Source organism: Pseudomonas sp. NPDC089569, from assembly GCF_050280625.1.
In the GTDB taxonomy this organism is placed as follows: Bacteria; Pseudomonadota; Gammaproteobacteria; order Pseudomonadales; family Pseudomonadaceae; genus Aquipseudomonas.
This window is the reverse complement of record NZ_JBNNVQ010000021.1, coordinates 1-57,671: the sequence shown is the minus strand read 5'-3', so window position 1 is coordinate 57,671 and position 57,671 is coordinate 1. Positions and strand designations below refer to the sequence as shown.

The window sequence follows — 57,671 nt, the reverse complement described above, 5'->3', positions numbered from 1 at the left end:
CGTGGTCAGGCCTTTGAGCAATGCGGTGCCGTAGAGCAAATTGTTGTCCGAACCCAGTCCTTCCTTGGCCACTCTGGTTTCAAATTGCAGGCGATAGCCGTTGTGCGGGTCGATGCGGTTGTCGCTTTTGAGGTACGAGTAGCTCACGCCTGGCATCAACAGGGTACTGAGTCCGGCGTCGTCGCCGAGCTGATATTCCTCGCGCTGCCACTTGAGCGAGACCACGCGTTGCCAGCCGCTGGGCAACTTGCTGTGCCATTCCGGCCCAAGGGTCAGCAATTTGCTGCGGGTGTCGGTGCCGGCGATATCCTCGTTCTGATACCCCCCGGCAAAACGCAGTTTGTCGGTCAGCGGCGGGTCCAGGGGAATGTCGTAGAACAAGCCGACGTTTTGCCGTGGTGCCGAGATTTCGGTCTCCCAACCGTAACTGTGCCCCTGCGGGTTGACCCAGTGCCGGGTCCAGTTGGCCTTTACCCGTGGACCGACGTCGGTGGAGAAACCAAGGCCCAGCCCCATGGTCCGTGGCTTGCGGGTCTCGAGTTTGACGTCCACGGGAATCACATCGTCCTTGGAGGCAGTGGGCGCGGCGTCCACCCGTACACCCTCGAAATACCCGCTCGATTGCAGCGACTGATTGAGTTCGGCGATCAGTTCGGAGTCGTAGGGTGTGCCTGCCTTGAACGGCACCATGCGTTGCAGCAGCTCTTCATCGAATGGCGTATCGCCTTCGAAACTGACTTTGCCCAGGGCGTAACGTGGGCCGCTGTCATAAATCAGCTCGATATCGGCCACACCGGCGCGTGGATCGACCGACAGTTTCGAACTTGTAAAACGACCATTGAAGAAACCGTACCGCGACGCCTGATTCTGGATCAGCCGCTTGGCATCTTCGTATTGGCCATGATTGAGCACTGCGCCGGTTTGCAGCGCATGGCCCTTGGGCACACGAAACGCCTTGAGGGAGGCCGCCGGACCATCGATGCGGATGGTGACGTTGCGCAGATGCACAGGTTCCCCGGGGTCGACATTGAGTATCAGGCGCGGCGTCTTGCCGCCCTTCACGTTGCTGTCGATCTGCGGCTGGTAGTAACCCAGGGCCTGGGCCGCCTTGCGCGCCTGCTCCTCGGCGCCACGACTGAAGCGCAACAAGGCCGCTTCGTCACGATCGCCAAGGCTGCCGATATAGCCTTCTATATTGGCCTTGAGTTCATCGTTGGACGGCTTGATCCGAACATCCAATTCACTTTGCGCCAGCGCCGCGCAGCTGGTTATCAGCATGAGCACGCCACTGGTAATTCTTCCTGGAAACTTCATAGGCGCGGATGCTATCACGAGCATGGTTCATGAAGAGGGTTCATGAACACGGAAGCGTGATAGAGCCTGGCACGCCCCGAAAGTTCGACATTCAGGCCATGGCGCTCTGCACCACCTGCGGGTTGGGGTGGAAAAACACGTGCTCGCGTATCGGTCCTACGGCCACCTCACCGATTTCTTCATAACCTTGACGCTTGTAGAACTCCAGATAGCGCGTATCACCGGTGTCCAGGATCACGCCCTGAGAGCCTTCGTCCACCGCGCACCAATTGTGCACCGCTTGCAGCAACTGCTCGCCGAAGTGCTTGCCCTGAAATTGCGGATGAATCCCCAGCAGGGGCAGGACATGCACGGCGTCCGACGGCGCACATCCCGCCACCGCCTCGTGATACTCCAGATAGCGGCGGGTACAGCGAAAACCGGTGCTGAGCACCATGCGCAAACGCCATGCCCAGCTTTCGGTGATGCCGAGCCTGCGTTGCGGCGGTGCAATCAGGGCAATGCCGATCAACCGGTCGTTGACCAGCAGACCGATGGCCGGCAAGTCCTGCAGAAAGTGTTGATTGACCAGTTCACGCACCGTCGCGCGTACTCTCTGCTCATAACCGGGGCGCTCCGACTCGAACAGGTAAGCGAACGTCGGCTCGTGCCGGTAAGCCTGAAACAACAGTGAGCGGGCTTCGCGGGAATAACCGCTGTCCAGCCTATGAATGTCGGCAATGGCGGTGGTGTTTTCAGGCATGGCAGTCGATCTCCCCGGCACAGCTGCGGGGCTGCGCGCTTATCGGTTCCCCCAAAGGTATAGACCAGACTCCGTTACTGTGGAAACACGTTCGTTTCCTCATGATCGTGCAGCCTGCTCCCTGTAGGAGCGAGTTCACTCGCGATGGACGTCAACGATAACGTCGGCACCCTGACACCCCGCGGTGTCTGGTCGTCCATCGCGAGCCTGCTCGCTCCTACAGGGAACAGGCGCACACTATCAACACTGGCCCCATGGCGACATGTCAGCTAGCATCGCCCTTTTGCCAGGACTGCCGACCATGAAGATTGTCTCCTTCAACATCAACGGACTGCGGGCACGTCCCCATCAGTTGGCGGCGCTGATCGAAAAACATCAGCCCGACGTGATCGGGCTGCAGGAAACCAAGGTTCACGACGACCAGTTTCCACTCGATGAGATCAAGGCGCTGGGTTACCACGTCTACTTTCACGGGCAAAAAAGCCATTACGGCGTCGCCCTGCTCTCGCGCCAGGAGCCGATCGAGCTGCACAAAGGCTTCACCACCGATGAAGAAGACGCGCAGCGACGCTTCATCTGGGGCACTTTCGCCGACGCCAACGGCACGCCGGTGACCATCATGAACGGCTACTTCCCACAAGGTGAAAGCCGCGACCACCCCACCAAGTTCCCGGCCAAGGAACGTTTCTACAGCGACCTGCAGCAACTGCTGGAAAGCCAATTCAAGAACGACCAGCCACTGGTGGTCATGGGCGATGTGAACATTTCCCCCGAGGACTGCGACATCGGCATCGGCCCGGACAACATGAAGCGCTGGCTCAAGACCGGCAAATGCAGCTTCCTGCCGGAGGAACGCGAATGGATGGCCCGCCTGAAAAACTGGGGCCTGGTGGACAGCTTCCGTCACCTCAACCCCGACGTGGCCGATCGCTTCAGCTGGTTCGACTATCGCAGCCACGGCTTTGAGGACGAGCCCAAGCGCGGCTTGCGCATCGACCTGATCCTGGCGTCACAGGGCTTGTTGCCGCGGGTCAAGGATGCGGGCGTGGACTACGAATTGCGCGGCATGGAAAAGCCGTCGGACCATGCACCGATCTGGCTTGAATTGAGCTGAATCAATTTCCCCGTGGGAGCGAGCCTGCTAGCGATTCCGTGAGCCAGGCAACATAGCCGTCGACTGACACTACGCCTTCGCGAGCAGGCTCGCTCCCACAATTGTCATTTTTCAGTCATCTTGCTGACTTAATCTCCCGGCACCTCTTTCAGCTCCTTAAGGTGCCGGCATGACGCTGCGCGTGTTGTTCCTGTTGATGGTGTGCAACTGGTTGCCGCTTGCGGCCTCGGCCGGCGGATTGCCGACGCCCGAAAAGGGCCCGGTGCTGCGCATCCAGGGGTCCAACACCATCGGCGCGGCGCTGGGCCCGGCGCTCGTCGAAGGGTTGCTGCGCCAACAGGGCCTGCTCAAGGTGCATCGAGAAGTGCCGGACGCGGCCAATGAACTGCGGATTGTCGGTGAATCCGCTCAGGGACGAAGGGTCGAGGTGGCACTGTCGGCCCACGGTTCCAGCACGGGTTTCAGCGCGCTGCAATCAGGCAACGCCGATCTCGCCGCGTCTTCCCGTGCGATCAAGGACCGCGAACTCTCCGACCTTCAATTCCTGGGCGATCTTAAAAGTGCCGATGCCGAGCAGGTCATTGCCATCGACGGCCTGGCGATCATCCTTCACCCGCAAAACCCGCTGAATCAACTCGACACCCTGCAACTGGCGCGCATTTTCAGCGGCGAAGTCAAAACCTGGGAAGAACTGGGCGGCAGCGGCGGGACGATTCATCTGTATGCACGCGATGATCAGTCCGGCACGTACGACACGTTCAAGGATCTGGTCCTCAACGGACACGGGAAAACCCTCGGCAGTAGCGCGAAGCGCTTCGAGTCCAGCGAACAGCTGTCCGATGCCGTCAGCCTCGACCCACAAGGCATCGGCTTCATCGGCCTGCCCTACGTACGTTCGGCCAAGGCCGTGGCGATCGCCGACGGTCAATCCCAGGCGATGCTCCCGCTCAACAACCTGATCGCCACCGAAGACTATCCGCTGTCCCGGCGGCTGTTTTTCTACCTGCCGCCCAACGGGAAGAATCCCTGGGCCAAGGCGCTGGTGGCGTTTGCTCAAAGCAGCCAGGGTCAAGCCATCGTTGCCGCCAACGGTTTCATTGCACAGACCGTGCAGGCGATGACCGTGACGCCACATGTATTGATGCCCGAGGGCTACCAGGGACTGAGCCGTCACGCCCAGCGATTGACGGTGAACTTCCGCTTCGAAGAAGGCAGCGCCAGCCTCGACAACAAGGCCCGGCAAGACCTGTCGCGGGTGCTCGACTATATAAAGCAGCACGACAAAACCGACCGGCAAGTGACACTGGTGGGATTTGGCGATGCCAAGAGCGACCCGGCGCGCGCCGATCTGTTGTCGAAGCTGCGGGCCATGGCCGTACGGCGTGAACTGGTGAAAAACGGTGTGGTACTTCGTGAAGTTCGCGGGTTTGGCGCTGAAATGCCGGTGGCTGCCAATAGCGCGGATGAGGGGCGGATCAAGAATAGGCGGGTTGAGGTTTGGGTGTATTGAATCTCTTGGTGATACGCCGAATTGACTGACGCCTTCGCGGGCAAGCCTCGCTCCTACAGGATCGTGGCTGCCCGCAAAAAACGATGCCGCGGTCTTAGTGCCCGCTGCGCATCAACTCCTTGGGCACATACTTGCCGATCTCGAACTTGCCGATTGCCGCGCGGTGCACTTCGTCCGGGCCGTCGGCCAGACGCAGGGTTCGCTGCATTGCATACATGTAGGCCAACGGGAAATCATTGGAGACCCCTGCCCCGCCATGGATCTGGATGGCACGGTCGATCACCCGCAGGGCCACATTCGGCGCCACCACCTTGATCTGCGCGATTTCGCTTTTTGCCACTTTGTTACCGACGGTGTCCATCATGTACGCCGCTTTCAGCGTCAGCAGGCGGGCCATGTCGATTTCCATGCGTGAGTCGGCGATCTTGTCGACGTTGCCACCCAGGCGCGCCAGCGGCTTGCCGAATGCGGTGCGGCTCACTGAACGCTTGCACATCAGCTCCAGCGCACGTTCCGCCATGCCGATCGAACGCATGCAATGGTGAATCCGGCCCGGGCCGAGGCGACCTTGAGCGATTTCGAAGCCGCGTCCTTCACCCAGCAGAACGTTTTCGTACGGCACCCGCACGTTTTCGAACAGGACTTCGGCATGACCGTGAGGGGCATCGTCATAACCGAACACCGGCAGCGGACGCACGATTTTCACGCCGGGGGTGTCGACCGGGACCAGAATCATCGAGTGCTGGGCATGGCGCGGCGCGTCGGGATTGCTCAGTCCCATGAAAATCAAGATCTTGCAACGCGGGTCACAGGCGCCTGACGTCCACCACTTCTTGCCGTTGATCACCCACTCGTCGCCATCGCGCACCGCGCGGGCGGCCATGTTGGTGGCATCGGACGACGCCACGTCCGGTTCGGTCATCGCGAAGGCCGAGCGGATCTCGCCGCGCAGCAGCGGTTCGAGCCAACGTTGTTTCTGTTCTTCATTGGCGTAGCGCACCAGCACTTCCATGTTGCCGGTGTCCGGCGCCGAGCAGTTGAACGGCTCCGGTCCCAGCAGCGAACGGCCCATGATTTCCGCCAGCGGCGCGTATTCGAGGTTGGTCAGGCCGGCGCCGTATTCGGACTCAGGCAGAAACAAATTCCACAGGCCTTCGGCCTTGGCCTTGAGTTTGAGTTCTTCCATGATCGCCGTCGGCTGCCAGCGATCGCCCTCGGCAACCTGACGCTCGAACACGGCTTCAGCGGGATAAACGTAGGTGTCCATGAACGCAGTCACGCGCTCACGAAGTTCCTGAACCTTGGGCGAATAAGCGAAATCCATGAGCAAGATACCTTCTTGGGAGAGGTTGTTTAGATCATGCATTCGATGCTAGAACAGCTACGAAAATTTACCTAGCCTATTCTCGGCGTGTATTAACATTCATCACCGATATATGATCGGCTGATTGCCAAGGCCCCCCGGGCCTGATCAAGACGCCCCTTAAAACAAGAGTGCAGCGCATGAATCTGAGCAAGGTCGACCTCAACCTTTTCATCGTCTTCGACGCGATCTACACCGAAGCCAACCTGACCCGTGCCGGGCAGATCGTCGGCATTACCCAGCCGGCGGTGTCCAACGCCCTGGCCCGCCTGCGCGAGACCTTCAACGACCCGTTGTTCGTGCGTACTGCCCAGGGCATGGTGCCCACGCCCATGGCGCAGAACATCATTGGCCCGGTGCGCAATGCGCTGTCGTTGCTGCGCATATCGGTGCAGGAAAGCCGCATTTTCAACCCGCTGCAGGCAGTCAAGACCTATCGCATCAGCATGACCGACCTCACCGAAGCGGTGATTCTGCCGCCGCTGTTCCAGCGCCTGCGGCGCCTGGCGCCGACGGTGATCATCGAGAGCTTCCTGTCCAAGCGCCGCGAAACCACCAAGGAACTGGCGGCCGGTCGCCTGGATTTTGCGGTGGACGCCCCCCTCAACACTGACCCGCAGGTGCGCCATGTCAAGTTGATGGAAGACCGTTACGTCTGCGCCATGCGCAAGGGCCACCCACTGGCGGGCAAGGAAAAATTCACCCTCGACGATTACCTGGGCCTGACCCACATCCATATTTCCAGCCGTCGCAGCGGCCTGGGTTATGTCGATCTGTCCCTGGGCAAGATGGGCATCCAGCGCAAGATCGCCCTGCGCTCCCAGCATTATCTGATGGCCTCCCAGGTGTTGCAGCAGACCGACATGGTCATGACCGTGCCGGAGCGCTTCGCTCGCCGTAACGACTTGCATGCCTTCAGTCTGCCGGTCAATGAAGTGCCGCCGGTGGAAACCCACCTCTACTGGCACGAAAGCACCGACCAGGACCCGGCCAACCGCTGGATGCGCGAGCAGATGATCGAGCTGTGCCAGCAGGTGACGGCGCATGAGAAGAAGTTCGAGAAGGTGTAGGTCATTGCACCTTGTTATCGTTCTTCGCGGGCAAGCCTCGCTCCTACGGTATCGATGTTCATCCGTAGGAGCGAGGCTTGCCCGCGAAGAGGCCTGCATCGACACCGAATAACCCGCCCCTTGACGTATACGTCAACCTGCCATTAGCTTAGCGCATGACCTTTTGCGAGCGCTTCCATGAGCAGCCAGACCTACAGTATTTCCGACCTCGCCCGTGAACTCGACATCACCACGCGGGCCATTCGCTTCTATGAAGAGCAAGGCCTGCTCAGCCCCGAGCGACGCGGCCAGGAACGCATCTATTCACCCCGTGACAAAGTCAGCCTGAAGCTGATCCTGCGCGGCAAGCGCATTGGCTTTTCGCTGGCCGAATGCCGCGAGCTGATCGAGCTTTACGATCCCTCCAGCGGCAACACCAAGCAACTGCACAGCATGCTGGCGAAAATCAGCGAACGCCGCGAACAGCTCGAACAGCAGCTGCTGGATATCGAACAGATGAAACTGGAGCTCGATACAGCTGAAGAACGCTGCGTGCAGGCGCTGGAGAAAACCCTCAAAAATCAGCAAGCGGTCCAATAACCCACATACCCTCCCCTGTAGGAGCGAGCAGGCTCCGGGCGGCGTTCCGACGATTGGCGTCAACGATAACGCTGGCAGCCTGACACCCCGCATCGCGAGCATGCTCGCTCCTACAGGTCTTCAACCAGCACAGGTGCAATCCCATGTCTCTTCCAACCCGCGTACGCCTGGTCGAAGTCGGTCCTCGCGATGGTCTGCAAAACGAAGCTCAACCCATCAGTGTCGCCGACAAGGTTCAATTGGTTGACGCTCTGACGGCCGCGGGCCTGGGCTATATAGAGGTCGGCAGTTTCGTTTCGCCCAAATGGGTGCCGCAAATGGCGGGCTCGGCCGATGTCTTCGCACAAATCCAGCGCAAGCCGGGCGTGACCTATGGCGCCCTGGCCCCCAACCTGCGTGGTTTTGAAGACGCCCTGGCCAGCGGCGTCAAGGAAGTCGCAGTCTTTGCGGCCGCGTCCGAAGCCTTCTCCCAGCGCAATATCAATTGCTCGATCAGCGAGAGCCTGGAACGCTTCGTACCGATCATGGACGCGGCCAGGCAAAACGGCGTAACCGTGCGCGGGTATGTGTCCTGTGTGCTGGGCTGCCCTTATGAAGGTCACGTCGCCCCCGAACAAGTCGCCCTGGTCGCGCGCGAACTCTATGCCATGGGCTGCTATGAGGTTTCCCTGGGCGACACCATCGGCACCGGTACCGCCGGTGCAACCCGCAGGATGTTCGACGTGGTTTCAGCCGATGTACCGCGAGAAAAACTGGCCGGACATTTTCACGACACCTATGGTCAGGCCATGGCCAACATCTACGCCAGCCTGCTGGAAGGCATATCGGTGTTCGACAGTTCCATCGCCGGGCTTGGCGGCTGCCCTTACGCCAAGGGCGCCAGCGGCAACGTAGCCACCGAAGATGTGGTTTACCTGCTCAATGGCCTGGGGATTGAAACCGGAATCGATCTGGATGCCCTGATCCAGGCCGGCCAGCAAATTTGCTCCGTGCTGGGGCGCCCGACCGGTTCGCGCGTGGCCAAGGCTCGTTGCGCACAGTGAGTGTGCAGGTGTTTCCGGGTGTTACCGCGACATCCGGATCCCGAGGTTCTGACGGGTAACACGGAAACAAATTGTCAGGTTTTTCCTGAGAGCAAAATCCTACAAAATTCTAAGTTGTTGATTTTAAAGGATTTTAAAAAGTTGGCATGGCTTCTGCTATCTCTATGGCATAACAAGAATAAAAAGCGACAAACCAATAAAAATAAGACGAAACGACTCTGACATAACAAGAACAACACGGCAGAGACGCAGCTAACTGATTTTTTTGGAGAAGATGTGCTTTTCAGGGTGCTTTCCGAAGTTACCCGCAACCGGGCAGAGAACAATAAAATTACCTCAAGGTAGCTCCCGAACTGGTTGGATCGCTTAGCGAAAAAGCAGATCAGCGCTCAAAAAAATACGTTTGCTCTTGATCCCGGATGGGGATCGCCAAAAACAGCGGTACAGGGCAACGGTTGCCAAAAACAAAAACAGACCGACCCTCAATAATAAAAAAGAGCACGCGCGACGAAAATTAAAGGGGAGCTTCGGCTCCCCTTTGTGCTGTCTGCATGATCGTTCCCACGCTCCGCGTGGGAATGCAGCCCGGGACGCTCCGCGGCCCAAAATCCAAGGCCGAACGCAGAGCGTCCGTTGAGGCATTCCCACGCAGAGCGTGGGAACGATCAAAATCAGGTCAGCCCTGCTTACTGCGCAAATCCTCGATGCTGATTTCGCGCATGCGGAATTTCTGGATTTTACCCGTCACGGTCATCGGGAACTCCTCGACGAACTTGAAGTAACGCGGCGTCTTGAAGTGCGCGATGCGCTCCTTGCACCAGGCTTGCAGCTCTTGCTCGGTCGCACTGTGGCCAGGGTGGAACTTGATCCAGGCAACGATCTCTTCGCCGTAGCGCGAGCATGGAACGCCAATTACTTGCACATCGGCCACGGCCGGGTGGGTGAAGAAGAATTCTTCCAGCTCTCGCGGGTAAATATTCTCGCCGCCACGGATGATCATGTCCTTGTTACGCCCGGCAATGCACACGTAACCCTCGTCGTTCATGCTGGCCAGGTCACCGGTGTGCATCCAGCCTGCCTGGTCGATCGCTTCGGCGGTGCCTTGCGGGTTGTTCCAGTAGCCGAGCATCACGCTATAACCACGCGTGCAGAGTTCACCGATGGTGCCGCGCGGCACCAGGTTGCCCGCCTCGTCGATGATCTTGCTTTCGAGCTGCGGCTGGGTGCGGCCGACGGTGGTAACACGCAACTCCAGGTCGTCCGACGGACCGGTCTGCAATGACACCGGACTGGTTTCCGTCATGCCGTAGGCAATCTGCACTTCGCTCATGTGCATCTCGTTGATGACCCGACGCATCACCTCGATCGGGCAGGTCGCCCCTGCCATGATTCCGGTGCGCAGGCTCGACAAGTCGAAGCCGGTGCGCTGGGGCTGATCGAGCATGGCGATGAACATGGTCGGAACGCCGTAGAGCGCAGTGGCTTTTTCTTCGGCGACGGTGTTCAGGGTCAGCAGCGGATCGAAGGCATCGTTGGGGTAGATCATGGTGCTGCCGTGGGTGATGCAGCCCAGGTTGCCCATGACCATGCCAAAGCAGTGATACAACGGCACCGGGATCACCAGGCGATCGGCGGCACTCAGACCCAGGCTTTCACCGACCATGTAGCCGTTGTTGAGAATGTTGTAGTGACTGAGGGTCGCCCCCTTGGGAAAACCGGTCGTGCCGGAGGTGTATTGAATGTTCACCGCCTGGTCGAAATGCAGGCTGTCCTGACGCTCGCGCAATTGCCCGGCCGACACACTGCCGGCCAGATCGGTCAGTTGCGACCACGGCAGGAAACCGCCGGGTGGCTGCGCATCCAGGCTGATGACACCCCGCAACTCAGGCAGGCGCTCGCTTTGCAACTGGCCGATAGCGTGATCCGCCAGCTCAGGCACAAGGCCCTGAATCATCGCGTGATAGTTGGATGTCTTGAACGCCCCGGCGCAAACCAGCCACTGGCAACCGGATTGCTTGAGCACGTATTCGAGTTCGGAACTGCGGTAGGCCGGGTTGATGTTGACCAGAATCACACCGATCTTCGCGCTGGCGATCTGACTGATGCACCACTGGGCACAGTTCGGCGCCCAAATGCCCAGACGGTCGCCCGCCTGCAGGCCCAGCGCCAGCAGCGCCCTGGCATGCACGTCCACCGTTTGCGCCAGTTGCTGCCAGGTGTAACGCAACTGCTGATGGCGCACCACCAGCGCCTCGCCATTCGGGAATTGCGCTACCGTGTTATCGAACGCCTGACCAATGGTCATCGCCAGCAAGGCTTTGTCCTGGGAACCACGGGTGTAACTGCGTTGCGGGCTTGCAGTGGGTTGATCCATAACGACCCCTATTGTCTTTATTAACGGGTTGCCGAAGGCTATTGCTCTCTGTAGGAGCGAGCATGCTCGCGAAGAACGTCAAGGCACCGCGCTTAACCAGACAACACGCGTTATCGTTGACGCCCTTCGCGAGCAAGCTCAGCTCCTACAGAATCACCTAAGTTGACGTTAACGTAAAGGGTGATTGACAGCCATTCGTCACAGGCTTACGTTAACGTAAAGGTGAGAGCCAAATCACTGCCCTCCCCCCCCGACAAAAAAGCCAAAAGGTGACCCATGAACTACCCAACCCTGAATTTTGCCCTCGGTGAAACCATCGACATGCTGCGCGATCAGGTTCAGTCCTTCGTCGCCAAAGAGATCGCGCCCCGCGCCGCTCAGATCGACTCCGACAACCTGTTCCCCGCCGACCTGTGGCGCAAATTCGGCGACATGGGCGTACTGGGCATCACCGTACCGGAAGAATACGGCGGCGCCGGCCTGGGCTACCTGGCCCATGTGGTGGTGATGGAAGAAATCAGCCGTGGCTCGGCCTCGGTGGCGCTGTCCTACGGCGCGCACTCCAACCTGTGCGTCAACCAGATCAACCGCAACGGCAATCACGAGCAGAAATCCAAATACCTGCCAAAACTGATCAGCGGCGAACACATCGGCGCCCTGGCCATGAGCGAACCGAACGCCGGTTCCGACGTGGTATCGATGAAACTGCGCGCCGACAAGCGCGGCGATCACTACGTTCTCAACGGCAGCAAGACCTGGATCACCAACGGTCCGGACGCCAACACCTATGTGATCTACGCCAAGACCGATCTGGAAAAGGGCCCTCACGGCATCACCGCCTTCATCGTCGAACGCGACTGGAAAGGCTTCAGCCGCAGCAACAAATTCGACAAGCTCGGCATGCGCGGTTCGAACACCTGCGAGCTGTTTTTCGATGACGTCGAAGTGCCGGAAGAAAACATCCTCGGCGTGCTCAATGGTGGCGTGAAAGTCCTGATGAGCGGCCTCGATTACGAACGCGTCGTGCTCTCGGGCGGCCCGACCGGCATCATGCAGGCTTGCATGGACCTGGTCGTGCCATACATCCACGACCGCAAGCAGTTCGGCCAAAGCATCGGCGAATTCCAGCTGATCCAGGGCAAGGTCGCCGACATGTACACCCAACTCAACGCCAGCCGCGCCTACCTGTACGCCGTGGCCCAGGCGTGCGAGCGCGGCGAAACCACGCGCAAGGACGCCGCCGGCGTGATCCTCTACAGCGCAGAGCGCGCCACGCAAATGGCGCTCGACGCCATCCAGATTCTGGGCGGCAACGGCTACATCAACGAATTCCCGGCCGGTCGTCTGCTGCGTGATGCCAAGCTGTACGAAATCGGCGCCGGCACCAGCGAGATCCGTCGCATGCTGATCGGTCGCGAACTGTTCAACGAAACCCGCTAAACGGAGCTGCCCATGGCTATCCTGCATACCCAGCTCAATCCCCGTTCAGCGGAATTCGCCGCCAACAGCGCGGCGATGCTCAAACAGGTCGATGCCTTGCACACCCTGCTCGCGCAAGTGGCGCAAGGTGGCGGCCCGAAAGCACAAGAGCGCCACACCTCGCGGGGCAAATTGCTGCCCCGTGAACGCATCAACCGCCTGCTCGATCCGGGCTCACCGTTTCTGGAGATCAGCCAACTGGCGGCCTATGAGGTCTACGGCGAGGACGTTCCGGCCGCTGGCGTGATTGCCGGGATCGGTCGCGTGGAAGGCGTCGAGTGCATGATCGTTGCCAATGATGCGACGGTAAAAGGTGGCTCCTATTACCCGCTGACCGTGAAAAAACACCTGCGTGCCCAGACCATCGCCCAGCAGAACCGCCTGCCGTGCATTTATCTGGTGGACTCCGGTGGCGCCAACCTGCCGCGCCAGGATGAAGTGTTTCCGGACCGGGAACACTTCGGCCGGATCTTCTTCAACCAGGCCAATATGAGCGCCATGGGCATTCCGCAGATCGCCGTGGTCATGGGTTCCTGCACCGCAGGTGGCGCTTACGTGCCGGCAATGGCCGACGAAGCCATCATGGTCCGCGAGCAAGCGACGATTTTTCTGGCCGGCCCGCCGCTGGTCAAGGCCGCGACCGGTGAAGTGGTCAGTGCCGAAGACCTCGGTGGAGCCGATGTGCACTGCAAGATTTCCGGGGTCGCCGACCACTACGCCGAAAGCGACGAACACGCCCTGGCCCTGGCACGCCGCAGCGTGGCCAACCTCAACTGGAGCAAGCTTGGCGAAGTGCAGCAACGCACGCCCATCGCACCGCTCTACAGCAGCGACGAGCTGTACGGCGTGGTGCCAGCCGATGCCAAGCAACCGTTCGATGTGCGTGAAGTCATTGCGCGACTGGTCGACGGCTCGGTGTTCGACGAGTTCAAGGCCCTGTTCGGCACGACCCTGGTCTGCGGCTTTGCCCACCTGCACGGTTACCCGATCGCCATCCTCGCCAACAACGGCATTCTCTTCGCGGAAGCGGCGCAGAAAGGCGCGCACTTTATCGAACTGGCCTGCCAGCGTGGCATACCGCTGCTGTTCCTGCAGAACATCACCGGCTTCATGGTTGGCCAGAAATACGAGGCCGGCGGCATCGCCAAGCACGGCGCGAAACTGGTCACCGCCGTGGCCTGCGCCAAAGTGCCGAAATTCACCGTGATCATCGGCGGCAGTTTCGGCGCGGGCAACTATGGCATGTGCGGTCGCGCCTACGATCCGCGCCTGCTGTGGATGTGGCCGAATGCACGTATTGGCGTGATGGGGGCCGAACAGGCTGCTGGTGTATTGGTGCAAGTCAAGCGCGAGCAGGCCGAGCGCTCAGGCCAGGGTTTCAGTGCCGAGCAGGAAGCCGAGATCAAGCAACCGATCCTCGACCAGTATGAGGAACAGGGCCACCCCTACTACTCCAGCGCCCGCTTGTGGGACGACGGCGTCATTGACCCGGCGCAAACCCGCGATGTCCTGGGCCTGGCCTTGTCGGCGTCGCTGAATGCCCCCATCGAACCGAGCCGCTTCGGCGTGTTCCGGATGTGATCCCACCTGTGTAGGAGCGAGGCTTGCCCGCGAACCGGCATGACGCGGTGCAAAAGCTACACCGTGGCGCCTCATTCGCGGGCAAGCCTCGCTCCTACGCAAAAGAACTGTGGAGACGGACAAACATGAGCGAATTCAAAACCCTCGAACTGCTGAGCGACCCGCGTGGTTTTGCCACCCTGTGGCTCAGCCGGGAAGAAAAGAACAACGCGTTCAACGCCGAGATGATCCGCGAACTGATCCTCGCCCTGGACCAGGTGTCGAGCGATGCCAGCCTGCGCTTCCTGCTGGTGCGCGGCCGTGGCAAGCATTTCAGTGCCGGTGCCGATCTTGCGTGGATGCAGCAATCCGCGGAACTCGATTACCACACCAACCTCGACGACGCCCGGGAACTGGCGGAGTTGATGTACAACCTGGCCAAACTGAAAGTGCCGACCCTGGCAGTGGTGCAAGGCGCGGCTTTCGGTGGAGCGCTGGGTCTGATCAGTTGCTGCGACATGGCCATCGGCACCGACGACGCGCAATTCTGCCTGTCGGAAGTGCGCATCGGCCTGGCGCCGGCGGTGATCAGCCCGTTCGTCGTGCAAGCCATGGGCGAGCGCGCGGCACGCCGTTATGCCTTGACTGCCGAACGCTTCGGCGGACAACGGGCCCGGGAGCTGGGCTTGCTGGCCGAAAGCTATCCGGCCGATGAGATGGAGAAACGCATCGAGCAGTGGATCGACAACTTGCTGCTCAATAGCCCGGCGGCCATGCGCGCCACCAAGGACTTGCTGCGCGAAGTCGGTGATGGCTCGCTGATCCCGGCGCTGCGTCGCTATACCGAGAACGCCATCGCCCGCATCCGCGTCAGCCCCGAAGGCCAGGAAGGCTTGCGCGCCTTTTTGCAAAAACGTCCACCGAGCTGGCAAGCCGAAATCACCACCAAGGAGCCGCGTTGATGAACGCCCCCGTCCTCACTACCCTGCTGGTGGCAAACCGCGGCGAAATCGCTTGCCGGGTCATGCGTACCGCCAAGGCCCTGGGCCTGACCACCGTGGCCGTGCACAGCGCCACTGACCGTGACGCCCGCCACAGCCGCGAAGCCGATATCCGCGTCAACCTCGGTGGCAGCAAGGCCGCCGACAGCTATCTGCAAATCGATAAGCTGATCGCCGCCGCCAAGGCCAGCGGTGCCCAGGCGATTCACCCAGGCTATGGCTTTCTGTCGGAGAACGCAGGCTTCGCCCGGGCCATTGAGGCCGCCGGCCTGGTTTTCCTCGGCCCGCCCGCCTCGGCCATTGACGCCATGGGCAGCAAATCGGCGGCCAAGGCCTTGATGGAAACGGCCGGCGTGCCGCTGGTTCCCGGCTATCACGGTGAAGCTCAAGACCTCGACACCTTCCGCGAAGCCTGCGAACGCATCGGCTACCCGGTACTGCTCAAGGCCACCGCCGGTGGCGGCGGCAAAGGCATGAAAGTGGTCGAGGACGTCAGCCAGTTGGCCGAGGCCCTGGCCTCGGCCCAGCGTGAAGCCCTGTCTTCGTTCGGCGACTCGCGGATGCTGGTGGAGAAATATCTGCTCAAACCCCGTCACGTGGAAATCCAGGTGTTTGCCGATCGCCACGGCAATTGCCTGTACCTCAACGAACGTGACTGCTCGATTCAGCGCCGGCACCAGAAAGTCGTCGAAGAAGCACCGGCACCGGGCCTGAGCCCCGAACTGCGCCGGGCCATGGGCGAAGCCGCCGTACGCTCGGCGCAGGCCATCGGTTACGTCGGCGCCGGCACCGTGGAGTTTTTGCTCGATGCACGCGGCGAATTCTTCTTCATGGAGATGAACACCCGCCTGCAGGTCGAACACCCGGTGACCGAAGCCATTACCGGCCTCGACCTGGTGGCCTGGCAGATTCGCGTCGCTCGCGGCGAGGCCTTGCCCATCACTCAGGAACAAGTGCCGTTGAACGGCCATGCCATCGAAGTGCGTTTGTATGCCGAAGATCCTGGCAATGATTTTCTGCCGGCCACCGGACGCCTGGAGCTTTACCGCGAGTCCGCTGCAGGTGCCGGGCGCCGCGTGGACAGCGGTGTCGAGGAAGGCGACGAGATTTCGCCGTTCTACGACCCGATGCTCGGCAAGCTGATCGCCTGGGGCGAGGACCGTGAACAGGCGCGCTTGCGGTTGCTGGGCATGCTCGACGAGTTCGCCATCGGCGGCCTCAAGACCAACATCAACTTCCTGCGCCGCATCATCGCGCACCCGGCATTTGCTGCAGCCGAGCTGGATACCGGATTCATCCCGCGCTATCAGGATCAACTGCTGCCGCCTTCATCGGCGCTCGGCGATGGGTTCTGGCAGGCTGCCGCCCAGGCGTTCGCCCAAAGCCAGCCACGCACACCGCGCGCCGATGACCCGAGTTCGCCCTGGGCCAATGGCAATGGGTTGCGAGCCGGATTGCCGAGCGAAATCACCCTGCATTTGAGCTGCGAGGACCAGGACCGTGCGTTAACGCTGGGCGCCCCTGGTACCGGCAGCGCACGGCTCGTGGGCGAACAACTGCTGACCGAGCACGACGGCGTACGCCGCCAGCACCGTGCCATTCGCCGGGGCGATTCTGTGTACCTGCAATGGGAAGGTGAACTGCACCGCATCGAGCCTTATGACCCGATCAGTGCCGTTGAAGCCAGCCACAGTCACCACGGTGGACTGAGCGCGCCCATGAACGGCAGCATCGTGCGGGTACTGGTGGAGGCCGGGCAAACGGTCGAGGCCGGGGCCCAACTGGTGGTGCTGGAAGCGATGAAGATGGAGCACAGCATTCGCGCGCCCCATGCCGGTGTGATCAAGGCGCTGTATTGCCAGGAAGGCGAGATGGTCAGCGAAGGCAGTGCGCTGGTGGAACTGGAAGAAGCGTGAAATGAAGATCGGTCCTGCGCATAGCAAGGACCGATCCGATCAGAATTTGGCGGTCGCCTGTACCACCACGCCGATGATTCGGCACTCGTCGGTATACAGGGCTTTGGGATATGTCGGATTGAGCGGGACCAGGTAACGCTGCCCGCCCTCTTCGATCAGCTTGCGAAAAATCGCCTCGTGGCTGTCCGGCCATTGCGCAATGACCAGTTTGCCAGGCAGGGCCTGCACGTCCGGGTCCACCAGGATCAACATGCCTTCGGCGATGCTGAGGCCGGTGGGCGCGGTCATCGCATCCCCCGTGACGGTCAGCCAGAACGCCGCACCCTGGGCGTGATAGTCGGACAGTTCGAAACGGTACTGCCCCTGTTCGCCATCTCGCACTTCACTGGTTTCCCGCCAGTCGCTGACCGGGTAGCGAAAGTACGGATTGTACTTTTGCGTCAGGGAGATCCCGTCGTCCTGCGAGTCTTGAGGCTCGCGAATCACGAGCACCACTTCAAGAAAATCCATGCCTAGCGCTTTCAACACCCGGTTCATGTTGTCGATGCCGGGTTCGCGGCGTTTGTTCAGCCAATGCCCGACACCGCCCTGGGACATCCCCAGGCGGTCGGCGAGTATCTCTTGAGTGATTTTGAGTTCACTCATCTTGGCCTTGACCAATTCAATCCATTTATCCATGTGCGGCACGATACGCGGCAGGCTCCCGCCAGCAAAACACAAATTGTAGTATTTAAATTATGGTCACAAATACAAATCGTACTAGGATCAACTCATGGATATGAACCATTCACGGAGCCCGCCATCACCATGACCCAACCCGCCAACGACTTGCCAGACCTGCAAATCGACACGTCCCTGACCTCGCCAAAGGGTTGCGCCGCCGCCCAGCGCGCGCTCGATTACTACTTGAAACCGACGGAGCCGCAGCCAGGGGGCGAGGAGCGTTTCTTTGATGTGAACCGCAATATCAGTTGCGAGGAAGCGTTGGTTCACGCCTCGGACCTGCTGCGCTGCGCCGCCGCCACGGCCCACGAGTCAGCCAATCACCTTCAGGGGGCGAGCCGGGACCTGGCTTTTTCAACGGTGCACATGATTGATATGGCCAAGGCCATGGTCGATCGATCGCTGGAAAGGTCTCACAGCGCTTGAAACGCAGGGGAAATAGAGGACTGGAAAGAATTTTCCAATCGCGCACACGAAATCATTTGACTTGCAAACGAGAATGATTATTATTGCAACAACTGGTCGCGAGATCAGTGATGGCCCAAGAGACCTTAGGTCGGTCTCCTGGACTATCTCCTCATCAGGCTAATCACGGTTTTTGACCCGGCTTTTTGCCGGGTCTTTTTTTTGCCAGTTTTCTGGCTTATGGCTTCAGGCTAATGAAGTCTTCAGGTGCCGCAAATTCGATGGCGCGGATAATATCAAAAGAATATCTGTTGGCAAGCGATGCCTTTTATCGGCGGGGCAAAGCCATGCCAGATAGCACTTGAGAATCAATTACATACACTCTAAGCTGCGACAGCGTCAAGGATGACGCCCCCACCTCGCCAAGCCTACTGTTCGGCTTTTCCAGACCTGTCGCTCGCCGAGCCCTTGCCCTCTCGCGTCAATCGTTGCCGAAAATACGCCTGAAAAAGCCGCCGGGTTTCAACAGCTTTTGCATTCGCTGTTCATTGGCACTCCACCACAGCAACAACGCTTCGCCAGGCATGGGTTTGGCAATGAAGTAACCTTGGGCTTCATCGCACCCAAGCTCGCGCAGCAGTGTCCAGTCCTTGTGCGTTTCCACCCCCTCGGCGACGACCTTGAGCTCCAGGCGACGGGCAATATCCAATGCGCTTTCCAGCAGAATGCGCAAATGGACGTTCTCGCTCGCGCCATTGACAAAAGCGCGGTCGACCTTCAACTCCGAGCACGGAACCCGCGACAGCTGCAACATGCAGGAAAAACCGGTGCCGTAATCATCCACCGACAGTCCAAAGCCCTTGAGGCGCAAACGCGCAAGCGTGCCTTGAGTAATCGCCAGGTCCGTCATCAAGGCGCTTTCAGTGATTTCCAGCATCAGGTAGCGCGGCGCGATGCCACTGGCGGTCACCCGTTCGATGATGGCATCGGCCAATGCCGAATCGGCCAGCGAACGTGCCGACAGGTTGATCGCCACGCTGACCGGCAAACCCGCGGCGTGCCATTTCTGACAATGACGCAGTGAATACTCGAGAATCAGCAAGGTGATCGCCGACATGTTTTCACTTCGCTCGACCAAATCGAGAAAGTGCCCCGGAAGCAGCAAGCCGTGCTTGGGGTGTTGCCAGCGAATCAACGCCTCCACGCCATTGAGACGACCATCACGCAGCGAAACCTTGGGCTGGAAATAGGCACAGAATTGTCCTTCGCGCACCGCGTCGGCCACTTCTTGTCCGGTCAGCTCCGGGCCCTGCTCGGCCAGGGCCTGAAACGCATCACGCTGTTGCACGACGGCGGTGAATCGCCCAAGGCTCGAAGCCAGCTGGCTCAGACTCACCGGCTTCTGCAAGACCCCCAGGAGCTTGACGCCCAGGCTCTTGCCCATGCTTTCCACGACCGTGAGCAGCACGCTTTCGCGTGCACTGGCGACGATCACGGCCGGGTCCATGCCGAGCCGGACCATCTCGTGCAAAACCTGAACGCCATCCATGCCGGGCATTTCCAGATCAAGAATCACCACATCGATGTGCGGTGTTTCACGCAGCGCGGCGATGGCCTGATGACCGTCTTCGGCCTGGTGAATTTCCATGGCCCCCAGGCGTGAACACAGGTCCACGGCAAACTCGCGCTGTACCTGACTGTCGTCAACGACCAGGATGCGTTTTGGCGTAATACTCGACTGCATACCCATCCCTCTTGTCTATCACTGCCAACCCATCAACAACGCAGCAATGGCATCGAGCGCTACCGTCTGCTCGGCCCCTCCCAATTTGATGGCTTCTTTGGGCATGCCAAACACGACACAGCTGTCTTCGTCCTGCGCATAAGTACGCGCCTTCGCGTCGAACATCTCTTTCAATCCCCGGGCGCCGTCGTCACCCATGCCGGTCATGATCACGCCCAGCACATTGCTGCCGGCCTGTTGAGCGGCGGAGCGAAACAACACATCCACCGAAGGCCGATGCCGACTGACCAGCGGACCGTCCCTGACTTCAACGTAATATTGCGCACCGCTGCGCCGGACCAGCATGTGCCGTCCACCTGGCGCGATCAGCGCCAGGCCCGGCAACATCCGGTCGCCGTCGCGTGCTTCACGCACCTCGATGGCACACAGCGAATTCAGGCGCTCGGCGAAACTGCGGGTAAACCGCTCGGGCATGTGCTGGACAATGGCAATACCCGGACAGGTCACTGCCAGCTCCCGCAGAACGACTTCCAGCGCCTGGGTGCCGCCGGTGGAAGTGCCGAGTACGGCGATTTTCTGCGTCGTTCGCAAACCCGGAAAGTGGCCGGGTGCCGGCAACAATGCATCCGCCGTCAGCTTTACCGGCACAGCCTTGACGCTGTCCGCCTCGGCCCGGCTTCGACGCGGACGCGACTGAGCCGCGGTGCGAATGGCCGTGACCAGTTCATTGGCGCTCTGACGCAGAAAATCGCGCAGGCCCGCCGTCGGTTTGGCGATGACTTCCACCGCCCCGGCAGCCAGTGCCTGCAGCGTCACGTCGGCGCCCTTTTCCGTGAGCGTCGAACAGATCACCACCGGCGTCGGTCGAGTGGCCATGATCTGTCGCAGGAAGGTGATGCCGTCCATGCGCGGCATTTCCACATCCAGCAAGATCACATCCGGCCAATTGACTTGCATCTTCTGCAAGGCCAGCAGCGGGTCCATCGCCGTGCCGATCACCTCGATGTCCTTGTGACCGGACAATAACTCCTGCATGACCTGACGCATCACGGCAGAGTCGTCGACGATCATGACCTTGATACTCATTGCGCCTTTTTCCCCCAACTGCGAGGCAATGCCAGAGGTGCCCCGTGCCGCACCCAGACATCACCATTGGAAAGATCGAAACGCAGGTAACGATGCCCCTGTCCGCCCAGGTCGCAGCTCACGACCGAGACACCTTCGGCACGCAGGCTCTCCTCGGCGAAACGAATATTGCGCAGGCCCACGCCATGATGCCCGTTGGTCCCGGTCAGGGCCTGGGCGCCGCCGAACAGCTTGGCTTCGCAGTCACGGATATCCAGACCGTTTGCCCAGGCCTGGCCTTTGAGCCAGAGCACGGCTTCTTCGCCATATCGACCGTCCAGCGCCTGAACGGAATCGCGCAGGCGCGTCGGCAACATGAAATGACACAGCCCGCCCAGCTTCTGCACGGGGTGCCAAAGGGTGATGGTGACGCAGGAACCCAGTACCGTTTCCACCTGGCATTGGCCACCGCCAAAGAACCAGCCACCGGGTTTGATGAACAGTTTTTCACTCATGCACAGACCTTGCGATAAACCGAGGGGGTGACCAGTTCCAATGGCAAACGCGAGTCGTGCAAGGACTCGGAATGACCGACCATCAGCCAGCCCCCCGGCTTCAATCGTTCCACTACATTGCGCAGTACCAGCAGCTTGGTCGGCTGATCGAAATAAATCAGCACGTTGCGCAACAAAATCAAATCGAACTGCCCCAACGTACTGTCCTGTTGTGTCAGGTTGCCCGTGATGAATTCGACGCGCTCGCGCAACGCCGCCTCGACCAGAAAATACCCGGTGTAACGCCCGGTTCCGCGCAGGCAATAACGCTTGAGATACGGTGCCGGGATTCGCTCGCCGCGGCTCATCGGATACAACCCGCGTCGGGCATTGACCAGCACCTGGCGGCTGATATCGGAAGCGGTGATCGACCAGGGTTTGGGTGAGCGAAAACTGTCGAGAATCATCGCCAGGGTATAGGCCTCCTCCCCTGTCGAACTGGCGGCGCTCCACACCCGCAACTCGGGGCTGGCATGAAGAGCCGGAATCACTTTGTTCTGCAGCAGGTCGAAATGCTTGGGCTCACGAAAGAAATAGGTTTCATGGGTAGTGATCAGGTCGATTGCCGTCTCCCGCTCCTCCACACCGGCCTTGGACACCAGCAGGTTGTAGTAGGCGCGGTAATTGTCCAGCCCCAGGGCAGTCAAGCGCTTGGAAAGCCGGCCACACAACAGCGGCTTTTTCACCACCGTCAACTGGAGGCCGATCTGTTCCTGGAAAAACTGCTGAAACAGAACGAACTCCTGATCGCTGATGGTCGACACCAGGGCTTTGCACGCGCTTTCGACTGCCATCAATTGCTTCCTATTTGTCGAGCGAGGCCATGCCAACCAATTCGCGGATTTCGTCCACCGACAGTACCTGGCGTATATCCAGCACAATCACGAACCGTTCGTTCTGACTGAGGATGCCGGCGATGAAGTCTGCGCGGATACGCGCGCCAAAGGCCGGCCGCGCATCCAGTTGATTGGCATCGACGGCCAGTACTTCGTTGACCGCATCGACAATGATGCCCAGCATCTGGGCTTCGTCGTCCTGCACGACTTCGACGATCACGATGCAGGTGCGGCGACCGATGACCGTTCGCTCATGGCCGAAACGAATCGACAGATCGATCACCGGTACCACCGCTCCGCGCAGGTTGATCACCCCGCGCAGAAAGGCCGGCATCATCGGGATTTTTGTCAGGCCACCGAACTCGATGATTTCGCGGATATGTTCGATGGGCAGCGCGTACAGCTCTTCACCCAGGGTCAGGGTGAGGAACTGTTGCGTCAGCGGCGTATCGGGCAGGGCCGGTGCACGGCCCTGATTCAGTGTTGACGAAGGCATGGCGAGAACCTCTTAGAAGCGGGTGAACGCTGCTTCATCGACAATCTCTTCCTGGGAAGGACGTCGCATCGGTATGACCTCGGCCCGTTGCGCCTTGCGCGTCGGGGCCAACACGTGGCTGGGCTTTTTCAGGGCTTCATCGCCAATGCGGAAGAACTGGATCATCTCCTGCAATTGCACAGCCTGGGTGCTCATTTCCTCAGACGTAGAAGACAACTCTTCAGAGGCCGAGGCGTTGACTTGAGTGGTCTGCGCCAACTGGCTGACCGCCAGATTGATCTGTTCAAGCCCGGTGTTCTGCTCGCGGGAGGCCGCGGTAATTTCCTGCACCAGATCGGCGGTCTTGCGAATCGACGGCACCATCTGGTCCAGCAACTGCCCTGCCCGCTCGGCCAGGGTGACGCTGTCGGTGGCCACGCCACCGATCTCCTGCGCGGCCACCTGGCTGCGCTCGGCCAGTTTGCGCACTTCGGCCGCCACCACCGCAAAACCTTTGCCATGGTCACCGGCACGTGCCGCTTCGATGGCGGCATTGAGCGCCAGCAGGTTGGTCTGGTAGGCGATGTCGTCGATGATGCTGATCTTCTGCGCAATCTGGCGCATCGCACCGACCATCTGCCCCACCGCTTCGCCGCCTTCGACGGCATCCTTGGCCGATTGACTGGCCATGCTGTCGGTGACTTTGGCGTTCTCGGTGTTCTGCGCCACGGTGGCGGAGATCTGCTCGACCGACGCGCTGGTTTCCTCGACGTTGGCCGCTTGCTCCGAGGCGTTCTGGCTCAAGGCTTCGGAAGACGCTGCCACTTGCTCCGAGGCGGAGGCCAGGGAATCGGCCGTCATGCGCACATCGCTCATGATTGCCCGCAGGCGCACCACCATCAGTTGCAGGCTGTAGAGCATGCTGGTGTTGTCGCCCTGGCGCAGTTGCACCTCAACCGTCAGGTCACCACCGGATACCCGCTGCAGCACATCCATGGCCGTGGCCGGTTCGCCACCGACCTGACGCACGATCATGCGGGTGATCAGCAGACCCAGCGCCAGGGCCAACACGAAGCCGCCAATCATCAGACTGATCATGAAGGTGTTGATGCCGGACACGATCTGGTCCGCTTCCTTGTTGACCGTTTCAGCCGTGGTGCTGTTGACCTCCACCAGACCGGATACGGTTTTGAGCACGGCTTCGAACAAGGGTTTGGTTTCATTGCGCAAACGCTGCACGGCTTCGGTCATCTGCCCGGCCTGCATCAGCTCGTTCACGCCCCTGATCGAGGCCAGATAAGCGGGCATCTGCTGATCGTACTGCTCAAGCAGGCGTTTTTCGGCATCCACCAGATAGGTCTGCCGATAGGCCGCCAGCAGCTCCTCGATCTTGCGCATCGAGTTGGCGTTCTCGGTCATCTGGAAGGCTGTCATGGCCGGATCATTGAGAACCACCGAGACATAGGCCCGGCGGTTATGCTGCACCAGCTCGACCTGCATTTTGTTCAAATCGCGAATCGGCACCAGTCGATCGCTGTACATCGACGTCATCAGATCGTTGACTTTGCCGATATTGATAACCGCGGCCAGACCGATGATCAGGGCGACCAGGGCGACCACCAGGAACGTCGAAATGAGCTTTGCACCCAACTTCAGATTCGCGAACCACTGCATATTTTCTCTCCGACGACTTAAATTAATTCATCACACTGCGATTGACGTCAGGTGCAACTTCCATGGGGCGCCCGTGTGTTTCGACTGACAATGCGTTGGCCCGTTGAAGCAGATTGGCGACATCCAGGATCAGGGCCACACGCCCGTCCCCCAGGATGGTCGAACCACTCAAGCCACGGCTTTTCTGGAACAGCATGCCCAGCGGTTTGATGACGGCCTGGAACTCGCCAACGAGTTGATCCACCACCAGCCCCGCGCGATGCGACCCGTACTGCAGCACCACCAGGCTTTCGCGTGCACTGCGCGCCCCGGTAATGCTGAACAACTCGCGCAGGCGCAGAAATGGCAGGGGTTCGCCGCGCAGACTGATCAGGTGATGACGCCCCTCCTGTGGAGGCAGATCGACGCACTCGACCACCTGCTCCAGCGGCAGAACGAAGTGCTCCTCGCCGACCCGGACCTGGAACCCGTCGATGATCGCCAGCGTCAACGGCAGGCGAATCCGCACCGTGGTGCCTCGACCGAATTCGCTGATCACTTCCACCTCGCCGCGCAGCAGCTCGATGTTGCGACGCACCACGTCCATCCCGACACCGCGCCCGGACAGATTGGTGACCTGCTCGGCGGTGGAGAAACCCGGTTCGAAAATCAGCCGGTAGACTTCGGCGTCGCTCAGCAGCTGGTCCGGCTGTACCAGGCCACGCTCCATCGCCTTGCTCAGAATGCGTTGGCGATCCAGGCCACGGCCGTCGTCGCTGACCTCGATGACGATACTGCCGGACTCATGGTAGGCGTTCAGGCGCAGCGATCCGCTGGCGACCTTGCCGTTGCTCAAGCGTTCCTGCGCCGTCTCGATGCCGTGGTCCATGGCATTGCGCACAATGTGCATCAGTGGATCGGCCAGCCGTTCGACCATCGACTTGTCGAGTTCGGTGTCGGCACCGGTCACCAGCAACTGGATGTCCTTGCCCAACTCCTTGGAGATGTCACGCACCACGCGGGGAAAGCGCTGGAAGACTTCGCCGATCGCCACCATGCGCAGGCTCAGCGACGCATCGCGGATGCTCTCGACCAGCACCGACATGGATTGGGCCGCTTCTTCGAGCATGTCCATGTCCCGTCGCAGCGCGTGCAGATTGGTCGCGGCACCGGCGATCACCAGTTCCCCCACCAGATTGATCAACTGGTCCAGCTTGCCCACTTCGACCTTGATGAATACCTGCTCGTGAACCCGCTTGTCTTCGGCACTTTTCTGTTTGTTCAGGGCAGCGGTCATGACCGGTTGCGCCACCAGTTGCTCTTCCAGCAACAGGGACCCCAGAAGCGGTGCCGGTGCCACTTCGAGGCGCTGGCGCTCCAGCACTCGATCAAGCTCGGCCTGAGTGAGTGCACCGACTTGCAACAGGATTTCGCCCAGTCGCTGAGGCGACTCGGGCAACGCCTTGATCAGCCGCAGGTATTCTTCGACCCGGCTGTGGGGTGCCAGGAGCGTGAGCTGGCAATCATCCCGGACAAACTCGAACACATCTTCGATGTCCTGCTTGCCGGCGTCCGACTCGAACTGCACTTCAAAACCCAGATAGCAGCTCTCGGCATCGAAGCTGTCGCCAATGGGCAGTTGATCGGTCACCGTTTGCAAATTGACGATACGGCCCAGCTTGCCCAGGTAGCGCAGGAAGGACAGCGGGTCCATGCCATTGCGCAACACATCGGCCGACAGGCGCAGGGACAGATGCCAGCAATCGCTGTTCACCGAATCGGCGGACGCTTCTTGCCCGCACGATTGATCGACCGGTACCGCTTCGACTTCCGCCCCCGGATCGCTGTGCGTGCGGTCCAGGTACTCCTGCAGTTGCGTCAGCAAATGAGCGCGCAACACCGCATTCGGCTCCTGCGCCTCGGTGCCCTCCTCCACGGCCGTGAGCAGGCTGGCGATGTAGTCACCGCACGTCAGCAGCAAGGAGAGCATCGCCCCTTCGACAAACAGCTCGCCGGTGCGCACCTGGTCGAGCAGGCTTTCGGCCACATGGGTGAAACTGACCAGCGACTCCAGGCCGAACAGGCCCGCGGAGCCCTTGATGGTGTGGGCGGCACGGAAGATCGCGTTGATCCGTTCCTCGGTATAACCTTCGTCCTCGATCGCCAGCAGCGCCTCTTCCATCGCGGCCAGCAGCTCGCGCCCCTCTTGCACCAACGCACCACGAGCGCTGTCCAGATTCATTGGATGACCTCCTCTTGATCGGACGCGCCTGACGTCGTATCCCCCAGTTCGCCGACCAGGTTGAGCAGCTCCAGCACTTCCCACACGACCGCAGAGTGACGGACAAAATTGACGACCTTGTTCTGCCGCACGGCTTCGCGTTCCAGCACCAGCAGCAGTTGCACGCCGGCGCTGTCGAAGTCCTCGACGCCCGCCAGGTCAATCAGCAGCTGTTGGTGCGGGTCCAGGGCCTGCAAGAGTTCCTGCCTGAGCTTGGCCGCGCTGTAGATATTCAGCTCGCCGACCAGGCTGAGGCCTTTTATTCCGGCGCGTTCAAATTGGCTGATAGTCGCCATGGCAATCGGGCCTCTAAGGCAGGATCAGTTTGGATACGGCATCGAGCAATACAGGCGGCTGAAACGGTTTGACGACCCACGCGCGCACGCCCGCTGCCTTGCCTTCGCTCTTCTTGGCTTCGCCCGCCTCGGTCGTGAGCATGATCACCGGGGTGAACTTGTAGGCGGGCAGTTGCTTGGCTGCCTTGACGAAGGTGATGCCGTCCATGACCGGCATGTTCACGTCCGAGACGATCAAATTGATCTTGCGACCATCGAGCTTGCTCAGGGCGTCCCGACCATCGAACGCCTCCACGACGCTGTAGCCGGCATTCTTGAGGGCGATGCCGACGACCTGCCGAAAGCTGCTGGAGTCGTCAACGATCAACACTGTCTTAGCCATGAGAGAGCCTCTTGTTACGATCTTCGGAAATTCAGAAAAAGGTCACGGATGACTGTTCGACCTGGGCCTGGCTTTCGCCGCCATGGATACGGGCTTGCTCCAGCGTCGTGTAACCGGCCTCCAGTGCCTGCAGCCAGGCGTCGGCATCCAGCGGTGCGACGTCGTGCATCCGCTCCAGCAGGCGGCGCATGTCCGAGGTGATATGGGACGTGATCTGGCTGACCCGGTCCTGGAACTGCAGGTCGACCATGACTTCATTGACGGTGTGCTCCACCTCGCGGCTGGAGGCTTGCAGCAGCGTGATCCGCTGCTCCATGCGGTCGATGCCCTGGGTCAGTTCGCCCAATACCTGATTCACGATGTGCTCGGCTTCGCGGATGTTGTGCTGCTCGGTCTCGGCAACCTGCCCGGCATGCTCGATCAGTTCGTGCATGGAGCCCCCCATCACACGCACCTTTTCGGTGATTCGCGCGCCTGTTTCACCCGACATCGTCGAGAGTTTTCGCACCTCGTCGGCCACCACCGAAAAGCCGCGTCCGGACTCACCGGCACGGGCGGCTTCAATGGCGGCATTGAGCGCCAGCAGGTTGGTTTGCGAAGCAATCTTTGCGACGTCTTCGGCCATGTGGAACAGCTCGTCGACGATGCTGCCCAGGGTGTGCACTTCGGCCTGAAAGTGTTCACGCTCGGCGCGGGTCGCATCCAGCGCGCTGACTGCCTTGGGCAGTTCGACCTGGGCGTTGCGCATCACCTCGAACACACCGTCGCCATGACTGTCGTCGGCGCTCAGGGCAATGGTTTCGCCGACCTGGCGACTCATGGCGATGAACTTCTGGGTCAGGCCGTCGGCGGCGGTTTCGGTTTGCGAGCGCGCCAGCCCGACCTGCCTTTCCCACAGCGGCAAGACGCTGGAGAGCAACGTGCGCAAGGCCTTCAGGCCGGACGTGTCTTCATGTTCAACGGGGATTTCGGTGCCTGGCACAGGAACGGCGGGTACCTGACGCCAACACATCCAGAGGCAAAGACCCTGAATCAGGGCAGCAAGACCGGCTTTCCACCACACGTCTGCCAAAGCGAAGCCAACCCCGATGGCCAGCAACACCCCGACAATCAGCACCCAAGGATTACGCGCCTGAGTGCGCTGCGTTTTCCGCTCCATCAGACTCACCCCATCGTATTGTTTTCATGCAGGGCTTCTGCTGCCGGAACAGTGTGTTCAGCCAATGAAGACTGCTGGCAGAGGGCCACGCCATTTGCGGCCGATTCTAGAGAGGGGGCAGGAAAGCGACTACGAGGCAATTACCGGAACGGACTAGGTAAAATACCCTACACAGGCTCGGGTACCGATCCTGTGCATGCCTTCGGAGGGACTGGGGCAAAGGCGCGAACGGCGCCTTGCCGGCAGGGTGCTGCGGCTATTTGTCCAGATCCAGAATGCCGTGGCGGATGGCGTAAACCACAAGCCCGGCAAGATCGCGAATGTTCAGGCGCACCATCAGTTGCGCCCGATGAGCATCCACCGTCTTGACACTGAGATTGAGCTGATAGGCTATTTCCTTGTTGGTTTTGCCATTGACCAGCCAGTAGAGCACTTCGCGCTGACGTGCAGTCAGGGTCGCTTCCTCGGGTTCCGCACCTTGAGTGTTCATGGCTTCGATCACACGACCGGAAATTTTCGGACTCAGGTAACGATGGCCGTTCAACACCGCTTGTATCGCCATGCGCAGTTCGACTTCGGCGGCGTCCTTGAGCAGATAGGCCGAGGCCCCCATCTGCATCGCCTTGAGGACGAAATCCCGGGTGTCATGCATCGACAGCAGGATGACAGGCAACGAGGGCCAATGAACGCGCAACTTGCTCAACGCTTCCAGGCCGGACAAGCGCTCCATGGTGATGTCCATCAGCAGAATGTCCGGCTTGTGCAGCGCCAGCAACCGCTCGACGTCATCGCCATCACAACCCTCGGCGACCACCGAATACCCCCAATCTTCCAGCAGGACCCGGATACCCGCGCGCACCAGGTTGTGGTCATCGACCAGGACAATTCGAACCGTCATGCCTCGTTTCCTCGCTGGGTATCACACTTGTCCGGCACCACCACCTCGACCCGGGTCCCCTGCCCCCGGATCGAGGTCAGCACACATTCGCCACCCAACAGTTTTGCCCGTTCCGCCATGCTCATTAATCCCATGCCACTGCCACCCAACAAAGCATCGTGATAGTCAAAGCCGCGTCCGTTGTCGGCGATCCTCAAATGAATATTGCCAGCGACACGCGCCAGGCTGATCTCGACGCGCGTGGCGCCGGCATGCTTGAGCACGTTACTCAGCGTTTCCTGAAAGATGCGGTACAGCGTGATTTCCACGCAAGGCTCGGCGCGCGGCTGCAGCTCGACACAATCGTGCAGGCAATAGACGGGCAGATCCGGCAGGTAGTTGTCGATTTGCCAACGCATGGCGGCCACCAGCCCCAGGCTGTCCAGTTGCGCCGGACGCAACATCCGCGACAGATCGCGCACCTTGCTCAACGCTTCGTCGGCAATGCGTACCAGCATGCCCTGGCGCTGCTCGATCCTGCCCCCCAGATGGCGCTGGATACCGGCGCCGCTGATCTTGATGCACGTCAGCAACTGCCCGATATCGTCGTGCAACTCGCGAGCGAGGTGACGACGCTCACTTTCCTGCACATCGATGATTTGCCCGGACAAGCGTTGCAAGCGACCGTTGGCCGCCTCCAGATCGCCTTGCAGCCGCCGGTGCTCGCTGACATCGCGCAACATCACTTGAATGCAGGTCTCACCCTCCATCAGCAGCGGCCGTGCAGCCATCTCGACCTCGAACTCCACACCATCGAGCCGTCGATAGTGGCGCGGCAGGAATGCCGGCACGTGATCCGGCCCCAGGACGCGCTCAAGATCGTCCAGCAGCTGCGGGTGGAAGCAAGGGTCCACGAGCTTGTAAATGTTCTGCCCGATGAACTGCTCCACCGAGTCGGCGGCAAACAGTCGGGCGGCGGTCAGGTTGGCAAACACCACGCGCGAGCCGCGGAAAATCATCAAGCCTTCGGGCAGCAGCTCCACCAGCTCGCGATAATGCCGCTCGCCCTCGCTCAAGCGTTGCTCCACGCGCTTTTGCTCGGTGATATCGAGCATGGCGCCCAGCAGCAGGGGTTTGTCGTTGTGCGGGCGCAACTCGCCACAGATCAGAATGTTGCGCAGATGACCGTCAGGCCGGCGGATTTGCAGCTCGATATCCAGCCGTTCGCCGCCCAGCGCCCGCTCGAAGGCTTGCCGGGCGCAATCGCTCTGCTCGGGCACGATACGATCGAAGAAGTCGGTGTAAGTGTTCTCACCGCTGATGGCGGACAGCCCGACAATGCGCGCGCACTCGTCGGTCCAGGCGGCGTTTTCATTGCCCACCTCCCAGGACCAGACCCCCAGGCCGGCAATCAGTTGCGCTTCAAGCAGTTTTTGTTGCGACAGCTTCAACTCGTTCTCGGTTTGCTGCTGCACCGAGATATCGTGCAGGCACGCCAGGACGTAAACGTTCTTGCCCAGTCGAATCGGCGACAAATGCACTTCACAGAAAAACGTGCCCCCACCGTCGAGCCGCTTCAATTTCAACGTCACACACATGTCGGCGCCGCTGGAGGCGTCACGCAGCAGTTGGGCGATGAGCGCCGGCACCTGGTGACTGCTCGGCTGGTCCAGGCAGCAAAGATCGGCAAACTGGTACCGGCCCAGGGATTGCGCACTGTCCACGGCGAACAGTTTGGCGGCGCGCTCGTTGGCTTCATGAATACCGGAAGGTCCCAGCAGCAACACACCGTCACGTATGGACTGGAACAACCTGCGATAACGGTATTCGCTGCGTCCGATGCGCTGCCAGGCGGCGTTCAGGCCAACGGCCGCACACACGATCACCAGGCAGGTGAGCACCAGCACAATCAAGGTGAACAGCCGCTGCTCGCTCAGTGGCGCCAGGTACTCCTCCGGCCATCGTGCAATGACAAATTGCAGCGGGTAGCGGGACACGGACTTGCGCACCAGCAGAATGTCCTGCCCCCATCCCTTGTGGATCCATTGCGGGCCCTCGGCGCCTGTGGCAAACGCCTGCTCCGGCAACTGCCCCTGCTGGCGATACACATTGCCCCGATCATCGAGCAGCACCAGGGAAATATCGAAGGTGTAGCCCAGGCTGGCAAAGTAATCGCGCTGACTGGTCAGCGGCAGCAACGCGCCAACCGTCAACCATTTGCCGTTGGGGCATTCATAGCGACGGAACACCGGCAGCCAGAGTTTTCCGTTCAGTTGCCGACTGGCCCCGAACCAGACCTTGCGACCGACCTCTTCGTTCGGCTGCCAGTCGATGTCGCGATAAGCCACTTCAGGTAGCGCCCAGTGCTTGTCCCCGGCGCCCACCATCAACGGCCCGCTCTGCGGGTCGGACCCGACAAAGCGAACAAGCTCGGTACCGACCTGGGCATCCGTCAGCGGCCAGTCCAGATTGAGCAAATGATTGGCCAGCGCATCCATGGCAAACCTTCGTTGCTCCAGCTCGTTGCCCAGGTGCCCCGCAACCGCCGCGGCCAGGACCTGGGTACGCAACCCCATCGAACGCTGTCGATCCTGCCAGTCGCGCCAAAGGCTCAGGCCACCCAGGCCCAGGATGAGGCTGAGCAAGGTCGTGCAACAGATCCATATCAACAGGCAGGGCCGGGAGTGCGGGCGGAATATTGTTTTCAGGCGCGACGCTCGCATTACAGTCCGTAACTCAGACTCGACAAGTAAAAAAGAGGTTGTATTGGCCAACACCCCGCAAGGCACGACCCGAGATTCGGGCAGCACTCGATCAGCGGCAGGTTTTCAGGCCGACAGGCTCACATTGGGAAGGTGAATCTGGAGTTCCGTAGAGCACACTACTACGGAATTCGACGGGACAATATTTGACCCGACGTACGTCGCCGAAATGCAGTTATGCCGCATTCATTGGCCGAAGAGGCAGCCGCCAGAGTAGTGGCAACTAGCCATAGCTCGACCATTATATTCACTTTCATTGTCGGTCCGTGACAGCTTTTTACTCGCAAGGCGTAGAGGATTTTACCTATAGACAATCACTGGAAGGCTCAACGCATTTGAAGTTGCACAGAGCAGACGCCATGCGATTTCTCTGCGCTTGATACCCGCGCTTGCGTGTAAAGTAACCGCGGTAGAAATCTTATTCAGGAACACCAACCGTGGCTAAATCCTCCCTCGACATCACTGCCAACTTTGACAGCGGCAACATCCAGGTTGTCGACATCAGCGATCCACTCAAGCCCCTACTGGCCATCCGTCCCGATACCAAAAGCGCCCACTTCCAATGGTTCCACTTCAAGGCCAGCGGCCTGCATGTCGGCCAGGAACACTGGTTTCGCCTGAACAACGCCAGCCAGTCCTCGTACAACAAGGCCTGGGACGGATATCAGGCGGTCGCCTCCTACGACCACGTCAACTGGTTTCGCGTGCCGACCATCTTCGAAGGCGACTGCCTGCGCTTTTGCCTTGAAACCACGCAAACCCACGCCTGGTTCGCCTACTTTGAACCCTACAGCCGTGGCCGCCACGACTGGTTGATCGAGCAGGCACTGACCAAGGCCAGCACCGAACTGCTGGCCACCGGCAAAAGCGTCGAAGGACGTGACATCCAGCTGTTGCGCAAAGGCACCGGTGCCGAAGGCCGGCGCAAGGTATGGATCATCGCCCAGCAACATCCCGGCGAGCACATGGCCGAGTGGTTCATGGAAGGCGTGATCGAACGCCTGGAACGGCACGACGACCCGGTCCTGAACAAACTGCTGGCCAGCGCCGACCTGTACCTGGTGCCGAACATGAACCCCGACGGTGCCTTCCACGGTCACCTGCGCACCAACGCCATGGGCCAGGACCTCAACCGCGCCTGGCAGAGCGCCAGCCCGGAAATCAGCCCGGAAGTGTTTTTCGTCCAGCAACAGATGGAAAAGTACGGCGTCGACCTGTTCCTCGACATCCACGGCGATGAAGAAATCCCCTACGTCTTCACCGCCGGTTGCGAAGGCAACCCCGGTTACACGCCGCGCATCGAAAAGCTCGAAGAACACTTCCGCACCCATCTGAAGCACCTGACCAAGGACTTCCAGACCAAATACGGCTACACCCGTGACGAACCGGGCAAGGCCAACATGACCCTGGCCTGCAACAGCGTCGGTGAAAAATTCGACTGCCTGTCGCTGACGTTGGAGATGCCGTTCAAGGACAACAACGATGCGCCGAATGTGCTGACGGGGTGGTCGGGCAAGCGGTCGAAGCAGTTGGCAAAGGATGTGTTGACGACTGTGGCGGAGATGGTTGATACGTTGCGCTAGTGTCGTGGTGACATGATCTCTCTTGAGATCATGTCACCACGCGTTTACCGAGATGCGCCATTACTCAACTTTGACTCTTTTCCATCTGCATCAACTGCTTTTACATAGTAAATTGTCCTGCCGAATGTATCTGCCACGGTATAAGTCAAGCCTGTGACTTCGGCTATTTTTTTAACTTCTGGACCAGCAAGTATTGTGCTGTATACGTCGTACCGAACAGCCTTACTCACTGGGTCCCAGCCGAATGTGACATGGGTTATTGTTGATCCGGTTTTTTTGAAGTTTCTGGGTGGTCCGAATGCATAGGAAGACAGTCGCTCAGCATTCTCACGCCACACTCTGGCCATATCAGCCGTAGCTGCATCACCTATAGGTAATCCATTAGTATCACGCACTGCGGGAGTCGAGTAATACGGGCTACTGTTTCCGCATTGAGCAGTAAAGGTTTTCCCGTTCGCAAAGCCATAACCATAAGGAAATACACCTCCACCATCATGGGCACAATGCATGCCTCCCGCGTTGTGTCCTACTTCATGGCGAAATACTTCCATTGAATTATGATTGATAGTAATTCTGCCCGGTGCGAACCCATACCCTCCCGCATTATCTTCAGGATGACCACCAAAAACGCCGGCGACCATATCCGGCTCATATTGTTGAATGCCAGCGGAAAACAATCCCTCAATCTTATTTAAAGTATCACCAACGATTGGGTAGTTCTGCTCTATGACTTGCACCCCCACCAGTCTCATCGAAACATCATGAACCTGAGAGTTGCGCAGAGCCAAATTCACACCTTCCACCAGCGCTAATGCGTTGGCAGTTGCATCACCACCTCCAACCTCAACCGCCTTGCGAGAAAACCCAACCAGCATGTCAATGACATAAGGACCTGCCGTTGTCGATGGCTTGAATTTTTTAAGTTCCTCTTTATCTACGATCGCATCCGGCAATGTGTAGTTTTCAGTGGGATTAAGATTGAAGTGTCCCTCGCCCTTGCTATTGATCACGAACCATCCACTTTTGCCAGGCTCTTCAATGGCCGCAGTCAGACTCCCGTCCTTACCCCTGACTGTAATCAATGAGCCTATCGACTTATCCGGCATCCGCAAATTCCCGCTCTCAACGGTATACCCATCAATCACCTTCGAACTCGACCGTTCAAACACCCCCGGCTTGATCACCTCCGCATACAACTCGGCCGTCGACTTACTCGCCACATTCTCCACAACCCAACTTTTCGGCACACCAGGATCTGGCGGTGAAGAATGCGCACAAGCACCGAGCAATGCCGCCAATGACACCATCGACAGCGCGGAGAACACACGCCGAATGGAACACCCACCTGCAGTCTGGAACATGGTTCGTCTCCTTGAATGACACGATCAGTGCTGTTCGACTGGCCCCTTCGTGGCCACTGCAGTCTGTGAGCATTGAACGCGTCTTTTCGAGCAGGCGAAACTGTCAGAGTTGACAGGTGAAGCTATGGAAACTTCAACTTTCCGGGGCGGCAGCGGCCGGATAGAGATTCCGGCCGCCGCTCAAAATCAACCGCGATCCTTACCCCGCAACATGCTGTCCAGCACACCATCGCGGCGCACCCAGCCGTGAAACAACGCAGCCGCCAAGTGCAGCAGCACGGTCAGGAACAGCAAATACGCCAGATACCCGTGTGCCTTGCGCAGGAACGCAAATACCTGCGCATTGGCAGGCACGATCGATGGCAATTGCAGCGAACTGCTGAGCATCACCGGCTCCCCCGACGCTGAAATCATCGCCCAGCCCAGCAGCGGCAGAATCAGCATCAAGGCATACAGCAAGATATGCGAAGCCTTCGCCGCCAGTGCTTGCCAACCCGGCAGATCGGCCGGCAACGGCGGCTGTCGGGTAGAGAAGCGCACGAACAAGCGCACGATCACCAGCAACAGAATGGCCACGCCCAAGGGCTTGTGCAGGTGAATCAGCCATTCATGGCGCTGCGACACCGAAGCGACCATGCCCGCGCCGATAAACAGCATGGCGATGATCATCAGCGCCATCAGCCAGTGCAGCAGGCGCGCCAATGGGGCGAAGTGATTGGGTTGAGTGCTCATTGCCGGGTCTCCTGTTTGGCGGCGGGCAACTGGCTGACTTCGCTGGTGCGACGCAGGTAGGAATTGGAATAGCCGGCTGAGCGAGCGGCAAGCAACGGGTCGTCGGAACCTTCGATACCGGCGGGCAGCACCAGCGGATCGTAGTTGATGTCACGGCACTCGCCGTTGAGTTGCGGCTGGGTACTTTCCAGCACCAGGGTGCCGGCGTTCAACACCTTGCGCCCCTCGGGCCAGGCCTTGCTGGCGTCATTGACCGGGTCGCCGGGGTTGGCCAGGGTGATGTTCAACTGCCAACGCAATGGGCCGGCGGCGATGCGCTGCACCAGGTCTTTCTCCAGAAAATCGCCACCCTCCGCTGCCGTGGCGCCCGGCGCGTCCTGGGCCACTGGCACCATGCTCCAGCGCACCGCCTGGCGTTGGCCGGCCGCATTGACCAGGTAGAACGCATTGACGCTGTTATAGGTTTCGGTCACGTAACTGGCCGAGGGTTTGGCGGTCTTGATCCAGGCCAGAAACGGCGCGCTCTCCGGGTGCGAGCCGAAGAAGGCCGGCACCGCCTTCGGATCCGGCTTGCCGGTGGCCGGGTCGGGTGACTGGGCTTGCTGAAATTGATAGAACGCCTCGGGCGTACCCACCGGGAACACCGGCATGCTGTTCATCCCGGTGCGCCACTGTTGACCATTGGCCTGGGTAAACCGCAACGCCATGCTGCGAATCGGCACGGCATTGTCCGGCGCGTAGGGATTGCCTGCCGGCAGCGCGAATCGCCCGACCACCGGCGTGCGCGCTTCATTGAACACCTGCGCGGTGGAATAGCTGCGCGCCTCGCCGCTGCTTTCGAAATGGCCGATGACACAGACACCCTTGGCATGATTGCGGCGAAAGCCGGGATGCACGCCGTTGTTGGTCTCCAGCACATTGATCAGCTTTTTCGGCGTCAGGCGCTGTGGGTCGAAGGTGCCGTTGACGTAGGCAAATGCCCCGGCAACGACGGCTACGATTACGGCAATGCCGGCCAGGCGCAACGTCACACTGACGGCACTCAAGGGGGGCCGGGTGGGCGGTGATGATCGATCTACCATGAAAGACTCCAGGGCCATCGGCCACAAGTGAGATGAACCAGCCAGACGCACCACACGAGGGTTTATTCCCTGGTGCGGTATTTATTTTTCCGGACGTGGAATAACCTCCCATGCCGGGCGTCTTCCTGATCCAAGCGTAGTGACTGGTCAGCATTTGATGAACGATATCGACGAACAACTGAGAGAAATGATTCCCAGATTGCGCCGCTTCGCGCTGTCGCTGACGCGCAATGCCAGCAGCGCCGACGATCTGGTGCAGTCATGCCTCGAGCGGGCGCTGTCGAGTTGGGGAGACAAACGACCCGACGGCGACTTGCGCGCCTGGCTGTTCGCCATTCTTTATCGACAGTTTCTCGATGCGCACCGGCGCTCCCGACGCTATGCCCGCATGCTCGAATTTTTCACCGGGCGTGAAGAGGCACAACCTTCGGTGGAGCGCACGGTCATCGCTCAATCGACCCTCAATGCCTTCGATCAACTGCCTACCGAACAACGTGCGTTGCTGCTGTGGGTGTCGGTGGAAGGCCTGAGTTACAAGGAGGTCGCCGAGATTCTCGACGTACCCACTGGCACCGTGATGTCCCGCCTGTCCCGGGCCCGCCAGGCCCTGCGGCAAATCAGCGATGGCAAAATCACCCGCCCTGCCTTGCGGAGACTCAAATGATCAGCATGCCCCCCAGTGAACGTGACCTGCACGCGTACGTCGATCACCAACTCAGCGACTCGGACCGGCAGTTGGTGGAGACCTATCTGGCCGGCAATGCGCAAATCAGCGCCCGAGTGCGTGCCTGGCAGCAGGACGCCCAGCAGCTTCGCGCGGCACTGAGCGGCGCCTTGCAGCAACCGGCCAATCCGGACCTCGATCCGGCGATGATTCGCCAGCGCATGAAACGCCAGACCCGCCGACACCTGGCCAGCGCCGCCATGTTGCTGATCGCCGTCGGCATTGGCGGCGTCAGTGGCTGGCAGGCCCGCCAGATGACCCTCGTCAGCACTCAACTGCCCATGAGCGATGCCTTGCAGGCTTATCGACTGATTGCCCAGCAAGGCCTGCTGCCCGCCGATTACAAGGCCGGCGATGACGGCAACATGCAGGGTTGGCTCGACCGCTATTTCAACCAGGCCAGTCGCCTGCCCGACTTGACGGGCGCCGGGTTCAGACCGGTGAGCGGGCGTTTGCTCAGCACCGAACAAGGACCGGCGGCGATGGTGGTGTACGAGGATGGGGGCGGGCACAAGATCAGCTTCTACGTCCGCCCGCCTGGACCGCACAACTACCTGCTGCCCCGTGGCAGTCGCAGCGACGGCGGCTTGCAGGCCGAGTACTGGTCCGGCAGCGGCTACAACTACGCCATGGTCAGCCCGGCGGACACGCCGACGGCGCAGTTGCTCAAACAGACCCTCAACTTCTAAACACCCCATCCCCCTGTGGGAGCGAGCCTGCTCGCGATGGCGTCGGGTCAGTCGATTTCAGTCGTGACTGACACTCCGTCATCGCGAGCAGGCTCGCTCCCACAGGGGACTAGTGAAGGCTTTATCCCTTCTCAGGAAGGCCTGGCCCGCAACCGCCGCCCGACCACATCCAGCACATCACAACCATCACGCAACGGGATGGCGCAGAGCAGTGCGAAGTCGCTGAGGATGAAGGATTCACATTCGATGGCGCCGCGCATGGACAGGTTCTCCAGCACCTGGGTGACGGCACGGATTCGGTAACTGGCCGCGTCGGTCAGCACGTCGAGGGGTGCGTGGGTGTCGACGAACAGCGTGGGCATTTCACTGCAGTTGCTGGTGAGCGCCATGAAGCGGTTGTCGGGGTGAGGGATTGGTTTTTCGTAGGGTGGGTCGGGATGGAGTTTTGTCATTTTTTGAGAACCTTTGGAGTATTTATCTGAAACTGCCAACGGCCTTTCCTACGGGCTTGGGTGGCAGCCGTGCGCGGGAGTAGGAAACTGAGGACTCCAACTCAGCCACGTCGAAACGTGTCCCGCACACAGCCGCCGCGAACGATCTTACGGACACGAATTAAGTGCCGCAATCAAACGACAGCGCTGATGCGCGTTGGAGTAAAGGGTTCCTACACCCTGCCACCGCATTCGCGGCGACAGGCAAAAGACTATCCACCGAGCGCATGCCGCACCAGTTCACGCAAACCACTACAACTTGAAGGAAACCTCCTAGGACATTGCCCAGAAAAGTCCTAGGACTCATCGGTTCAACTCAGCTCTTCCATCAAATACGCCAACAACTCCGCCTTCGGCGCAGGTGGCAAATCAGGCTGGGTGAGAAAGTGCGCCACTTTGCTGCGCAGCACCCGCTCGGAAAACGCCTCAAACACGCCCGGCTGCTCTTCACTCAACCACTGCACCAGATTGTCGATCCGGGTCGAAGCATCCCCGCCCCCCAAATGTTGCAACAGGGACTGCGGCACCTCCCACCACGGAAAAACCTTCTGCGTGGTCACCGCCCTGCCGCCCACCTCCACCGACTGCCCATTGATCAAACAGCGCGAGAACACCGGCAACAATTCAGCGGCATCGACCTCGGCCGTCTGCAGAATCGGCAGCAGGTAACGCCCGTCCCAGAAGCGAAAAAACACAGCCTTGCCATCCGGCAACTTCACCTGAGTCAGGCTGCGTAAATGCTCGACCACCACGTCCAGGCTCGCCGACGACACCGCCAGCCAACCCCAGTCACAAGACTCGGTGGTGGCCACCCATTGCAAAAACTCACTGTCCGTCGCGACAACGCCGACATAAGGCATCACCTCATTCCACTCGGCATATTCGGTGCCCGCCCAAACCGCACGCGGCCCCTGGCCACTTTTCGAACGCTGCCAAACCTTGAACGGCTCAGCGGCGCTGGTGCTGCTGAAAATGGCGAAGAGCTGTTCTTTCCCGGAGAGCGGGAAGTTTTGCAACCATGTACTTTGATCGATCATGATCGGTGTGGCTCTGCTGAAGGCGAGCCGGCGATTCTGCATGAGGGGCAAGTTGGATGGCCGAGGGGCAGGAAATTCAGAAATGCCCTACTGCATTTGAAGCCCCGGACTTCAGAAAGCGTTTGATCCGGCTACAGACAAACCGACAAAAACACAACCGTTCCTGTGGGAGCGAGCCTGCTCGCGATGGATAAAAAACACCGTGGGGTGTCAGGCTGCCAGCGTTATCGTTGACGACCATCGCGAGCTTGCTCGCTCCTACAGGCTCAAAACCCTACATCAAGCACCACATTGTCCAGATAAGTCCCCGCCGGCGGCGTCACCTGATCGGTATAAATCCTGGCGTTGTAATTGAAGACCTGACTGCCCGTGCCCAAGCCATTGCCAGGATTGACCTCGGCATCGCTGCTGGCCCGCCGCGCGCTGCCGACACTGCCCCAACGGGTCGTTCCGGCGCTCTTGAAAATGTCGTAGGCCAGGTAATTGCCCCCGGAGATCATCCGCCTGCGCCCGCCCACACTCACGGGGTTTTGCCCGTCGCTCAAACCTACGGTGTAGGCGCTGCCCTTGGTACAAGCCAGGTTGATGGTCTGCCCGGTCACCGGGGTGAACGCGCTGACCACCGGTGCACTGCCGAAGGCGATGTTCGGCGCCGTGATGGTGCAGTCGTTATTTACGGTCAGGCTGACCGTCAAGGTGGTGGTGCCGCTGTTGATATCCCGACCCAGGCACAAACTGCCTGCACCTATACCGGAGCAGTAGTTCCAGTTCCAGAAGATGCTCAGGGTTTCGCTGTAGACCCCGGCCGCGACGTTGCTGCCGAGGGTGGTTGCCAGATACAGGGGTACGGTTTTCGGCACCGTGCCGTTGAGCAGGCCAAGCGCATCGATGATGCCGTTGCGGGCGAAGTCGTACGCAGTGCCGCGGGTCAACGGGTAACTGGTGCTGTTGTTGGCGTAGAGCGTGTAGGCGATGACATCGCCGGTGGGCCCGAGCAGGCCGCTCTGGGACGACGTCACGGTGGCCCAGAAGTGATCGCTGCTGCTGAGCAACGTCAGCAGCGACCCGGTGCAACTCAAGCCGCCATTGACCGTGGAACTCGATTGCGCAGTGGTGCGCACGGCAATGGAACTCAGCGAACCAAAGGCCACCGGTGTGGTGCCGACCACCGAGCACAAGGCCCACGCAGTCCCCGGCAGCCATGGCGCCAGCAGCATCAACCACTTCACGGCGTTCATTGACACACCAGCGGTCCGATCAGCGGAATCTGGTCCAGGTCCATGTCGGCAGCGAACTGCACCCCACAGGTTTTGCCATCCGCCAGCGTCACCTGCAGGTTGTTTTGCCGCTGCAGGTTTTCCAGATACACCAGGCCGTCCCAGCCCACCACCGTATGAGTGCCGCTTTGCGGGTGGACGACACCGCTGCCCAGGGGCAATGGCTGCTGTTGCGCGTCCACCAGCACCAGGCTCGCGGCGATGACCCGATTCAGCGGGAATTCCAGCAGGTAGCCACTGCCCCGGCGCACGGCAATGCGTTGCTCGACGTTGGGGCTGCGCACATTGGCCGGCAGGTTCAGGGGATCGATTTCGTATTTGCCCCGGTAGTAGGCACTGGTCCAGGGGACGAGCAAGTGGCCGTTGCGGTCGGTGTGACCGACCGTCTGGTTTTCGTAACGCACCGGAATGTCCGCATAACCGTCGGTGCTGACCACCACAAAAGCATCGTCGATGCGATTGGCGGCGAAGACCTGGCGGTCCATCCATACCAGTGAACCGCTGGCATCGGCCCAGCGGGTTTCAGCGTCGCGGGTACCGTAGACGCCCGTCTGCAATTGCACCGATTGCAGGCGCCAGGTCAGGTCGGCCTGCCGATAATCCGGCCCGTCGCCCTTGGCGTAACCGAGATTGAAACCCACGCCGCCCTCGGTCGGCACCGCACTGCTGTAGTTGACCCGCTGCTGGCTCTGCCCGCTGTTGCTGCGCTCGCTGCTGATGGCCAGGCTGCCGCGCAGGTCGAACGGGATCACCAGTTGTGCCTGTACAGCCCAGTTGCTGTCACCGATTTCGCGGTTGGCCGATAGGTAAAAACTGCTGTTGCGCCACAGGGGCTTGCTCCACGTCAGGTTGAGCAAACGGGTGCGCGAGTCATCCGCCGCACGCACATCGAAATACCCCGCGCCCAGGCTGCCCCAGCGATCGAGGTTCAGGCTCAGGGTTGCCTGTTCGCTGCGTTTGCTGAGGGTGCTGTAGGGATTGTCGACCCGCGTCAGGTCGGCGTACTGGTCACGCCGTTGCAAACGCTGCCAGGAAACGCTGAAGCGCTGGCTGCTGTACTGATAACCCAGGCTCAGTTGCTGTCCGCTTTCACCGTCGAACCGGCTCTGGCTGATGGCGCTGTTGAGCACCCCGACATTGCCCAGGCGCACAGCGCCGCCGATACCGCCGAGGGCCAGGTCGTCCGCGGCCTCGGCGTGGCTTTCCAGGGTGAAATGATCGCTCAAGCCGTAACGCAGGCTGCCGGACGAGGCGCCTTGCCCATAACTGAAATCGCGAAGGCCGTAGTCCTGGCGCAGGGTACCGGCGGCCAGGGAAAAATCGCTCATGCCTTGTTGCAGCAGGTTGCTGGTGACGTAGAACGGCACCGTGGTCGACACCTGTCGTCCCAGGGCATCGGTGGTGACCACCACGGCTTCGCCGGCACCGTTGATGAACGGGATGTTGGTCAGGGTATAAGGGCCGGGCTGCAATTCGGCGCTGCTGGATTTGTAGCCGTTGATGAACAGGTCCACCGTCGACGGCACCGCCGCCTGCCCGGCGAACTGCGGCAAGGGGTACGTCACCAGGTCCGGCCGCACGCCGAAATCCCTCGACAGCTGCACCCCGCCCAGACGCACTGAGTTGCTCCAGGGCAAGGCACCGCTGACCAGATCGCCGGCTTCGTAAGTCAGCAGGCGCTCGTCGTCGGAGTAACGCCAGGTGGTGTCGTAGCGCAGGTAGCCGTTGTTCAGCGTGTTGACCGCATCACCTGACAGGGTGCGGCGATATTGTCCGGTGTTGGACAGGGTGCCCCAGCTGTCGAACAGCCGTACCTCGTTCCAGGCAGCCAGGTAGGTGCCGGCGTCATCGGTGTCGTTGAGGTACAGGTCATAGTTGAGCAAGGCGCCAAAACTGCTCAGCGCCGGCGTGCGCGGATAGACGTCGCGACGACCGACGAACTGCTCGGGCAACCAGTCCGGCGGTACGTCGAGCAGCAATCGCTGAGCGTGGCTGTCGTACTCGCTGCGCAGGCCCGGCAGGTTGTCCAGGTTGACCTCGGCGCCGATGTCTTGCGGCAGTTTCATCCCGGTCTCGCGCAACGCACCGGCCGGCACGAAGAACTGGCCGTTGCGCTGCTCGACCGCCACGACTCGTCCGGTGTTCATCTGGTTGACCACCAGTTCCAGAAACAACTGCGCATCGGCAACAGCCTCCATGCCACTGGGCGGAGGCGGCAAGTCACCGGCCCCTGCGTGATGAACGACCACCAGGCTGCACATGCAGCCCACCACCCACAGCGGACGCTGAATACCGCGAGCCCAACCCTGGCTCATTACCGCTTTGAGTCCGTCAATGGACTGCTCCCTTGTGTTTCAGGCCACACACGATCCCTGTGGCAGCAAGCGAAGACGGCTACACCCTCATCGCGCGGCTTTGATGCTCTGCACCTGCGGCGCACCATTGACCCGGACCTGCAAGGCCGGGTCACCGCTGATCGCACTGGGCGCGGGCCAGCGCATGATGGCGCCGGGCAAGACATAGCCCAGCAAGCCGTCCACCACAGGCCGACTCTGGCTGCCTTGCTGGAGGGCCACATCGGTCAGCCGCGCATGCACGGCGCCCTGGTTACGCACCTCGACATAGGAACGCCCGTCCACCACCACCGTGCGCCAGCTCAAATCCGGCAGGCCGATGCCTTTCGGGTCGCGCGGGCGGGTGCTGTCCTGTTTGCTCCAAAGACCTGCGCCGTAGGCAAACAGTGGAACCGAATAGCGCATCTGAAAGCGGATGGCCGCGGCGGTTTTGCCCTCGGCGGCGGTTGACGGTGCCGCCGAGGGGATTTCATCGATGATGATGCGGTAGGCCAGCTCCTGCCCCGGCGGGATGTCACGGGTGCGCGTCAACCGGACCAATTGCTTCTGGCCCGGTTCGATCTTCGCCACCGGCGGGCTGCCGATCACGTCGCGCTGGTTCTGGTATTGATCGCTGAACCCGCTCTGGCTCCAGGCAAACACGCGGATCTGCAGATTGGCCGTCTCGCTGCCACGATTTTCCAGCCACAACGCGCTGGCCTGCTGATCGGCTTCGAGCACCGGATCGATCGGCCAGATCAACACCGAACTGGCCGCCTGCACGCTGGCCGCGCCCAGCCACAACACTGCCAGCAATGCGTGACGCACGACCGAAGGCCTGCGCGAAAATAAATACATGTGCCCGCTCCTTATGCCCCTCAGGCCTGGTCCATTCGCCCGGTTACCACGACAGCTGCACCTGCAGCACATCGCTGTAGGTCCCCCCGGGTTGATTACCCGGTAACTGCACCTGACCGTAAATGGGCAGGCTGATGTTGTTCGCATCGCTATAGGCCACCGCCACGCTTTGCCCGATGCCCAGGCTCTGGCTGAACGCCGCATCGCGAAACAGTTGATACGCCACCCGGTTGCTGCCGGTGCTGAGCTGCATGTATCGCCCGCCGCTGTTGTACTGCCCGCCATCGACCGTCATGTTCAGGGTCACGCCCGGTGTGCACTGCAACTGCACGCCGCCGGTCAGTGCCACCTGTACCGTACCCGTGGCCAGTGCCGAGCGGCTGCCGAACGCCAGGCTGCCGTAATTGGAGCCCCCGCCGACCACCAGGCAACCCGCCGTCACCGTGGCACTGACCTGAAAGCTCTGGCTGGTCGCCCCCGCCAGCGGCAACGGCAAGCCACCGGCACAGAGCAAGAGCAGCGCGGCACAGCCCTGGCGGACCATGACATCAGAACGTCAGTTCGACAGCGACGGTATCGGAGTAGGTACCTGCCGGTAATCCCGCCTTGCCCACGGCCTGGCCGTAAATATTCACGGTCTGCGCCACGCCGGTGCTGGGCGCCAGGTTGATGACGCCGTCGATTGCCAACAGCTGCGAGTGCCCGGCATCGGTGTACAGGTCGTACGGCACAAAGTTGCCATTACCGTCAGCCAATGCCCGGGTACCACCCGCCGATTGCCCGTCGTGGGCACCGGCGCGCACCTTCACCGATGGCGAGGTGCCGCTTGAGCACAGAATCGACAACGCCCCGCCGCCACCGCCCAGCACCTGAGCGTTGGCCGTGGTGAACAGGCTGTTGGCCGTACCGAAGTTCAGTGCGCCGAAATTCAGGTTGCTGGAACCGCCGACGCCATTGACCTGACAACTGCTGATCAGGATCAGGCTGGAGGTGATCTGGCCGGTGACCGTGGTAGCGGCATTGACGCTGGTGACCATCGCCAGGCCGAGCAACGACAAACCTATCCTTGATTCAAGCATACGCATGGTGTCCTTCCTCTAGGGGGTTACCAATCGAGTGTCACCGTCAGGGTGTCGGTATAGACACCGGCCGGTAGTGCGCGGGTATTGGCCACCACCGTGCCAAATACCGGAATCGGAATTTGCGCCCCGCTGGTGACGGCGAAGTTGTGTTGCTGGCCGATGTTGTAGCGCTGGTTGCCGGAGGCATCGAGGAACAACTGATAGGCGAGGGTCTGGTTGCCGTTGCTCAGGCGCCGGGTCGTACCGTCGCCGTGGCTGCCGCCATCGATGGTAACCGTGAACCCGGTGACCGACGGGTTGCAGGCAACGTTCAACTTGCCGCTGACGTTGTCACTGAGGCTGGCCTTGATGGGGGTGCCCCAGGTCGGACCCTGCTGGCCGAAATCCAGCGTGCCCAGGCCGCCGACCGAGCTGCCGGGGCGGCTGCCGTTGGTCACTTCGCAACCGGCGATCAGCGTCAGGCGCGCCTGGATCTGCCCATCGATGGCCGCCTGCGCGACACAGGCCAGCCCCGACAGTGCGCTTGCCGTGCCAAGTATCAGGAGCTTGCTTGTCATGCCATCCATCGCGATGTCCTTCCGGTGCGAATCACGGTCGTTCGTTCTCGAACGCCCCCTTCCCTGCACAACCCGGATCCACCAGGTTGCCTTGCGCTCATGCGCTTACCAACTGACGGTCACCTTCACCAGATCCGAATACCGACTGACCCGCGGCACCATGGCCAGGGGTTCGATGCGGGCATATAAAGGCAAATCCACCGACCCGCTGTCCGGTACCCGACCGCCTATCGGCACATCCACCCCCAACGCAATACGTCGCGCAGGGTCCTGAAAGAGCCGGTAGGGAATGGGTTGACCGAGATTGTCGTCGGCGGCCATGAAGCGGACATCACCGACGCCACCATGAAGCCCACCGTCGACACGCAGCTGATAGGGGGTATCGGGGTTGCATTCCAACCGGGGCAGGCGCTCGTTCATCAGCGCAGCACCCAGTGGCCCGGCAGGATTGTCCAGACGCGCGGTGCTGCCGAAGTCCAGCACACCCAGTTGCTCGACACCTGCACTGCGTTGTTGCCCGACCAATTGGCAGCCACGCTGCACGTCGACCCGCACCTGCACCTGAAACTCGGCGGCCGACACCGCCGCGCCGAGCCCGGCACCCACAACGGCCAACACCACGCATCCTTTCACGGCCCCATTCCTTGTGAGGGGTGACTTGTATCGTCAGAGGTTAGCAACGCAGCGGGAATTCGCCAGCAAGACAACGAAAATTGGATCCATCAAAACGGAAGCGTTTTGTACTTTCCAGGCGGTTAAACAACGCGATAACCACGCGAAAATACCTGTACAAGACGTTGTTTTCTGTCCAGTAATGCCTCGCGTCCCCGCAGACATCGCTGGAAGCACATTCCTCCCTCTGGTTACACTACGCCGCGCAGTGCCAGGAGCCTGCCTGAAGATTACGGGGTGACATCACAGTGGCTGTTCGACCGCCAAAACGTTCGCGTCTCGCACCACGCTGGCCGTCGTTGCGCCGCCTCCTGGGCAAGGCCGATACACAGGCCACCCATGCCATGAGCGGTCGGGTCGTGCACGACTACTTTCAGCACAAGGCCCGCGCCCAGGGTTATACCCTCAGTCACAGCCAGCAGCGCGTGATCGAGTGCATGGCACAACACGCCTCGACAATGCTGGATACGGCGGCGAAAACCCTGCCCGGTCTTTACCTGCATGGCGCGGTGGGGCGCGGCAAGAGTTGGCTGCTCGATGGCTTTTTCCAGGCGATCCCGGTCCAGGAAAAGCAGCGCCTGCACTTCCATGGGTTTTTTGCCCGACTGCATGAGGGGATGTTCCAGCATCGCAATCAGCCCGATGCGCTGGCGACCACCCTCGATGCGTTGTTGAGCGATTGCCGGGTGCTGTGTTTCGACGAGTTCCACGTCCATGACATCGGCGATGCGATGCTGATCACCCGGCTGTTCAAGGCCCTGTTCCACCGGGGCATCCTGCTGCTGGTGACCTCCAACTATCCCCCGGAAGGCCTGCTGCCCAACCCGCTGTATCACGCGCGCTTCAAGCCGGTGATCGACCTGATCAATGCGCGCATGCAGGTCATGGAAGTCGGCGGACCGCACGATTACCGCAGTCAGTCCAGGTCTCACGTGCATCAGCTGTTTACCCAGGGCCGATATATCTGGCCCGCCACCCAGGCACAGCGTCTGGCAGCGAACCTGCCCGCCATGGATGCGCCGACAATCGCCCTGCCGGTCGGCACACGCCAGCTGCCGGCCCGCTACTGCAAGGACCGCACCGTCGGTTTTACCTTCAGCGATTTGTGCGATCACCCCACCGCCGTCATGGATTACCTGGAGCTGTGCCGGCGTTTCGATCACTGGATCATTGATGCGCTGCCCAATCTGGCCGATTGCTCCATTGCCGCCCAGCAGCGTTTCATTAACCTGGTGGATGTCCTGTACGATCAGGACAAGCATCTGGTGCTGCTCGGCCAGCGCTCGTTATGCGAAAGCCTGGGCGGCGAAGCCATTGACCTTGCGCGCACACGCAGCCGGTTGGGGCAATTGATGGATTCGCGCCTGGCATAGATTTTTAGCCCGTCCCGGCCGTCAGTCGCTATCATGCCGCCCACTCATTCGATCGATGGCCAATCCGTTCATGCACACCCTTGCACAACTGCGCGCCGGCACGCTGGCGGGCATCACCCGTCTGGACCTCAGTTGCGGCCTGACAGAGTTCCCCCGGGAAATCTTCGACCTGGCGGACACCCTGGAAGTGCTCAACCTCAGCGGCAATGCCTTGAGCAGCCTGCCGGACGACCTGCATCGCCTGACCCGGATGCGCGTGTTGTTCTGCTCGGACAACCTGTTTACCGAACTTCCTGCCTGCGTGGGCCGCTGCACGGCGCTGACCATGATCGGCTTCAAGGCCAATCGCATCAGCCATGTCCCGGGCGATGCATTACCGCCGCAGCTGCGCTGGCTGATTCTCACCGACAACTGTATCGAGTCGCTGCCGACCGAACTGGGTCAGCGCCCGCGCCTGCAAAAACTCATGCTCGCGGGAAACCGATTGCAGGATTTGCCCGAAAGCCTGCAGGACTGCCATCGACTCGAGCTGATCCGCATCGCCGCCAACCGCCTGACCGAATTGCCTCAATGGCTGCTGTCCCTGCCCAGCCTGACCTGGCTGGCCTATGCCGGCAACCCGCTGGAAACCGAAGCCGCCCTTGAAACAACGAACGCCATTGCCTGGTCGCAACTGCACCTGGAACAACAACTCGGCCAGGGCGCTTCCGGTGTGATCCATCGGGCCACGTGGGCAGCACCGGGCCGGCCCGCCAAACCTGTCGCCGTCAAGCTCTACAAAGGCGAAATGACCAGCGATGGTTCACCGCTTCACGAAATGAGCGCCTGCATCAGCGCAGGTCTGCATCCGAACCTGATCCGCATTGAAGGCCAGATTGTCGATCACCCGCAACAAACGGCCGGGCTGGTGATGCAGTTGATCGAGCCGCAGTTTCGCAATCTGGCCGCGTTGCCGAGCCTTGCGTCCTGCAGCCGCGATGTCTATGCCGAGGACACCCGCTTCAGTGCCGACGTTGCTCTGCGCATGGCCCGCGGCATTGCGTCGGTAGCCGAGCACCTGCACCGCCAGGGCATCACCCATGGCGATCTCTACGGCCACAACATCCTGTGGAACGAACACGGCGATTGCCTGCTGGGCGACTTTGGCGCGGCGTCCTTTCACGCCACGACGGACAGCCTCGAAAGCCGTGCATTGCAACGGATCGAAGTCAGGGCGTTCGGAATTTTGCTGGGAGAATTGCTGGCGCGGATCGACTCGGGGTTGAGCGACGAACTGCGTGCAAGGCTGCAAGACCTGGAAGAGCGCTGCTGTCAGCCCGATGTACTGGCACGGCCGGGTTTTGTGCAGATCATCGAGGAGCTGGGTGACCGGTGACCGCTACGCGGTCATTCGCGAGCGGGTCATTGCGACCGGCTCGCGAAAACGCTGTCACGGCTGAATCAGCTCAACCGGCCAACCCGACAAACATGTCCTGCACGTCGTCATGGTTGTCCAGGCCTTCGAGGAAGGCTTCGACTTCAGCCATCTGCTCCTCGGAAAGACCGCTCACCGGGTTCTTCGGCTGGTAGCCGAGCTTGGCCGACAGCACGGTGAAACCTTGCTCGGGCAGGGCTTTCTGTACCGCGTCCAGGTCCGCAGGATCGGTCAGGAACAGGGTCGCGCCCTCTTCTTCACCGGCTTCGAAATCCTGAGCACCGGCTTCAATGGCGGCCATTTCCGGATCGGCATCCGGGGTGTCCGGCGAGGCTTCGATCATGCCGACATGGTTGAAATCCCAGGCGACCGAACCGGAAGCGCCCAGTTGGCCCTTGCGGAATGCAACGCGGATTTCAGCGACGGTACGGTTGATGTTGTCAGTCAGGCACTCGACGATCAGCGGCACCTGATGAGGCGCGAAGCCCTCGTACGTCACGCGATGGTATTGCACGGTCTCACCCAACAGGCCCGCGCCCTTCTTGATGGCGCGATCCAGGGTTTCCTTGGGCATCGAGGCTTTCTTGGCCTGCTCGACCACCAGGCGCAGGTGTGCGTTGGTAGCAACATCGGCACCGTTGCGCGCAGCAATGGTGATTTCCTTCACCAGTTTGCCGAAGATCTTGCCCTTGGCATTGGCTGCCGCTTCTTTGTGTTTAACCTTCCACTGTGCGCCCATTACTCACTCTCTTGTCTATGGCGCCGAGACATCTATTGGCCGACGCATGACGCCAAGTTTATACGGCCTAAAGTTGGCAATCGACCAAAAAATCTCGCCCTGAATCGACATCTTCGCCAACTGTTGTAGGGCCATTCTGAAACGTCGATTTGCCATGACTGCAACGCTCGGCGGTTTCGTACTCTCTTGGCCCGTACTCCAAGGCAGAAGCGCACGCGATGCACAACGACAAGGAAAGCCCTTTCAGCCTGACGCTGATCAACGACGACTTGAGTTTGCAGGTACTGCGGTTCGAGGGTCGCGAGGCCCTCAACCAGCCCTTTCGGTTCGACATCGAAGCCCTTGGCCTGGCCCCGGCCCTGCCGCTCGAACGCCTGTTGCAACAACCGGCGTGTCTTGATTTCGGACAAGGCCCTGGCATTCACGGCGTGCTGCACACGGTCTGCCTCCAACAGCACGGACTGCACCGGGTCGGCTACAAACTGGTGCTGGTGCCCGCGTTGCAGGCACTGGACCGGCATCGCTCCCGACGCGTCTTCGAACACCTCAGCGTACCGATGATCTTGCGCCTTTTGCTGCAAGCCCATGACCTGCCCGAAACCGGTTATCGCTTTGAACTTGCAACGGGCCACTATCCGCTGCGGCCGTTTTGCATTCAGTACGAAGAAACCGATCTGGCCCTGCTGCAGCGGCTGTGCGAGGAAGAAGGCATTCACTACCATTTCGAACATCATCGCGATGCCCATGTGCTGGTCTTCGCCGACGATTGCCTGAGCTTCACCCAGCAACCGCTGCTGATGCCCTTTCTGGGCGACACCGGCAAGACGCCGGCGATCAGCGAATTGTTCCAGCGCCATGACTCACCGCCTCCGTCACTGCAACAGAATGCCAACCATGCTTTCATCCAGCCGGCGCGCACGCTCATCGAGCAACGCCATCGCGACCAACGGGTCTGTCGCCACCTGGAACGCCTGCGTTGCCGGCAACGGCAGGTCCACGGCCAAAGCAATCACCGCGAACTGCACTGCGCGAACATCGTGCAAGTGGCCGAACATCCCTTGCCGGAGCTCAACGATCAATGGCTGGTGATCGAGGCGCGACATCAAGGCTGCCAGGGCTCGATACTGGCGCCGGATGCGTCGGACGCGGCACCCCACTATCGCAACCGGTTTACCGCCATTGCCTGGTCGACGGTGTTCCGCCCGCCGATCAAGCAGCCCAGACCCAGCATCACCGGCTACCAGCCTGCGCGGGTTTGCGGCCCGTCCGGACAACCCGCGACACTGGATGAACAGGGCCGGATACAGGTCAGTCTGTGGCCGGCCACGGACAGTGATCCGCTGCAATCGAGCGGTCTGTGGCTACCGCTTGCGCTATCGGCAACAGGTAACCACCTCGATCGGTCCTCACTGCCCCTGGCCGGCAGTCACGGGCAAGTCGCCTTTCTCGACGGCGACGTCGACCGACCGGTGTTCTGCAGCCGCGCAGTGCACCACCGCCCGTCTCGTCCGGCTTGCCAAAAGCAGCCTCGCCGCGAAAACCTTGCGCTGCTCGACTGGTTGCTCGACCCGCGTTGACCGTCAACCCTTGTCAGCCTTGCCGGCCGCCGCGGCGAACTTCGCCAGGCGTACATCCAGGCGCCGCGGCCGATGCCCCTGGTCTTCGGCGCGCTCCTTGCGGCGAATGGCGTTGCGCACCATCAGCGAGCCGAGGTAACGAATCGGCTCCGGCGGGAAATAGCCCAGCGGGCCATTGACCAGTGGCGAACGGGTCCAGGGATTATCGAGCCCCTGGACCATCGATGCGAGAATCTGCCCGCCCATATGACACGGGCCGACGCCGCTGCCGGAGTAGCCGAAACCGTAGAAGATATTGCCGCTGGCGCTCATCTGGCCGAAAAACGGCAACCCCGTGACCGAGCGATCCGACGGTCCGTTCCATGTCGCCTCGACCTTGACGTCGGCAAAAGCCGGGAAGAAATCCGCCAGGCTGTTTTGCAGCAGGCCGGCATAGGGCGACGCTTTGTCGAAAACCGGCAGCATTCGCCCGCCATAGGCGAAGGTGTTGCCCCCCTTGCCCAGCATGATCCGGCCGTCCGGGGTGTTGTGGTAGTAGTGCACGAAGATTCGCGAATCGAGCACCGTGACACCGCTGGTCAAGCCGATTTCAGTGAGCAGGTCAGGTCGGGGCTCGGTAATCAGCATGTCGCTGGAAACGATGGCCACGCTGCGTTCGAATTGCGGGAAGGCCCGCGCCATCCAGGCGTTCATCGCCAATACCACACGATCGGCACGAACGGTGCCATTGACGGTTTCAATGCCGGCGACCTTGCCTTCCTCCAATCCGGTCATGGCGGTGTGTTCATGAATTTTCACCCCCAGCTGCAAGGCGACGCGACGCAAGCCACGCACCAGTTTGCCCGGCTGCACACTGGCGGCGGCCGGGGAAAACCAGCCTTCCAGATGCTTTTCGGAACCAGCCATACGCTGCACATCAGCCAGCGGCCGCCGGCTGAAGGAATTGATGCCGTTACGCTCCAGCGCCGCAATCACGGCATCGGTCGAGCCCACCTGCGCACGGTTGGTTGCGGTGTACAGAGTGCCGTCGAGGCGGTAATCGGCGTCCACCGCGTACTGCTCGCAGAAGGCACCGATGGCGTGGATGCTGCGCTCGGACTCCTTGACCAGTCGCACCGCTTCTTCGACACCGAACAGCCGTTCGAGGGTGAAATACTTGGCCGACCACGACAAGGCACAACCGCCGTTGCGTCCACTGGCGCCGGCTCCGCAGATATCCGCCTCGATCAATACGACATCCAGTTCGGGGTTCTGCTCTTTCAGCATGATCGCGGTCCACAACCCGGTGTATCCGCCACCGACGATGCACACGTCGGCGCGGATATCGCCTTGCAGCGGTGCACAGGTGTCGGACGTGTCGGCTTTCAGGGCCTGGTCCAGCCAAAAGGGTCTCATGGGTCGATCTCCGGTCATTCGCCCGCACGCCGGCCTGCCGCAAAAGCAGCAGGCCGCGGGGGGCAACATTCAAGTACGCAGGGGTTTTACGTCCATCGCCCGGTTGGGAACGAACGGGTAGTTGGCACGCAGGCCGCCGGGGCGGCTGTTCCAGTGCGGGATCAGCACCAGCGCGGAGAACATCGCGCAGCCGGCGAAAACGATGAATACGGTCACGCCGTCGAAGTAACCCGGCAGCAGCCCACCCAGAACAGCTCCCACCGAGCCGCAACCGTTGACGAAACCAGCCGCCGTGGCGCCGGATTTGGACGTGCCGAAATCGATGGCGGCCGCACCGCTGATCATCGAGTCAGGTCCGTAGAGTGTCAGGCCCATGACGAACAACAGCGCCACCACCAGCATCACACTGCCGGTGTGCAGAGCCCCCATGAACAGGGCCAGGGAAACGGTCAATGCCAGCAGGCTGAGCACGCAGGCCGGCATGCGGCGAGCGCCGAACAGCTTGTCTGACGCCAGGCCGATCATGATCGGCCCGAGCAGGCCGGCCACCTCGAACGAGGTGGGAATGATCGCCGCACCGACCTTGCCTACCGAGGGCATCTGTTCGAAGACAATCACCGGTCCCCACAGCAGAATCGCGTAACGCGCCGGCTTGAGCATGAAATACGCCAGCCCCAGCACCAGCACCGTGCGGTTGCGCAGGATCTCCTTCAAAGGCTCCCAGACCCGGCTTTTCGCGCTGCTTTGCGCCGTGCTCGATTCAGGTTCCGGCTCCACGGCGGGCAGACCGACGTCTTCGGGTCTATTGCGTTGAAAGATGAAGAACAGCACGGCCACGATGGCGACCACTGCGGCACTGGAAATGAACGCCGCATGCCAGGTCCCGATCAGTGTGTAGGCCCACCAACCGGCAAACGGTGACGCGACCAGACCACCGAAGGCGTAGCAGGAACTCCAGAGCCCCAACACCCGACCGCGCTGCTCGGCAGGAAAGAAACTGCCGATGTTCTTGCACAGTCCCGACCACCCGGTCGATTGCGCCAGGCCCTGGACCAGCATGCACGTGGCGAAGATCGGCAATGTGGCGAAGTTGCCCATCACCAGTGCGGCGACGGCGGATATCAGCAAGCCACCGAACACCACCACCCTGGGACCGAAACGGTCGGCAAAGATGCCCCAGGTAAATTGGCCGACAGCGTAAGCGGTCAGGTAGATGGCATCGAGGTTGGCCATGGCCATCTTGTCGAGTGTAAACGTGGGGTCCTCGGCGATACCGAGTTTTGCCACGGAAAACGCTTTGCGGGTGAAGTAGAAAGCGGCGTAAGCGAGCCAGGTGATCGCGAAGATCTGCACGCGCCAACGCTTGATGGTGCCGATGGGGTTGTTCATTGTGGTTCTGACCTCAGGGTGTGAGTGTGCCGGCAGAATTGGAAGAAAACGCCTGTGTTCTTATTGTTGAGCACTGCGAAATCGCCCCGTCCCTTGGGGCGATTCCGGTCAGATGAGTCCTGCTGTTGCACTCGCAGGCTCATGGCCACGGGAACTGTAGGATCGACCAGTCACTGGGCTGGTGTCGATAAAACCAATTACTGACTAATAAATAAAATCGATTTATCGTATTTCAAATATAAGCTCCCCTTGTCACTGGAAACGTCATGTCGGTCTCCCACGCCCAACTCAAAGCCTTCCACGCCGTCGCCGTGCACGGGAGTTTTACCCTGGCCGCCGAACGGTTGTTTCTCACGCAACCGGCCATCTCCGACCAGGTGCGCAAGCTCGAAGAGCGCTTCGGCGTTTTACTGTTCCACCGCAACAAGCGCTCGGTACGCCTGACCGATCTGGGGGAACGCTTGCTGGGCATCACTCAGCGACTGTTCGTCATCGAGGCCGAAGCCCATGAGTTGCTTCAGGAGTCTCGCGCGCTGCAGACCGGCAGCCTGATTCTGGCGGTCGATGCCCCGGTGCATGTGTTGCCACAGATCGCCCGGTTCTGCGAGCGTTACCCCGGCATCAGTGTGAAGATCGAAACCGGCAATACCGATGAATCACTGTTCCGTCTGTTCAATTATCAGGCCGATCTGGCCTTGCTGGGCCGTGATGTCAACGACGAACGGCTGATCTCCCTGCCACTGCGCAATGACCCGATGGTGGCATTCGTCTCGCGCAATCACCCCTGGGCCAACCGCCAATCCATCTGCCTGGCGGATTTGGACGACATGCCGCTGGTACTGCGGGAAACCGGCTCGGTAACCCGCCAGACCCTGGAAGAAGAAATGGCCGGCGCCGGGTTTCGCATTCGTCCGGCGATTCAGGTCGAAGGCCGCGAAGCGGCGCGTGAGGCGGTGGTGGTCGGGATTGGCGTCGGCGTGGTATCGGCGGCCGAGTTCGGTGCCGACTCCCGGGTATGCGCCTTGCCGATCACCGACTGCAAACGGCGCCTGACCGAGACCCTGGTGTGCCTGCGCGAGCAGAGTTCGCGGCGGATAGTGGCGACCTTTCTGGAAATGGTGCGCGAGAGCCTTGCGTAAACAGGTTGGACCCCTTCGCTGTAGGAGCCAGGCTTGCCGGCGAAAGCGATCTGCCGGCCACCTTCGCCGGCAAGCCTGGCTCCTACAGGGATCACGCTACGGCCTATGTACCAGGCGCCAATCCAAAAAACGCCTGGATCAAGCGCAAATCCCGCCGCCGCTCCACGCACCCCATCATGTGCCGGTTCACCAACCCTTCGCCAATGATCGGCACCGCCGCCACGCGCGGGTCGTGGCTGACCTCTACCGACGACACCACCCCGACACCCAGCTCGGCCGCCACGGCCTCGGTCACCGCCTCGCGACTGTCGAGCTCCAGCAACACCCTGGGGCTGACTCTGGCGTGCGTACAGGCCTCGTCGAACGTACGCCGGGTGATCGAATCCGGTTCGCGCAACACCATGATCACCTGATCCAGCGCCTTGAGCGGTACACCCTCGGTCTTGTGCGCCCACCCATGGCCCGCCGGCACCAGCGCACAAATGCGTGACTCGCTCAGGGCTTGCAGGTGCAGCCCCTTGCGCGGTTCGACTTCTGTCAGCACCGCCACGTCGGCATGCTCGGACAACAAGGCGGCCAGGGTTTCCTGGGCATTGCCCAGGCGCAGGTTGACCGTAATGCCCGGATACCGCGCACGCAGTTTCGCCAGCATGGGCATGACCATGTGCGGGCCGTCCGCCGCCACTTCCAGGCGCCCGGTGAGCAACTGTCGGTTGGCCTCCAGCATCACCTGTGCCTCTTCGGCCAGCCCGAACATCGCCCGAGTGATTGCCGCCAGTTTGGTGCCCTCCTCCGTCAACTCCACCCGTCGCGCGGTGCGGCGCAACAGGGTGATCTGGTAGTGCTCCTCCAGCGCCTTGATGTGCCCGGTCACCGCCGGCTGGCTGATGAACAACCTCGCGGCGGCCCGAGTGAAGCTGCCTTCACGGGCCACGGCATCGAAGGCGCGCAGCTGGAACAGATTCATTAATAACTCTCACTGATGGTTGGCATAACAATAAACAATTTGATTGATGGCTCGGCAAATTGCAACTTAAGCCCCGTAGCTTCACCTCATCGATTGCGAGGACACGAGAATGAGTATTGCCGCACCCATCCTGCTCACCCCCGGCCCACTGACCACTTCGGCCCGCACCCGTCAGGCGATGATGGTCGACTGGGGTTCATGGGATGACCGTTTCAACCAATTGACCGCCAGCCTCTGCAAGCAACTGCTGGCGATCATCAATGGCGCCGACAGCCACCACTGCGTGCCCCTGCAAGGTAGCGGCACCTTCGCGGTCGAGGCTGCCATCGGCACTCTGGTGCCTCGCAACGGTAAAGTCCTGGTGCTGATCAACGGCGCCTACGGCAAACGCCTGGCGAAAATCTGCGAAGTGCTCGGCCGCTCGTTCAGCACCTTCGAAACCGCCGAGGACGAACCGACCACCGCCGCCGACGTCGACCGTCTGCTGCGTGCCGACACCGGCATCACCCACGTGGCGCTGATCCACTGCGAAACCAGCACCGGCATTCTCAATCCGCTGCCGGAAATCGCCCAGGTGGTCCAGCAGCACGGCAAACGCCTGATCATCGATGCCATGAGTTCCTTCGGCGCCCTGCCGGTGGATGCGCAACAGGTGCCGTTCGATGCCTTGATCGCCGCTTCCGGCAAATGCCTGGAAGGCGTGCCGGGGATGGGCTTTGTCTTCGCCCGCAAGGAAGCCCTGGCCAATGCCGCCGGCAACTCGCATTCGCTGGCGATGGATTTGCAGGACCAGCACGCCTACATGACCAAGACCGGCCAATGGCGTTTCACCCCGCCGACCCACGTGGTCGCCGCACTGCATGAAGCCTACCAAAGCCTCTCCTGAACAAATTCTTCTGTTGGTTGATGCGCTTTGGAGCCGC

49 protein-coding genes and 2 pseudogenes (1 of these 51 running past the window's edge) are annotated in these 57,671 nt (G+C 60.7%); 18 read left to right on the top strand and 33 right to left on the bottom strand.

All coding sequences use genetic code 11. The features are described 5' to 3' along the window. On the bottom strand, positions 1-1,314 hold the 5' portion of the coding sequence (locus tag ACQKP2_RS12090) for an autotransporter assembly complex protein TamA (protein ID WP_427576640.1). Its footprint begins 414 nt before the window's first position; the window shows 1,314 of its 1,728 coding nt (coding positions 1-1,314); it begins with the start codon at positions 1,312-1,314; the stop codon falls past the left edge of the window. 91 nt (positions 1,315-1,405) lie between these two features. Next, positions 1,406-2,056 (bottom strand): GNAT family N-acetyltransferase, encoded by a 651-nt coding sequence (locus ACQKP2_RS12085; protein ID WP_427576639.1) that lies wholly within the window; start codon positions 2,054-2,056, stop codon positions 1,406-1,408. 301 nt (positions 2,057-2,357) lie between these two features. On the opposite strand from ACQKP2_RS12085, the gene xthA reads away from it, so the two are divergent. Together xthA and ACQKP2_RS12075 are read left to right on the top strand one after the other, a co-directional pair. Beyond that, positions 2,358-3,170 carry an exodeoxyribonuclease III gene (xthA, locus tag ACQKP2_RS12080; protein ID WP_427576637.1) on the top strand — a complete coding sequence of 271 codons (813 nt, stop codon included), beginning with the start codon at positions 2,358-2,360 and terminating at the stop codon, positions 3,168-3,170. A 169-nt stretch (positions 3,171-3,339) separates the two neighbouring features. Beyond that, on the top strand, positions 3,340-4,680 hold the full coding sequence (locus ACQKP2_RS12075) for a substrate-binding domain-containing protein (protein WP_427576635.1): 1,341 nt from the start codon (positions 3,340-3,342) through the stop codon (positions 4,678-4,680). A 94-nt stretch (positions 4,681-4,774) separates the two neighbouring features. On the opposite strand, the gene ACQKP2_RS12070 is transcribed toward ACQKP2_RS12075, so the two are convergent. Beyond that, positions 4,775-6,004 (bottom strand): acyl-CoA dehydrogenase, encoded by a 1,230-nt coding sequence (locus ACQKP2_RS12070; RefSeq protein WP_427576633.1) that lies wholly within the window; start codon positions 6,002-6,004, stop codon positions 4,775-4,777. 179 nt (positions 6,005-6,183) lie between these two features. Here ACQKP2_RS12070 and ACQKP2_RS12065 point away from each other — a divergent pair, with 179 nt between their 5' ends. The 3 genes from ACQKP2_RS12065 (at position 6,184) to ACQKP2_RS12055 (ending at position 8,735) form a co-directional block, all read left to right on the top strand. Beyond that, on the top strand, positions 6,184-7,113 hold the full coding sequence (locus tag ACQKP2_RS12065) for a LysR family transcriptional regulator (protein WP_427576632.1): 930 nt from the start codon (positions 6,184-6,186) through the stop codon (positions 7,111-7,113). Between the two features lie 177 nt (positions 7,114-7,290). Next, a complete protein-coding gene (locus ACQKP2_RS12060) occupies positions 7,291-7,692 on the top strand; it encodes a MerR family transcriptional regulator (RefSeq protein ID WP_427576630.1) in 402 nt (133 codons plus the stop codon). A 143-nt stretch (positions 7,693-7,835) separates the two neighbouring features. Then, on the top strand, positions 7,836-8,735 hold the full coding sequence (locus ACQKP2_RS12055) for a hydroxymethylglutaryl-CoA lyase (protein WP_427576628.1): 900 nt from the start codon (positions 7,836-7,838) through the stop codon (positions 8,733-8,735). Positions 8,736-9,411: 676 nt separating this feature from the next. Here ACQKP2_RS12055 and ACQKP2_RS12050 read toward each other — a convergent pair. Beyond that, positions 9,412-11,109, bottom strand: a complete 1,698-nt coding sequence (locus ACQKP2_RS12050; RefSeq protein WP_427576626.1) for an AMP-binding protein — start codon at positions 11,107-11,109, stop codon at positions 9,412-9,414. 276 nt (positions 11,110-11,385) lie between these two features. Between ACQKP2_RS12050 and ACQKP2_RS12045 the strand changes: the two genes are divergently transcribed. The 4 genes from ACQKP2_RS12045 (at position 11,386) to ACQKP2_RS12030 (ending at position 17,065) form a co-directional block, all read left to right on the top strand. Beyond that, on the top strand, positions 11,386-12,549 hold the full coding sequence (locus ACQKP2_RS12045) for an isovaleryl-CoA dehydrogenase (RefSeq protein WP_427576624.1): 1,164 nt from the start codon (positions 11,386-11,388) through the stop codon (positions 12,547-12,549). A 12-nt stretch (positions 12,550-12,561) separates the two neighbouring features. After that, the gene (locus tag ACQKP2_RS12040) at positions 12,562-14,169 is read left to right on the top strand and encodes a carboxyl transferase domain-containing protein (protein WP_427576622.1); all 1,608 of its coding nucleotides are present in this window, start codon (positions 12,562-12,564) and stop codon (positions 14,167-14,169) included. Between the two features lie 125 nt (positions 14,170-14,294). Then, positions 14,295-15,110: a gamma-carboxygeranoyl-CoA hydratase gene (locus ACQKP2_RS12035; protein ID WP_427576621.1), complete on the top strand. Its 816-nt coding sequence runs from the start codon at positions 14,295-14,297 to the stop codon at positions 15,108-15,110. Beyond that, positions 15,110-17,065 carry an acetyl/propionyl/methylcrotonyl-CoA carboxylase subunit alpha gene (locus tag ACQKP2_RS12030; RefSeq protein ID WP_427576620.1) on the top strand — a complete coding sequence of 652 codons (1,956 nt, stop codon included), beginning with the start codon at positions 15,110-15,112 and terminating at the stop codon, positions 17,063-17,065. Before ACQKP2_RS12035 ends, ACQKP2_RS12030 begins: the two co-directional genes overlap by 1 nt. Before the next feature lie 39 nt (positions 17,066-17,104). Here the strand turns inward: ACQKP2_RS12030 and ACQKP2_RS12025 are convergent, their stop codons facing one another. Further along, positions 17,105-17,743, bottom strand: a complete 639-nt coding sequence (locus ACQKP2_RS12025) for a LexA family protein (protein WP_427576618.1) — start codon at positions 17,741-17,743, stop codon at positions 17,105-17,107. A gap of 129 nt (positions 17,744-17,872) precedes the next feature. Between ACQKP2_RS12025 and ACQKP2_RS12020 the strand changes: the two genes are divergently transcribed. After that, positions 17,873-18,214: a DUF6124 family protein gene (locus ACQKP2_RS12020; protein WP_427576616.1), complete on the top strand. Its 342-nt coding sequence runs from the start codon at positions 17,873-17,875 to the stop codon at positions 18,212-18,214. Positions 18,215-18,674: 460 nt separating this feature from the next. Here the strand turns inward: ACQKP2_RS12020 and ACQKP2_RS12015 are convergent, their stop codons facing one another. From ACQKP2_RS12015 to ACQKP2_RS11960, 12 genes and pseudogenes are all read right to left on the bottom strand, one after another. Continuing rightward, a complete protein-coding gene (locus ACQKP2_RS12015; RefSeq protein ID WP_427576615.1) occupies positions 18,675-19,937 on the bottom strand; it encodes an EAL domain-containing response regulator in 1,263 nt (420 codons plus the stop codon). Between the two features lie 18 nt (positions 19,938-19,955). Then, the gene (locus ACQKP2_RS12010) at positions 19,956-21,023 is read right to left on the bottom strand and encodes a protein-glutamate methylesterase/protein-glutamine glutaminase (protein ID WP_427576613.1); all 1,068 of its coding nucleotides are present in this window, start codon (positions 21,021-21,023) and stop codon (positions 19,956-19,958) included. Continuing rightward, positions 21,020-21,517 carry a chemotaxis protein CheD gene (locus ACQKP2_RS12005; RefSeq protein WP_427576611.1) on the bottom strand — a complete coding sequence of 166 codons (498 nt, stop codon included), beginning with the start codon at positions 21,515-21,517 and terminating at the stop codon, positions 21,020-21,022. The genes ACQKP2_RS12010 and ACQKP2_RS12005 overlap by 4 nt, the downstream gene beginning before the upstream one ends. Then, positions 21,514-22,350 carry a CheR family methyltransferase gene (locus ACQKP2_RS12000; protein ID WP_427576609.1) on the bottom strand — a complete coding sequence of 279 codons (837 nt, stop codon included), beginning with the start codon at positions 22,348-22,350 and terminating at the stop codon, positions 21,514-21,516. Before ACQKP2_RS12000 ends, ACQKP2_RS12005 begins: the two co-directional genes overlap by 4 nt. Before the next feature lie 10 nt (positions 22,351-22,360). Then, entirely contained in the window at positions 22,361-22,888 is a 528-nt protein-coding gene (locus tag ACQKP2_RS11995) for a chemotaxis protein CheW (RefSeq protein ID WP_427576607.1), read from the bottom strand. A gap of 12 nt (positions 22,889-22,900) precedes the next feature. Continuing rightward, positions 22,901-24,541 (bottom strand): methyl-accepting chemotaxis protein, encoded by a 1,641-nt coding sequence (locus ACQKP2_RS11990; RefSeq protein ID WP_427576605.1) that lies wholly within the window; start codon positions 24,539-24,541, stop codon positions 22,901-22,903. A gap of 22 nt (positions 24,542-24,563) precedes the next feature. Further along, positions 24,564-26,762, bottom strand: coding sequence for a chemotaxis protein CheW (locus tag ACQKP2_RS11985; protein ID WP_427576604.1), 2,199 nt, complete (start codon positions 26,760-26,762; stop codon positions 24,564-24,566). Then, the gene (locus ACQKP2_RS11980) at positions 26,759-27,097 is read right to left on the bottom strand and encodes an STAS domain-containing protein (protein ID WP_427576602.1); all 339 of its coding nucleotides are present in this window, start codon (positions 27,095-27,097) and stop codon (positions 26,759-26,761) included. Before ACQKP2_RS11980 ends, ACQKP2_RS11985 begins: the two co-directional genes overlap by 4 nt. Before the next feature lie 13 nt (positions 27,098-27,110). Beyond that, the gene (locus ACQKP2_RS11975; protein WP_427576600.1) at positions 27,111-27,479 is read right to left on the bottom strand and encodes a response regulator; all 369 of its coding nucleotides are present in this window, start codon (positions 27,477-27,479) and stop codon (positions 27,111-27,113) included. 31 nt (positions 27,480-27,510) lie between these two features. Then, a pseudogene (locus tag ACQKP2_RS11970) lies at positions 27,511-28,092 on the bottom strand (methyl-accepting chemotaxis protein); the annotation flags it as partial. 802 nt (positions 28,093-28,894) lie between these two features. After that, positions 28,895-29,536 carry a response regulator gene (locus ACQKP2_RS11965; protein WP_427576598.1) on the bottom strand — a complete coding sequence of 214 codons (642 nt, stop codon included), beginning with the start codon at positions 29,534-29,536 and terminating at the stop codon, positions 28,895-28,897. After that, positions 29,533-32,160, bottom strand: coding sequence for a PAS domain S-box protein (locus ACQKP2_RS11960; protein WP_427576597.1), 2,628 nt, complete (start codon positions 32,158-32,160; stop codon positions 29,533-29,535). Before ACQKP2_RS11960 ends, ACQKP2_RS11965 begins: the two co-directional genes overlap by 4 nt. 554 nt (positions 32,161-32,714) lie before the next feature. Here ACQKP2_RS11960 and ACQKP2_RS11955 point away from each other — a divergent pair. After that, positions 32,715-33,860, top strand: a complete 1,146-nt coding sequence (locus ACQKP2_RS11955; RefSeq protein ID WP_427576596.1) for a M14 family metallopeptidase — start codon at positions 32,715-32,717, stop codon at positions 33,858-33,860. 44 nt (positions 33,861-33,904) lie between these two features. On the opposite strand, the gene ACQKP2_RS11950 is transcribed toward ACQKP2_RS11955, so the two are convergent. The 3 genes from ACQKP2_RS11950 to ACQKP2_RS11940 all read right to left on the bottom strand — a co-directional run bounded on the left by ACQKP2_RS11950 (position 33,905) and on the right by ACQKP2_RS11940 (position 37,035). Continuing rightward, entirely contained in the window at positions 33,905-35,221 is a 1,317-nt protein-coding gene (locus ACQKP2_RS11950) for a M66 family metalloprotease (protein ID WP_427576595.1), read from the bottom strand. 186 nt (positions 35,222-35,407) lie between these two features. Further along, a complete protein-coding gene (locus tag ACQKP2_RS11945) occupies positions 35,408-35,953 on the bottom strand; it encodes a cytochrome b (protein ID WP_427576593.1) in 546 nt (181 codons plus the stop codon). Next, complete coding sequence (locus ACQKP2_RS11940) at positions 35,950-37,035, bottom strand: catalase family peroxidase (protein ID WP_427576591.1); 1,086 nt, start codon at positions 37,033-37,035, stop codon at positions 35,950-35,952. The genes ACQKP2_RS11945 and ACQKP2_RS11940 overlap by 4 nt, the downstream gene beginning before the upstream one ends. A gap of 157 nt (positions 37,036-37,192) precedes the next feature. Here ACQKP2_RS11940 and ACQKP2_RS11935 point away from each other — a divergent pair, with 157 nt between their 5' ends. Continuing rightward, complete coding sequence (locus ACQKP2_RS11935) at positions 37,193-37,699, top strand: sigma-70 family RNA polymerase sigma factor (RefSeq protein ID WP_427576589.1); 507 nt, start codon at positions 37,193-37,195, stop codon at positions 37,697-37,699. Further along, on the top strand, positions 37,696-38,448 hold the full coding sequence (locus tag ACQKP2_RS11930; protein ID WP_427576588.1) for an anti-sigma factor family protein: 753 nt from the start codon (positions 37,696-37,698) through the stop codon (positions 38,446-38,448). The genes ACQKP2_RS11935 and ACQKP2_RS11930 overlap by 4 nt, the downstream gene beginning before the upstream one ends. 131 nt (positions 38,449-38,579) lie before the next feature. Here the strand turns inward: ACQKP2_RS11930 and ACQKP2_RS11925 are convergent, their stop codons facing one another. The 9 genes from ACQKP2_RS11925 to ACQKP2_RS11885 all read right to left on the bottom strand — a co-directional run bounded on the left by ACQKP2_RS11925 (position 38,580) and on the right by ACQKP2_RS11885 (position 46,716). After that, positions 38,580-38,900: a hypothetical protein gene (locus ACQKP2_RS11925; RefSeq protein ID WP_427576586.1), complete on the bottom strand. Its 321-nt coding sequence runs from the start codon at positions 38,898-38,900 to the stop codon at positions 38,580-38,582. A 350-nt stretch (positions 38,901-39,250) separates the two neighbouring features. Continuing rightward, entirely contained in the window at positions 39,251-39,976 is a 726-nt protein-coding gene (locus ACQKP2_RS11920) for a DUF4123 domain-containing protein (protein WP_427576585.1), read from the bottom strand. 266 nt (positions 39,977-40,242) lie between these two features. Further along, positions 40,243-41,214: a Csu type fimbrial protein gene (locus tag ACQKP2_RS11915; RefSeq protein WP_427576584.1), complete on the bottom strand. Its 972-nt coding sequence runs from the start codon at positions 41,212-41,214 to the stop codon at positions 40,243-40,245. Further along, positions 41,211-43,568: a fimbria/pilus outer membrane usher protein gene (locus ACQKP2_RS11910; protein ID WP_427576582.1), complete on the bottom strand. Its 2,358-nt coding sequence runs from the start codon at positions 43,566-43,568 to the stop codon at positions 41,211-41,213. Before ACQKP2_RS11910 ends, ACQKP2_RS11915 begins: the two co-directional genes overlap by 4 nt. 87 nt (positions 43,569-43,655) lie before the next feature. Further along, positions 43,656-44,444 carry a fimbrial biogenesis chaperone gene (locus ACQKP2_RS11905; RefSeq protein WP_427576581.1) on the bottom strand — a complete coding sequence of 263 codons (789 nt, stop codon included), beginning with the start codon at positions 44,442-44,444 and terminating at the stop codon, positions 43,656-43,658. Between the two features lie 43 nt (positions 44,445-44,487). After that, positions 44,488-44,988 (bottom strand): Csu type fimbrial protein, encoded by a 501-nt coding sequence (locus tag ACQKP2_RS11900; protein ID WP_427576580.1) that lies wholly within the window; start codon positions 44,986-44,988, stop codon positions 44,488-44,490. Between the two features lie 4 nt (positions 44,989-44,992). Next, complete coding sequence (locus ACQKP2_RS11895; protein ID WP_427576579.1) at positions 44,993-45,529, bottom strand: Csu type fimbrial protein; 537 nt, start codon at positions 45,527-45,529, stop codon at positions 44,993-44,995. Between the two features lie 20 nt (positions 45,530-45,549). Then, positions 45,550-46,083 carry a Csu type fimbrial protein gene (locus ACQKP2_RS11890; RefSeq protein WP_427576654.1) on the bottom strand — a complete coding sequence of 178 codons (534 nt, stop codon included), beginning with the start codon at positions 46,081-46,083 and terminating at the stop codon, positions 45,550-45,552. Positions 46,084-46,188: 105 nt separating this feature from the next. Beyond that, positions 46,189-46,716 carry a Csu type fimbrial protein gene (locus ACQKP2_RS11885; RefSeq protein WP_427576578.1) on the bottom strand — a complete coding sequence of 176 codons (528 nt, stop codon included), beginning with the start codon at positions 46,714-46,716 and terminating at the stop codon, positions 46,189-46,191. Between the two features lie 287 nt (positions 46,717-47,003). Between ACQKP2_RS11885 and zapE the strand changes: the two genes are divergently transcribed. Next, positions 47,004-48,128 (top strand): cell division protein ZapE, encoded by a 1,125-nt coding sequence (zapE, locus tag ACQKP2_RS11880; protein WP_427576577.1) that lies wholly within the window; start codon positions 47,004-47,006, stop codon positions 48,126-48,128. Positions 48,129-48,198: 70 nt separating this feature from the next. Beyond that, positions 48,199-49,503, top strand: coding sequence for a leucine-rich repeat-containing protein kinase family protein (locus ACQKP2_RS11875; RefSeq protein WP_427576576.1), 1,305 nt, complete (start codon positions 48,199-48,201; stop codon positions 49,501-49,503). 70 nt (positions 49,504-49,573) lie between these two features. Here ACQKP2_RS11875 and ACQKP2_RS11870 read toward each other — a convergent pair whose 3' ends face one another. Further along, entirely contained in the window at positions 49,574-50,281 is a 708-nt protein-coding gene (locus ACQKP2_RS11870) for a YebC/PmpR family DNA-binding transcriptional regulator (protein WP_427576575.1), read from the bottom strand. 218 nt (positions 50,282-50,499) lie between these two features. Between ACQKP2_RS11870 and ACQKP2_RS11865 the strand changes: the two genes are divergently transcribed. Next, positions 50,500-51,858, top strand: coding sequence for a type VI secretion system Vgr family protein (locus tag ACQKP2_RS11865; RefSeq protein WP_427576573.1), 1,359 nt, complete (start codon positions 50,500-50,502; stop codon positions 51,856-51,858). Positions 51,859-51,861: 3 nt separating this feature from the next. On the opposite strand, the gene ACQKP2_RS11860 is transcribed toward ACQKP2_RS11865, so the two are convergent. Continuing rightward, entirely contained in the window at positions 51,862-53,253 is a 1,392-nt protein-coding gene (locus ACQKP2_RS11860) for an FAD-dependent oxidoreductase (RefSeq protein WP_427576572.1), read from the bottom strand. 69 nt (positions 53,254-53,322) lie between these two features. Next, positions 53,323-54,642 carry an MFS transporter gene (locus ACQKP2_RS11855; RefSeq protein WP_427576571.1) on the bottom strand — a complete coding sequence of 440 codons (1,320 nt, stop codon included), beginning with the start codon at positions 54,640-54,642 and terminating at the stop codon, positions 53,323-53,325. Positions 54,643-54,908: 266 nt separating this feature from the next. Between ACQKP2_RS11855 and ACQKP2_RS11850 the strand changes: the two genes are divergently transcribed. Then, positions 54,909-55,781 carry a LysR family transcriptional regulator gene (locus tag ACQKP2_RS11850; protein WP_427576570.1) on the top strand — a complete coding sequence of 291 codons (873 nt, stop codon included), beginning with the start codon at positions 54,909-54,911 and terminating at the stop codon, positions 55,779-55,781. 103 nt (positions 55,782-55,884) lie between these two features. Here the strand turns inward: ACQKP2_RS11850 and ACQKP2_RS11845 are convergent, their stop codons facing one another. Further along, the gene (locus ACQKP2_RS11845) at positions 55,885-56,748 is read right to left on the bottom strand and encodes a LysR substrate-binding domain-containing protein (protein WP_427576568.1); all 864 of its coding nucleotides are present in this window, start codon (positions 56,746-56,748) and stop codon (positions 55,885-55,887) included. A 109-nt stretch (positions 56,749-56,857) separates the two neighbouring features. Between ACQKP2_RS11845 and ACQKP2_RS11840 the strand changes: the two are divergent. Continuing rightward, positions 56,858-57,616 (top strand): annotated as a pseudogene (locus tag ACQKP2_RS11840) (2-aminoethylphosphonate--pyruvate transaminase); the annotation flags it as partial. Between the last annotated feature and the right edge of the window lie 55 nt (positions 57,617-57,671).

Bases quoted from the DNA above. Each gene is read 5' to 3' on its own strand.
- ACQKP2_RS12085 (WP_427576639.1), bottom strand. From the start codon at position 2,056: ATGCCTGAAAACACCACCGCCATTGCCGACATTCATAGGCTGGACAGC.
- xthA (WP_427576637.1), top strand. From the start codon at position 2,358: ATGAAGATTGTCTCCTTCAACATCAACGGACTGCGGGCACGTCCCCAT.
- ACQKP2_RS12075 (WP_427576635.1), top strand. From the start codon at position 3,340: ATGACGCTGCGCGTGTTGTTCCTGTTGATGGTGTGCAACTGGTTGCCG.
- ACQKP2_RS12070 (WP_427576633.1), bottom strand. From the start codon at position 6,004: ATGGATTTCGCTTATTCGCCCAAGGTTCAGGAACTTCGTGAGCGCGTG.
- ACQKP2_RS12065 (WP_427576632.1), top strand. From the start codon at position 6,184: ATGAATCTGAGCAAGGTCGACCTCAACCTTTTCATCGTCTTCGACGCG.
- ACQKP2_RS12060 (WP_427576630.1), top strand. From the start codon at position 7,291: ATGAGCAGCCAGACCTACAGTATTTCCGACCTCGCCCGTGAACTCGAC.
- ACQKP2_RS12055 (WP_427576628.1), top strand. From the start codon at position 7,836: ATGTCTCTTCCAACCCGCGTACGCCTGGTCGAAGTCGGTCCTCGCGAT.
- ACQKP2_RS12050 (WP_427576626.1), bottom strand. From the start codon at position 11,109: ATGGATCAACCCACTGCAAGCCCGCAACGCAGTTACACCCGTGGTTCC.
- ACQKP2_RS12045 (WP_427576624.1), top strand. From the start codon at position 11,386: ATGAACTACCCAACCCTGAATTTTGCCCTCGGTGAAACCATCGACATG.
- ACQKP2_RS12040 (WP_427576622.1), top strand. From the start codon at position 12,562: ATGGCTATCCTGCATACCCAGCTCAATCCCCGTTCAGCGGAATTCGCC.
- ACQKP2_RS12035 (WP_427576621.1), top strand. From the start codon at position 14,295: ATGAGCGAATTCAAAACCCTCGAACTGCTGAGCGACCCGCGTGGTTTT.
- ACQKP2_RS12030 (WP_427576620.1), top strand. From the start codon at position 15,110: ATGAACGCCCCCGTCCTCACTACCCTGCTGGTGGCAAACCGCGGCGAA.
- ACQKP2_RS12025 (WP_427576618.1), bottom strand. From the start codon at position 17,743: ATGGATAAATGGATTGAATTGGTCAAGGCCAAGATGAGTGAACTCAAA.
- ACQKP2_RS12020 (WP_427576616.1), top strand. From the start codon at position 17,873: ATGACCCAACCCGCCAACGACTTGCCAGACCTGCAAATCGACACGTCC.
- ACQKP2_RS12015 (WP_427576615.1), bottom strand. From the start codon at position 19,937: ATGCAGTCGAGTATTACGCCAAAACGCATCCTGGTCGTTGACGACAGT.
- ACQKP2_RS12010 (WP_427576613.1), bottom strand. From the start codon at position 21,023: ATGAGTATCAAGGTCATGATCGTCGACGACTCTGCCGTGATGCGTCAG.
- ACQKP2_RS12005 (WP_427576611.1), bottom strand. From the start codon at position 21,517: ATGAGTGAAAAACTGTTCATCAAACCCGGTGGCTGGTTCTTTGGCGGT.
- ACQKP2_RS12000 (WP_427576609.1), bottom strand. From the start codon at position 22,350: ATGGCAGTCGAAAGCGCGTGCAAAGCCCTGGTGTCGACCATCAGCGAT.
- ACQKP2_RS11995 (WP_427576607.1), bottom strand. From the start codon at position 22,888: ATGCCTTCGTCAACACTGAATCAGGGCCGTGCACCGGCCCTGCCCGAT.
- ACQKP2_RS11990 (WP_427576605.1), bottom strand. From the start codon at position 24,541: ATGCAGTGGTTCGCGAATCTGAAGTTGGGTGCAAAGCTCATTTCGACG.
- ACQKP2_RS11985 (WP_427576604.1), bottom strand. From the start codon at position 26,762: ATGAATCTGGACAGCGCTCGTGGTGCGTTGGTGCAAGAGGGGCGCGAG.
- ACQKP2_RS11980 (WP_427576602.1), bottom strand. From the start codon at position 27,097: ATGGCGACTATCAGCCAATTTGAACGCGCCGGAATAAAAGGCCTCAGC.
- ACQKP2_RS11975 (WP_427576600.1), bottom strand. From the start codon at position 27,479: ATGGCTAAGACAGTGTTGATCGTTGACGACTCCAGCAGCTTTCGGCAG.
- ACQKP2_RS11965 (WP_427576598.1), bottom strand. From the start codon at position 29,536: ATGACGGTTCGAATTGTCCTGGTCGATGACCACAACCTGGTGCGCGCG.
- ACQKP2_RS11950 (WP_427576595.1), bottom strand. From the start codon at position 35,221: ATGTTCCAGACTGCAGGTGGGTGTTCCATTCGGCGTGTGTTCTCCGCG.
- ACQKP2_RS11945 (WP_427576593.1), bottom strand. From the start codon at position 35,953: ATGAGCACTCAACCCAATCACTTCGCCCCATTGGCGCGCCTGCTGCAC.
- ACQKP2_RS11940 (WP_427576591.1), bottom strand. From the start codon at position 37,035: ATGGTAGATCGATCATCACCGCCCACCCGGCCCCCCTTGAGTGCCGTC.
- ACQKP2_RS11935 (WP_427576589.1), top strand. From the start codon at position 37,193: ATGAACGATATCGACGAACAACTGAGAGAAATGATTCCCAGATTGCGC.
- ACQKP2_RS11930 (WP_427576588.1), top strand. From the start codon at position 37,696: ATGATCAGCATGCCCCCCAGTGAACGTGACCTGCACGCGTACGTCGAT.
- ACQKP2_RS11925 (WP_427576586.1), bottom strand. From the start codon at position 38,900: ATGACAAAACTCCATCCCGACCCACCCTACGAAAAACCAATCCCTCAC.
- ACQKP2_RS11920 (WP_427576585.1), bottom strand. From the start codon at position 39,976: ATGATCGATCAAAGTACATGGTTGCAAAACTTCCCGCTCTCCGGGAAA.
- ACQKP2_RS11915 (WP_427576584.1), bottom strand. From the start codon at position 41,214: ATGAACGCCGTGAAGTGGTTGATGCTGCTGGCGCCATGGCTGCCGGGG.
- ACQKP2_RS11910 (WP_427576582.1), bottom strand. From the start codon at position 43,568: ATGAGCCAGGGTTGGGCTCGCGGTATTCAGCGTCCGCTGTGGGTGGTG.
- ACQKP2_RS11905 (WP_427576581.1), bottom strand. From the start codon at position 44,444: ATGTATTTATTTTCGCGCAGGCCTTCGGTCGTGCGTCACGCATTGCTG.
- ACQKP2_RS11900 (WP_427576580.1), bottom strand. From the start codon at position 44,988: ATGGTCCGCCAGGGCTGTGCCGCGCTGCTCTTGCTCTGTGCCGGTGGC.
- ACQKP2_RS11895 (WP_427576579.1), bottom strand. From the start codon at position 45,529: ATGCGTATGCTTGAATCAAGGATAGGTTTGTCGTTGCTCGGCCTGGCG.
- ACQKP2_RS11890 (WP_427576654.1), bottom strand. From the start codon at position 46,083: ATGACAAGCAAGCTCCTGATACTTGGCACGGCAAGCGCACTGTCGGGG.
- ACQKP2_RS11875 (WP_427576576.1), top strand. From the start codon at position 48,199: ATGCACACCCTTGCACAACTGCGCGCCGGCACGCTGGCGGGCATCACC.
- ACQKP2_RS11870 (WP_427576575.1), bottom strand. From the start codon at position 50,281: ATGGGCGCACAGTGGAAGGTTAAACACAAAGAAGCGGCAGCCAATGCC.
- ACQKP2_RS11865 (WP_427576573.1), top strand. From the start codon at position 50,500: ATGCACAACGACAAGGAAAGCCCTTTCAGCCTGACGCTGATCAACGAC.
- ACQKP2_RS11860 (WP_427576572.1), bottom strand. From the start codon at position 53,253: ATGAGACCCTTTTGGCTGGACCAGGCCCTGAAAGCCGACACGTCCGAC.
- ACQKP2_RS11855 (WP_427576571.1), bottom strand. From the start codon at position 54,642: ATGAACAACCCCATCGGCACCATCAAGCGTTGGCGCGTGCAGATCTTC.
- ACQKP2_RS11850 (WP_427576570.1), top strand. From the start codon at position 54,909: ATGTCGGTCTCCCACGCCCAACTCAAAGCCTTCCACGCCGTCGCCGTG.
- ACQKP2_RS11845 (WP_427576568.1), bottom strand. From the start codon at position 56,748: ATGAATCTGTTCCAGCTGCGCGCCTTCGATGCCGTGGCCCGTGAAGGC.